This is a genomic window from Thauera sp. ZXT1-4 (assembly GCF_052598215.2).
The window spans coordinates 1-54975 of sequence record NZ_JBQWSN020000022.1 but is presented as its reverse complement, the minus strand read 5'-3'; the positions used below and the strand labels follow the sequence as shown (position 1 = coordinate 54975).

Below are 54975 nucleotides of genomic sequence, written 5' to 3'. Positions count from 1 at the left end.
GAAAGTAGGTCATCGTCAGACTAACCCAACTACACAACGCCCTGATGAACATAAAATCATCAGGGCGTTCGTGCGTCTAAAAACAACAAAAAGCATAAAACACCCGTGACCGCAAACACGGGTGTCTTGCGTCTACTCACCGATACTCAGTCGCGTTTCGGAACGAGCATTTCGGCTTCCCCTTCAAGAACTACGCTGCCACGCACGGTGCATACCGTCGAGAAGATCGCCCGGCGCTTCTCAGCTTTGAGCTCCTTAACCGTCACGCAGGCAACGACGGTATCGCCAACTTTCACCGGCGCCTTGAACTTGAGTGTCTGGGAGAGATAGATGCAGCCCGGGCCGGGGAGACGGGTGCCGAAAACGGCCGAAATCAGGCCGGCTGAAAGCATGCCGTGTGCGATGCGCCCACCGAACATGGTGCTGGCGGCGAACTCTTCGTCGAGATGAACGGGGTTGGTATCACCCGAAACGCCCGCAAACATCAGGATGTCGGCTTCACTGACCGTACGGGAAACCGAGGCGCTCATGCCGAGGTGGAGTTCCTCGAACGCATGTCCATACACGGCTGTGAAATCTCTGGTGGAATCACTCATGGTTTGCTCCTGGCAACTGACTGGAATGCTCCGACCCTACAGGGTCGTTGCACGAAAATCAATCGTGCATGCTGCGCTGCCGCATCACGGTGTAAGAATGCAGTAGGATTGTGCCTGTGCGCAGGGGTGCAAGCGTCCATTCTGGGCCGGGGTGTGATGCCCTTCACATCCATTGAGGAAGGCATTGTCTAGAGTGAATTCGTTGTGCCTCGAAAGAACGCGGGGCGATCAATTCTCCGGCGGGACGTAGTTCCGGTCCTGCTGTACCGAAGCCAGGGGTAGTCCATGTTGAAGGTATTCAGTCACTACTTGCCGACGCATGCGCTGCAGCAGGTGTTGTTCGATGCCGCGGTCCTTTTTTCCGTGGTCCTTTGTGCTATCGCAGTCCTCGGTTCGCACGAAGGACTTGAATGGGTGGCGTGCGTGCCCTCGGCGCTCACCTTCGCAGCACTGATGGTGGGGATGAACGCTGCGATGGGGCTGTACCGGCCCTTCTATGAGCGGTCCCGCCGTCAGGCCGCAGTGCGCGTGCTGCTTTCGCTCGTGGTAAGCATCCCCGTTGCGTATTTCGTGTTCCGAGTGCTCCCGTGGGCAGAGATGGCTCCGCTTGCACTGCAGTGGAGCATACTGGTGTCGTTGGGTGTGCTGCTACTTGCGCGCGGGGTGTTCAATCAACGACAGGCCGCGGGTATGTTCATTCCGCGGGTATTGATCGTCGGAACCGGGCGTGACGCGCGCCAGGTACATCTGGATCTGACTCGGCCGCTTCAGCGCAGCGTTGAAGTGGTCGGTTTCCTCCCCGTCAGTGGCAATGAGCGAATCGAAGTCGAACCCAGGCTGATGCTTCCTCCCGGCAACTTGATGGACGTCGCCAGAAAACTGCGGGTGGACGAAGTCATCGTTGCGGTTCGGGAACGGCGGGGGGGCGTGCTGTCACTGCGCGAGCTTCTCGACTGCAAGCTTGCCGGGTTGCGGATTCGGGATCTTTCGTCGTTCTTCGAATGCGTCCAGGGGCAGATTCGCCTCGACTCCCTGCGTGCAAGCTGGCTGATCTATGGAGACGGGTTCCGCCAGGGGTGGTTGCGCACTTTCGTGAAGAGGTGCTTCGATCTTGTGGTGGCCATGCTGCTCCTGCTGGTTTTCATGCCGATCATGATCGTTACGGCGGTCCTTATCCTGCTCGAAGACGGTGCGCCGATCTTCTACGCCCAGGAGCGGGTCGGTCTGGGCGGGCGAGTCTTCCGGGTGGTCAAGTTCCGCAGCATGCGCCGAGATGCCGAGAGGGATGGCAAGCCTCGCTGGGCGAGCGCTAACGATGATCGTGTAACGCGGATCGGGAAGGTGATCCGCAAGCTGCGCATTGATGAGTTGCCGCAGCTGTTCAACGTGCTGCGCGGGGACATGAGTCTGGTGGGGCCGCGACCCGAACGGCCGTTCTTTGTCGAGCAGTTGACGGAGCAGATTCCCTTCTATGCGGTTCGTCATTGCGTGAAACCAGGGGTAACGGGGTGGGCGCAGGTACGCTACCAGTACGGGGCTTCGGTCGATGATGCAGCGGAGAAGCTGCAGTACGACCTTTACTACGTAAAGAACCACACCCTGGTTCTCGATACACTGGTGCTGTTCGAAACTGTGCGTGTGGTGCTTACGGGAGAAGGGGCGCACTGAGCGTGCCGTGTCCGGTGAGGCAGTGCCAGGGTTCGGAGGCAGGGGTGTGCGTGTGCAAGCTTAAGGCGGAGCGGATGAATGCTTGAAGTCGCAGCCTGGAGTTACGGAGTCGCTGCGGTCGCCTATCTGGCTTTCGGGCTATACATTTTCTTTGCCTGGCGTGGGGCGCTGCCGGGCGGGGTGCTGTTTGCGGCGGTGACGCTGTCGGCGCTCTGGAGCGGGCTTTCCGCTCTGGGTGTGACCGGTTCAGGAATGAGCGTTTCGCTGGCGGCAAGCGTTGCGGACGTGCTACGGATCGGTGCTTGGTATGCCTTCCTGATCGTGCTCGCCCGTCCCTTGTGGGGGGGGCGACTGCGCTGGCCTGCGCAACTGGCCGTGCTGACGGTACTGATTCAGTTCGCCGCGCTCATTGCCGAGCTCTATCTGGGCGGTGCTGCCCTGGCGATTCGTCCGCTGCTGGCCGCCTGGCTGGGTCATGCCATTGTTGGCCTGATGCTCGTCGAGCAACTCTACAGGAACGTGCCCCCCGCCTCGCGCTGGGGTATCAAGCCGCTATGTCTTGCGCTTGCGGCCGGCTATACCTTCGAGCTCTACCTGTTTGCGGATGCGGCCCTTTTCTCTCGTATCGATGAAGATGTCTGGGCTGTGCGCGGGCTTGCTCATGCGCTGGTGATTCCACTTATCGCGCTCTCGGGTGCGCGTAGCCCCTCGTGGACATTGCGCATGTCCGTCTCCAGAGAGGTGGTGTTTCACTCCACCGCGCTCGCGGGAGCGGGCCTCTATCTGCTTGTGATCGCCGGCGCAGCCTACTACGTGCGTTATTTTGGCGGTGACTGGGGCCGTGCCCTGCAACTCGCGCTGCTGTTTGCCGGATTGGTGCTGCTCGGTGCGCTGCTGTTCTCAGGGGCGCTGCGGGCGAAGCTGCGTGTGCTGATCAACAAGCATCTCTTTCCCTATCGCTACGATTACCGCAACGAGTGGTTGCGCTTCACGCAGGCGCTGGCGTCCGCAGACAAGAGTCTGGACCTCGGGCAGACGGTCATCAAGGCGCTGTCGGATCTTGTCGAGAGCCCGGGGGGGGCGCTGTGGCTTGCCAACGGGCGGGGTGCGTTTGCCCTGCATTCGCGTTTCAATCATCCGGATGTGGATGCCTTCGAACCTGCTGATTCGGCTTTCTGCCGCTTCATGGATGAACGAGGCTGGGTGGTCGATCTGGGCGAGTATGCCGAGCGCCCGGAGCGGTACGAAGGGATGGTGTTGCCGGGCTGGCTGTGCCGTTTGGAAGAGGCCTGGGCGGTGATTCCGCTGCAGACGCCGGATGGATTGATCGGCTTCGTGGTGCTGAGTTCGCCACGCACCCCGTTCGAGATCGACTGGGAGGTGCTGGATCTACTGAAAACCGCGCAGCGCCAGGCAGCAGGTTACCTCGATCGCATGCTCTCGGCAGAAGCACTGCTCGAGGCACGCAAGTTCGACTCGTTCAACCGCATGTCGGCCTTCGTCGTGCACGACCTGAAGAACCTTGTCGCACAACTCTCCCTGATGCTGCGCAACGCCGAGCGCCATCGAGCCAATCCCGAATTCCAGCAGGACATGCTTGAGACCGTCGCGCATGTGGAGTCGCGCATGCGCGGATTGATGACGCAGTTGCAGGAGAAGCGCTCGATCGATCCGCCGCGCGCGGTCGATCTGTGCACCCTGCTGCGCACCGTATGCGAGCGGCGGCGCAGCCAGCGGCCTGCGGTCGAGCTCGCACTGAACGAGGCGCATGGCATTGAGGTCGCGGCGCACCCGGAACGGCTGGAAAGAATCATTGGTCATGTCGTGCAAAATGCACTCGACGCAACGCCCGAGGATGGTAAGGTTTCATTGAGTGTTTATCACGCGACGCCAGGTTGCGCGAGTCTGGTCGTTGAAGATACCGGCTGCGGTATGACGCGTGCGTTCATTCGCGAACGCCTGTCGCGCCCATTCGAGACGACCAAGGCGAGCGGCATGGGCATCGGCGTGTTCGAGACCCGGCAGTACCTTGAGGAAATTGGCGGGAGTCTGCGCTACGACAGCGAGCCTGGGCGCGGTACGCGGGTGACGATCGAGTTGCCGGTGGTCCAGCGCGAACGTCAACGTTCGGAAATTACAGGAATACAGTGAATACGACGCCCGACAAGCAGCGCACGCTCCTGATCGTGGAGGACGATCCGGCGCTGCAAAAGCAGATGCGATGGGCTTTCGACGCCTGCGATACGGTTGTTGCCGACGACCGGGAAAGCGCCATTGTACAGTTGCGCAAGCACGAGCCGGCCGTGGTTACCATGGATCTGGGACTACCCCCAGCCCCGGACGACGTGACTGAGGGCTTCAAACTTCTCCGCGAGATCCTCACTTTGGCGCCCGACACCAAGGTCATCGTGCTGACCGGCCAGCATGATCGCGAGAACGCGGTCAGAGCGGTCGGGCTGGGTGCATACGACTTTTTCGCCAAGCCCTTCGAGCCCGAGTTGCTCAATCTGACGATTGATCGCGCCTTCCGCATGCACGACCTGCAGATGGAGAACGCCCGGCTTGCGGCGCTCGCAGGTAGCCCGATGTCGGGGCTGCTCACGCGCGACCCGGGCATGCTCAAGGTCTGCCGCACGATCGAGCGCCTGGCCTCCGCGTCGGTCACGGTCGCCTTGCTGGGGGAGAGCGGAACCGGCAAGGAGATCCTTGCCCGTGGGTTGCACGCTCTGTCGCCGCGTTCGCAGGAGCGCTTCGTGGCGATCAACTGTGCGGCAATCCCGGACACCTTGCTCGAGAGCGAACTGTTCGGTTACGAAAAGGGAGCCTTCACCGGTGCAGTAAAGCAGACTCCGGGCAAGATCGAGACTGCGCACAAGGGAACGCTCTTCCTCGACGAGATCGGAGATCTACCCCTGGCGCTGCAGGCCAAGTTGCTGCGCTTCCTGCAGGAGCGCGTCATCGAGCGCATCGGCGGCCGTGATGAGATTCCGGTCGATGTCCGTATCGTCTGTGCCACCCACCGCGACCTGAAAACACAGATCCAGGCGGGGGTTTTCCGCGAGGATTTGTATTATCGTCTGGCGGAGATCGTGATCGAGATTCCGCCGCTGCGTGCGCGTGACGGTGACGCTGCCCTGCTCGCGCACGCATTCGTGCAGCGCTATGCGCGCGAGAACGGGCGGCGCCCGCCGGTGCTGGGTGAGGATGCCCTCTCCGCCATCGAGGCATACAGATGGCCGGGCAACGTCCGTGAGCTTGAAAACTGCATGAAGCGTGCGGTGATCATGGCCGACGGCGACTGCATCGGTGCGGTGGATCTCGGTCTTGGTGCCGCCGACGAGGATCTGTCCCACCTGAACCTGCGTCATGTCCGGGATGAGGCGGAGCGGACCGCGGTGCTCAAGGTCATCGCCCGCACCAACGGCAACATTGCGCGGGCTGCCGAGATCCTCGGCGTCAGCCGCCCCTCTTTGTACGATCTGCTCGGCCGCTTCGGCCTGAAGAAGGAGAATGGTTCGTGAGCTCGAGAAAACCCATACTGCGCCCGATCGCCTGGTCCGGGCGTGCCCGCGGCGCTGCTGCGATCGCGTTCTCCGCGCTACTTCTCGCGGGCTGCGGCCAGAGTCCCGACGAGATGTTGGCCTCGGCCAAGACCTACCTGGACAAGAAGGATCTTGCTGCGGCGAGCATTCAGTTGAAGAACGCCCTGCAGGAAAATGGAAGCCTTGCCGAGGCGCGCTTCCTGCTTGGCAGAATCCATTTGGAGCAGGGAGATGTGCTCGGGGCGGTCAAGGAACTGCAGCGAGCGCAGGAGCTCGGTTACGCCAGGGACGAAACCGCGCCGCTGCTTGCCCGGGCACTGGCGGATGCGGGGGAGTTCGACAAGTTGCTCGAGCAGTTCGCTGACCTGCGTGTCGGCAATGCTCAGGCCCAGGCGTCGATCCTCGCGGCGGTCGGTGATGCCCACCTCGCCAAGGGCAACCTCGAGAAGGCGCGCGCGGCGTTCTTGGATGCGCTGGTGGCCAATGACAATGATGCCAGGGCGCGGATCGGGCTGACGCGGGTCCATCTCGTCTCCGGCGACCTGGAAGCCGCGGAGCGTGAAGCTCGCCTGGGTGTTGAACGCCACCCCGAGCTGGCTATCGCGCATGCCTCCCTCGCAGACGCCCGGCTGATGCGGGGTGAGCCTGTCCAGGCGCTGGATGCGATGCGTGAGGCGGTTCGTCTGGCGCCGAAGAACGTCAGTTACCACAATGCCTACGTAATGCAGCTGCTGCGTTCGGGCAAGGCCGACGAGGCTGGCAAGGCGCTTGAGGCGATGCAGGCGGCGGCGCCCAATCACCCGCTCACGCGCTACATCAAGGCCGTGATCGACTTTCGTGATGGCCGGCTTGCCGAAGCACGAGACAACCTGACGCTAGTGCTCAAGGATGCGCCCAACCACCTGCCTGCAGAACTGCTTGCAGGGGCGGTACTCGTGCGGCTGAACGAGCACGCGCTTGGGCGCACCCATCTGGGGCGCGTGCTCGAACGTGCCCCGCGTGACGTCTTCGCGCGGCAGTCTCTGGTTGTTTCGCATCTCGCCACCGGCGAGGCGCAGCGTGCCCTCGAACTGCTCGAGCCGCTGTTGCAGATGGCCGAGCCCGATGCTCGCCAGCTCGGACTGGCGGGGCAGGTGTTCCTCGCCAACGGGGATTTCGAACGTGCGGAGGCCTACTTCGACCGCGCCGCCCAGGCCGCGCCCGAAGATCCGCGTGCGCGCGTACGGCTCGGTATCACCCGCATGGCGACCGGCGATGCCGAAGCCGCCTTTGCCGACCTGGAGAATGCTGCGCAGATGGACGAAAGCGGGATCCAGGCCGATCTCGCGATCGTGATGGGGCATTTGCGCCGCGGCGAAGCAGACAAGGCGCTCGAGGCGCAGGCGCAACTCGAACGCAAGCAGCCCGACAATCCACTGGTGCACAATCTTCGTGGTGGGTTGATGCTCGCCAAGCGTGATGTGCCAGCTGCCCGGGAAGCGTTCGAAAAGGCGCTTGCGATCAAGGGGGACTACCTTGCCGCCGCCGTCAATCTGGCGCGTCTCGACCTCGCCGAACAGCAGAGCGAACAGGCGATCGCGCGCATCAAGACGGTTGCCGACCAGAACCCCCAGAACGTGGAGGCCCTCCTCACGCTGGCGGAGATTCAGCGCGCAACCGGGGCGAAGCCCGCCGAGGTGCTCGCCTCGCTCGAGCGCGCCGAGGCCGCGTCGCCCGGAGCGGTCGCGCCCAACCTCGCCATCGTTCGCCACCACCTCGGCCAGGGTGACTTTCCGCGTGCGCTGCAACTTGCGCAGAAGGTCGCAGCGGCCCATGGCAACGACGCCCGGGTGGTCGAGATTCTTGCCCGCGCCCAACTGGCCTCGGGTGACAGCCAGCAGGCGATCTCGGCACTGAATCGCCTCGGCAGCCTGCTGCCACGTTCACCCCAGCCGCACATCATGCTGGCCGATGTGCAGCGCTCGCTCAAGGACAACAGTGCCGCGGAGCAGGCCTTGCGTCGTGCGCTGTCGATCGCGCCGGATGCGACCGAGGCCCAGCAGCGGCTGATCGCGCTGCTTGTCGAGCGTGGTGACCGCGATGGCGCGCTCAAGCTCGCGCGCGAGGCACAGTTGCGCCAGGCCGAACGCCCCGCAGGCTACCTGCTCGAGGGTGAGATCCATGCCAATGGCGGCAAGTGGAACGAAGCCGCGGAGGCGTATCGCAAGGCGCTGGAGGCCAACGGCGGCGGACCGGCTGCGGTGCGCCTGCATGGCGCCCTGTTGCGCGCGGAACGCCGGACCGAGGCGGATCGCGCAGCCGCTGCGTGGCTGGAGAAGCAACCGGATGATCTGATTGTTCGTGGCTACCTTTCGGAAATCGCGTTGTCAGAGGGGCGTCATGCCGATGCGATGACGCTGCTCTCGCGCATGCACGAGATGGTCCCCCAGAATGCACTGATCCTGAACAATCTGGCGTGGACCGCCAAGGAGATGAAGGACCCGAAGGCGCTCGAGTACGGCGAGCAAGCCTTGCGCCTCGCCCCCGACAACCCCGCCATCCTCGACACCGTGGGCATGATCCAGGTGGAAGGCGGCGATATCGAGAAGGGCCTGGTGAACCTGCAGCGAGCGGTTACGCTCGGCCCCGACCTGCTGCCGCTTCAGCTCAACCTGGCGCGCGCACTCGCGATCGCTGGGCGCAAGGATGAGGCGCGCGCAATGCTCGAAGCACTGCTTCCGCGCCTCAAGGAAGGGACCTCACTGCACCGCGAGGCGCTTGCGGTGCAGGGCACGCTTTGAACGAACCGCATCTCCAAACTCACAAGGAACACGCTACATGACCACCATCGCCGTCGTCGGGCTCGGTTACGTCGGACTCCCGCTCGCCGTGGAGTTCGGCAAGAAGTACCGCACCCTCGGCTTCGACCTGTCTGCCGAGAAGGTTGCAGCCTACCGCGAATTCTGCGACCCGACCGGCGAGGTCGCGTCCGAGGATCTGCGTGCCGCCACGCAACTCAGCTGTCACACCGACCCGGCCGTGCTCGCCGAGGCCGACTTCGTCGTCGTGGCCGTACCGACGCCGGTCGATGCCGCGCATCAGCCGGATTTCACACCCTTGGTGAAGTCTTCGGAGACGGTGGGTAAGCACCTCAAGCACGGCGCAGTCGTGGTGTACGAATCCACCGTCTATCCGGGCGCTACCGAGGAGGTCTGCATCCCCATCCTCGAGCGACAGTCCGGCATGAAGTGGAAGGAGGGTTTCTTCGTCGGCTATTCGCCCGAGCGCATCAACCCGGGCGACAAGGAGCGCACCGTTACCAAGATTCTCAAGGTGGTCTCGGGCGACACCCCCGCAACGCTGGCGAGGGTGCAGGAGGTCTATGGCTCGGTGATCACCGCAGGTGTGTATCCGGCCAGCTCGATCAAGGTCGCCGAGGCTGCCAAGGTGATCGAGAACACTCAGCGCGACCTCAACATTGCGCTGATGAACGAACTCGCGGTGATCTTCCACAAGATCGGCATCGACACGCTCGAGGTGCTCAAGGCGGCGGGTACCAAGTGGAATTTTCTCCCTTTCCGCCCTGGCCTGGTGGGTGGGCACTGCATCGGGGTCGATCCCTACTACCTCACGCACAAGGCCGACATGCTCGGCTATCACCCCGAAGTCATACTCGCCGGTCGGCGCATCAATGACGGCATGGGCAAATACGTGGCCGAGCAGACGGTCAAGCAGATGATCGTTGCCGGCTCCAGCATCAAGGGTGCGAAGGTTGTGGTGCTGGGCCTGACCTTCAAGGAGAACTGCCCCGATCTGCGCAACAGCAAGGTGATCGACGTCATTCACGAATTGCAGAGCTACGGCTGCGAGGTGATCGTGCACGACGCGGTGGCATCGTCCGCTGAGGCCGAGCACGAGTACGGCGTGTCGCTGTGTGACTGGGACGCACTGCCGGCGGCCGATGCGATCGTGGCTGCGGTTGCACATCGGGAGTATGTCGAGATGCCACTCGAGCGCCTGCTCACCAAACTTGCCCCGGGCGGCGTTTTCGCCGACGTGAAGTCCAGCTACGATCCGGCCGCTCTTGCGGCAAAGGGCGCGCGGGTCTGGCGTCTTTGACCTCGGCATGCCATAAAGAAGCATGGAGAAGAGCAAGCGTAAAGCCTCGTTTCGAACCGTGCTTCGCCCGTGGCGTCTTGGCGCAGGCATTCGCCTGGCGCTTGCGGTGGGCTTGTCGTTCGCCCCGGGCCTTGCCGCCCCCGTGTTCGCTGCAGGCAAGGATGCTGTCGCGCGTGTCCTTGCCGAGCAGGCGTCCTATCTCATCGCCGAAGCAATCGGCTACGAGCATGGCGAGGGTGTCCCGCGTGACCAGCCTTATGCAGCGCGGCTGTATTGCGAAGCGGCGCGTTTGGGCAATGTGCAGGCCATGTACGCGCTGGGCTGGATGTATGCCAACGGTCGCGGGGTCGAGCGCGACGATGCGCACGCGGCGTCGTTGTTTTCGATGGCGGCCGAGAGGGGCGACGAGCACGCGGCACGGATGCTGCGCTACACCGGCGGCGCGGAAGGGGCTGCGAGATCGCCGGCCTGTCTCAAGACGCCTTCTTCCATCCTCGCGGAACGCTGGCCGGTCGCGGCGCTTATCGCCCGTCTGCCTGCGGAGCGCCAGCAGGTGGCCCAACTGCTCGCTGAACTTGCGCCTGCTTACGGGGTGTTGCCGCAATTTGCGCTCGCGGTCGGGCTGACCGAGTCAGCGCTCAACCCGCAAGCCCGGTCGCCCAAGAACGCGATGGGGGTGATGCAACTGATTCCCGCCACCGCCGAGCGCTTCAATGTCACGCGTCCCTACGATCCCGAGCAGAACATCCGCGGTGGCTTGGCCTATCTACGCTGGCTGCTGGCGTACTTCGAGGGGGATATTGCGCTTGCCGCGGCTGGGTACAACGCGGGCGAGGGCACGGTGGACCGCTACCGCGGCGTGCCGCCGTACCGTGAAACCCAGGCGTATGTCGAACGCATTCTTCGCCACGTCGGGCACGACCATCACCCCTTTGACGGTAGCGTGGTGGCACCCAGCCCGATGCTGCGCAAACTTCGCCTCGCCAGCCAGGAGGAGCACGAAACGTGAGCCCTGAACGCCGGGCAGAAGCCCCGTCGGCGCCGCGCCGGCGCACCCTCGTCGCTGCGTTTGCGCTGTCCGTGCTGGCGACATTTCCGATCACATCTCGCGCGGGCTTGGTGGACACCGTTCCCCGCATCAAACCCTCCGTGGTTGCGGTGGGGACGTATCAGCGCACGCGCAGTCCTGCTTTCCAGTTCCGGGGCACCGGTTTTGTCGTCGGCAACGGTCTGCTGATTGCGACCAATGCCCATGTGCTCCCGGAAAGCCTCGAAAGCGACAAGATGGAGACACTCGTCATCGTCACCGCGGGTGACGCTGACGAGGGAAGGGTGCGGGCGGCCAGCGTCGTTGCCACCGAGCGCGAGCGCGACCTCGCCGTACTCCGTCTCCTGGGCGGCGCACCGCTGCCTGCGCTGCGTCTGTCTTCAGGCGCGCGTGTTCAAGAGGGGCAGGAGGTTGCATTCACCGGATTTCCGATTGGCAACGTGCTCGGCATGACGCCGGTCACGCATCGCGGTATCGTCGCCGCAATTACCCCGATCGCCATTCCCCAGGCCAACTCCCGCGCACTTAACCCGGCGCTGATCCGGCGCCTTGCGAACGATCCCTTCCGCGTGTACCAGCTTGACGCGACCGCCTACCCAGGCAATAGCGGCAGCCCGCTCTACGATCCCGAGACGGGCGTGGTGATTGGCGTGCTCAACATGGTGTTCGTCAAATCGACCAAGGAGAACGTACTGTCAGATCCCTCGGGTATCAGCTACGCGATTCCGGTCGAGTATCTTCAGCGTCTGCTGTCGGGCGTCCAGTAGTCCCCACCCGCGTCCGCCTTGTGTTCAGCTTGCGTCAAGGATGGCTTTGGCCAACTCGGCCGGCGAGGTCGCGGCGCGCCAGTGCGGGGCCAGTTCGTGGCTGCCCAGGCTTCCGTACCCCCAGGTGGCGGCGATGAAGGGCAGGCCGTTGGCGTCGGCCGATTCGCCATCCTCGCTGCGGTCGCCCACATACACGGCCTGCTCGCGCGTGATGCCGCGGTCTGCCAGCAGGCGGGCAATCATCGTGGCCTTGTCCGGCAGGCGGGGGGGGAACAGATCGAGCGCATACACCGCCGCAAAATGCCGCGCCCAGCCGAGGTGCTCAAGGATCAGCTGCGTGGGGTGCAGGCGCTTGTTGGTCGCGATCGCAAGCGTGCATCCACCGGCCACCAGCGCCTGAAGCAACTCGCCTACGCCCGCGTAGGCCGCGGTTTGAAGGTAGCCGGTGCTGTCGTAGCTCGCCTTGAACGCGCCTGCGAGCGCATCGATCACGCCCGGGTCTTCGGTCCCGGCCAGCATCTGCAGCGTCTCGAGCAGCGGCGGGCCTACGATCGAGGCGTCGATGGAGGTCACCGGTTCGCGCGCCGTAGCGCTGAACGCGTCGCGATAGCTTGCGAGGATGGCCGGCGCAGAATCAACGAGCGTGCCGTCCAGGTCGAAGAGCACGTGGGCGTAATGCGGCATGGGCGGGTCACCGAGGTCGGCCGCGCAAAGTCGCGCAAGCTTGAGCAAGTGGTCCCGCCACCAGGAATCGAACCTGGATCTGGCGCTTAGGAGGCGCCCGTTCTATCCATTGAACTATGGCGAGACTCAGGGGCGGCATTCTAGCCGTTCGGAGGCCTCAGACCAAGCCCGGTGTAGGGAGTTGTAGGGAGCCCGGCTGCCAACAGCCAGGCTCCCCGTGCCTGGTTGATCAGGCCTCCGCTCGAGTTCGGCAGTGCTCAGCGGGTGTCCTGCGATGACGCTGTGGCGGGCTCGTCCGAGCGGGGTGGGAACAGGAAGGCGTGCGGCGTACGCAGGAGGCGGCGCAGCAGCAGGCCGCCCAACGCACGGCTCTGGGCGAAGGTGATGCGGCGCGCGCGCATTGCCACGCTCAGCGTGAGCAGGAAGCTGACCAGCAGGTTGGTGAGACCGATCAGCAGCACGCCAGAGAACGCCAGCAGCACCGTCCCGAGCGGAATGGAGAAGTCCAGCGCGGCGCTTGCATAGCCCAGGTAGGCCGACGAAAAGGCGATGTGGCGAATATCGATCGGCAGGCCGAACAGGACCCCGAGCGCGGTGGCGCCGCCGAGCAGGAAGCCGAAGAAGAAATTCCCCGCGAGCGCGCCGATGTGCTCCTCGACGTACTCGGCCAGTTGCGCCTGGCGTTGTTCGCCGAGCAGCCGTCGCAGGCTGCGCAGCTGGCGCAGGCGTTGCGGGACGCGGTTGTAGGCGGAGAGGTTGTCGTAGTAGGCGGCGATCAGGCCCGACATGAACAGGCACACGCCGGCGATCGCTGCGTAGAAGAGGGCGCCACCGCGCGGGTCGATCTCCTGCAGCAGCACCTCGGCCTTGTCCGGCGATACGAAATGGTCGCCGGTGGCGAGGTGGATGAGGAGCCCGACGCCGATCGCCACCGGGATCGCCACGCCGATGTTGCCCAGGATGGCGCCGGTCTGGCTGCGGATGGTACGCACGATGAGGTCGGCGAGCGCCTCCAGGTCGCGCGTCTTGCCCTTCGCCTCACCGATCGAGGCGGCGATCGCATTGGCGGTCATCGCCGGCTGCTTGGTCGCCACCGTGCCGCCGAGCATGTGGATGAGCATGAAACCCAGGCCGTAGTTCAGGCAGAACGACAGCAGTTCGTTGAGCGGCGCCATGCCCTGACCACCGAGTACGATCTTGTTCGCCGCCATGAAGGCGATGATCAGCCCGCCGAGCGCAGCGGAGGCGAGCAGGCCGAAATACTCGCGCCGGGTTGAGGTGATGTAGTGCTCGCCGGTCCGGCTCGCGCTCTCCGTCATGCGCAGGGACAACAGCTCCACGTTCTGCCCCCAGTAGTCCGAGAGCACGTTCTTGCGGCATTCGGCGCGAACCAGGGTCTTGAACAGGCGAACGATGCGTGGTGCAGCATCCTCGACCACCCGCCGCGTGCGAAGCTCGCCGAGCAGCTCGATCAGGTCGTGGATGCGCTCAAGATGCTGGCGCAGACGTTCCAGCTTGAAAGTGAGGGTGAGGCTGGTGCCGATGCGCATCGCACGTTTGCGCACGCGCTGCAGGATCTCGTCGCACTGGTGCAGCATCACGGTGAGGTGCTTGTCGTCGGCGATCAGCGCCCCGGGGGTGGTCCACCACTTCTTGTAGTGTTCGATGTATGAGAGCAGCTCCGCGTTCTGCGCGAGGAAGGGTGACTCATGCTCCTCAAGATTGGGGTCGATGCGTACCAGCTCGCGGTCCAGTCCGATTGCCGAGACGTGGAAGGACAGCACGCGCAGCGACTCGAGAATCTCCTCCACCGCGTTGGGCAGCGGGCTGGCATCCTCCTCGAACATCGGTGTCTGGTGGCCTACCAGCAGATGCAGCAAGGCCTGCCAGTCCTCGTCCGGGATGGCGTTCACCCAGATCTCGTCGTCGACGCGGTGGAAGGCCGCAGAGATGAAGTCCTTCAAATAGCTTGTGTCAATGATCTCGGGCAGCAGCCGCCCGCCCACGCGGCGGAAGGTCTCGGAGAAGAAGCCCGTCGAAGGCAGCAGGCCCGAGGAGACGTACATCGTGACCTGCTTGTGCTCATCGAACAGGCGCAGCAGTGCGCCGCGCAGGTTGGCGAGCAGGTCGGAGCGGCGCGCGAGCAGGTGGCTCAACGCGCGCAGGTTCTCCGCAGCCTTGTCAGCCTGTGCGGCTTGCGGCGGACGCAGCTTGTTGATCAGCGATGCCCACAGGGCAGCCTGATCCTGGTCGGAGCGACCAAAACGTTCGAGAAGTCGTTCCATGATCCCTTTCGTGTCGATTCTGCCGGCCCGGAGCGCTGGGCGGGCAGGGGGTCCCGGTCGGTACACGCGCTCTGCGCCCGGCCCTTTCGGCGATGCATTATGCGGCATTCCGCACCAGCGCCTTGGCGGGGGCTAGAATTCAGCCTTTCCCATCACCCTGTAGCCGTCGCTGCACACCCACGATGCCCCTGCTTTCGGTCGAGAATGCCTGCCTTGCCTTCGGTCACGTCGATCTGCTCGATCACGTGAGCTTCCAGCTCGATCTCGGCGAGCGCGTTGCGCTCATCGGGCGCAACGGCTCGGGCAAATCCAGCCTGCTGCGTGCGCTTGCCGGGCAGGCGGCGCTGGATGATGGCACAGTCTGGCGGCAGGCTGAAATGGTCACCGCCTATGTCCCGCAGGAGCCGGACTTCCAGTTGGAACGCGACGTGTTCGCGACCATCGCCGACGGCCTGGGTGCAGCGGCGCAGCTACTGGTTGACTACCACGCAGCGATGCTCGCGGTGGCCGAACACGCCACGGCTGAGGCGATGGCCCGGCTCGATGCCCTGCAGCATGCGGTCGAGTCGGCCGAGGCATGGCGCCTGAACCAGCGCGTCGAACAGGTCGTGGCGCGTCTGGGACTCGATCCGACGGCATTGGTTTCCAGCCTCTCGGGCGGCGGCGTCAAGCGTGTAGCCCTGGCGCGCGCCCTGGTCGCCGAGCCGGATCTGCTGCTGCTCGACGAGCCGACCAACCATCTCGACCTCGACGGCATCCTGTGGCTCGAAGAGCTGATCCGTGATTTTCGTGGCGCGGTCATCGTCATCACCCACGACCGCGTCTTTCTCGATCACGTCGCCACCCGCATCATCGAGCTCGACCGCGGCCATCTGGCGAGCTACGCAGGGCGCTTCTCCGAATACCAGCGCCGCAAGGCCGAGGAGCTGGAGGCCGAGGAGAAAGCGGCTGCCCGCTTCGACAAGTTCCTCGCGCAGGAAGAGGTCTGGATTCGCAAGGGGGTCGAGGCTCGCCGCACCCGCAACGAGGGGCGCGTGCGCAGGCTCGAGTCCCTGCGCCGTGCGCGCGCTGCTCGCCGCGACCGCCTCGGCGACGTCAGCCTCACGGTCGACACCGGCGACAAGAGCGGTCAGATGGTGGCCGAGCTCACCCATGTCACCAAGCGCTACGGCGACAAGGTGGTGGTGCGCGACTTTTCAACCCGTATCCTGCGCGGCGATCGCATTGGCTTCATCGGTCCGAACGGCGCCGGCAAGACCACGCTGTTGAAGCTGATCCTGGGCGAAATCGAGCCCGACGAGGGCACGGTCCGCCGCGGTACCCGGCAGACGGTGGCGTATTTTGACCAGCTGCGCGCCCAACTCGACCCCGAGCTGCCGCTCACCGAGGTCATCAGCCCGGGCTCGGACTACGTCGAGATCGGGGGCGAGAAGAAGCACGTCATAGGCTATCTGGGCGACTTCCTGTTTGCGCCGCAGCGCGCGCGTTCGCCCGTCAAGTCGCTGTCCGGTGGCGAGCGCAACCGCTTGCTGCTGGCGCGCCTGTTCGCACGCCCGGCCAACGTGCTGGTACTCGACGAGCCGACCAACGACCTCGACATCGAAACCCTGGATCTGCTCGAAGAGCTGCTCGCCGGATACGACGGTACGCTCTTCCTCGTCAGCCACGACCGAGCCTTCCTCGACAACGTTGTGACGCAGGTGATCGCCGCCGAAGGCGACGGGCGCTGGGGCGAGTACGCGGGCGGCTACGAGGACTGGCAGCGTGTGCAGGCGCGCCGCGCCGAAGATGCAGCCGGCCGTGAGGCGGCAGCGCGCGAATCCGCGAAGCGTAGTGCGCCGGCGGTCGATAGGTCGCGCGTGACCGACACGCGTAGCGCAAGCCGGCCGGCCAAGCTCTCCTTCAACGACAAGCGTGAACTGGAGGCGCTGCCAGACCGCATCGCCGCGCTCGAGGACGAGCAGACCGCGCTCCATGCACGCATGGCCGACCCGGCGCTGTACCAGGGCGCTCCGCAGGAAGTCGCGCAGATCAAGGCCCGGCTCGAGGCGCTCGAGGCTGAGATCGAGGCCGCGATGCTGCGTTGGGAAGCGCTTGAATCGCGCGCCGAGGGCTGACGCAGCCGCACGGGATCGGCACGCTGCGGGAGGCCCCGCTCGCGGGATGGCGTCTGTCCAGAGGCGGACGTGCGCGCGCATGCAGCCGTTCAACCTGCGGCGTTCGCGAGCGCGCGCCCACGGGGTGTCGCGGGTGAACGTTCGCGGCAAGATGATGGACTTCAGATCACGCCAATCTGCACGAACCAGGCCCCGGCACCTGCCGCACCGACGAACACCGCGGCGTGGTATGCGGCCAGCCAGCGGTAGTTGCGGCCGATCTCTTCCGGGTCGCGGTCGGAAATCAGGAACAGGCGGCGCCCGTCCGGGCGATGCACCACGTGCAGATCGGGTGCGGCCAGGGCCTCCGTCTGCATCCGTCGCACCTCGCGCCTGGCCTGCGCGCGGGCCAGCTCCCATTCGCGGATGTCGATCTCGCCATTGCCATCGAGGTCGAAGCGGGCCAGCAACTCGGGGTGGTTCAGCTTCCACTGTGCGAGCAATTCCCTGACCTGCGCGGCGCTATCGGTCGCGACATCGGCGCTGCCCAGGGTGGCGAAGTCGCCCAGCACATAGATGCGGTCGTGGCGGATCAGGGACCACTGGCGGTAGCGCAGGTCGCCGTTGCGGAAAACGTCGCAGCGGCGCACCAGCATCTCGGCGCCGTCCGGGTCCACCACGCACTGGCCGCTACCGTCGTCGAGCAAAAAGGACGCGTCGCTGGTTTCCGTGCCGGTCACACGCCATTTGCCGTCCGACTGTCGGCGCTCGGTGACCAGCCGGTACCACAGCAGCGGCAGGCCGTTCACCGGGGAGAGCAGCGGCATGCCGTCCAGCGGCTGACCACGGCCCTGCAGTTCGGTGTAGCCCTGGGCGGCAGACGCAATGCGTGCGGTCGGTGTGTCGGCGATCAGGCGCGCATGGCGCAGGGCGCGCACCCAGCCGAGCAGGCCGGTGCCCAGCAGCAGTGCGATCGCAACCGCCGTGCCTGCCCCTTCGCTGAAGCGCAAGGCGAGGGCGACGGCCGCGAGCTGGATTGCGGGCAGCGCGAGGTCGGTGCGCACATGGCGCAGATGCACGAGCATGGCTCAGGCCGACGTGTGGCGATAGGCAGAGGGTGCCGCCAGGTCAGGCGCGGAACAGGGCCTTCAGGTCGACGTCGGCCTTTTCCTCGGTGCTGAACTGCAGCAGCGGCTGCTCGCTGTAGGCGAACAGGCGGGCGATGATCAGATCCGGGAATTGCTCGATGCGGACATTGTGCAGATTCACCGACTCGTTGTACCACTCACGCCGGTCAGCGATCCCGTTCTCCAGTGCGGTGATGCGTGTCTGCAACTGCATGAAATGCTCGTTGGCCTTGAGCTCGGGGTAGGCCTCGGCCACCGCGAAGATCTGCCCGAGTCCGGCACGCAGCAGGTTCTCGGCGGCACCCAGCGCGGGTACGTCGTGCGCCTCGCGCGCCTTCGCCACACGTGCGCGTGCTTCGGTTACCCGTGCCAGTGTTTCCTGCTCGAACTGCTTGTACTGGCGGCAAACCTCGACCAGTTTTGGCAGCTCGTCGTGGCGCTGCTTGAGCAGCACGTCGATGTTGGCCCAGGCCTTGGAGAGGTTGTGCTTGAGCTGCACCAGGCCGTTGTAGACCACGATGCCGTACACCAGGGCAAGGACGATGAGGCCGAGAAAGACTGCAGTGCCGATGCTCATATGGGACTCCTGTTCGTTCGGGCTGCATCATATACTCCCGTCCTTGCCACAAGCGTTACGCATGCCACAGTCGCACTCAATAAAGGGTGCCAGATAACGGAAAACTGCAGCCTTGACCCCCGATTCCTCCTCATTTCTGCGCAGGCCCGCCGTGGTGCTCGTCTGTGGCGCGCTGATCCTTACGCTGGCCATGGGGGTGCGCCACACGGGCGGACTGTTCCTGCAGCCGATGACGCTCGACCAAGGCTGGTCGCGCGAGCTGTTCTCCTTCTCGATTGCGCTGCAGAACCTGCTGTGGGGCCTGTTCCAACCCTTCGCCGGGGCCTTCGCCGACCGCCACGGTGCGGGCCGCACATTGGTCGGCGGTGCGCTGCTCTATATCCTCGGGCTGGTGGTGATGGCCCATGCCGACACCGCGCTCGGACTCAACGTGGGCGCGGGCTTGCTGGTTGGCATGGGCCTGTCGGGCACCACCTTCAGCGTGGTGCTGGGCGTGGTCGGTCGCATGGCGGCGCCGGAGAAACGCAGCATGGCCCTCGGCCTTGCTTCCGCCGGAGGCAGCTTCGGCCAGTTCGCGGTGCTGCCGGTGGGGCAGGGGCTGATCAGCATGGTCGGCTGGCAGGATGCCCTGCTGTGGCTCGCACTCGGCATTGCGCTGATCATTCCGCTTGCCGCGGCCGTGACCGGCACCAGCGAGCGTGGCGGCGGTGTGGAGCAGTCGCTGCGCCAGGCGCTCGGCGAGGCGATGCGCACGCCCAGCTTTCATTACCTGTTCTGGAGCTTCTTCGTGTGCGGCTTCCAGACCGCCTTCATCATGCTGCACCTGCCCGCATTCGTGGTCGATAGCGGCATGTCGGCCAACATCGGCATGACTGCGGTGGCGCTGATCGGTCTGTTCAACATCTTCGGCTCCTTCCTGTCGGGCTGGCTGGGCGGCTGTTACAGCAAGAAGGGGCTGCTCGCGGGCATCTATGCGCTGCGTATCGTGGCGATCCTTGCGCTGCTGCTGTTTCCGCTCTCGCAGCTCACGCTCTATCTGTTCGCGGCGGTGATGGGGTTGCTGTGGCTGGGCACGGTGCCGCTGACCAGCGGCCTGGTCGGGCATATCTTCGGTCTGCGCTACATGGGCATGCTGTACGGCATCGTCTTCCTCGGCCATCAGATCGGCGGCTTTCTCGGCGCCTGGCTGGGCGGGCGGATCTTCGACCTGAGCGGCTCCTATCTGATGGCCTGGTGGCTGTCGATTGCGCTGTCGGTGATGGCGGCCGCGCTGTCGCTGCCGGTGCGTGAAGCGCCGCTGCTGCGAACGGCGGCACGCTGATGCACGCGTGGCTGCGGATCGTGCTGATTGCGCTTGCTGCGCTGGTGCTGGGGGTGATTTTCGCCGCCTATCAGCATCCCGCACTGCTGCTGGATTTCGGCAGCCTGCTCCTGATGTGCGGCTGACCCCGCGCGGGCTCAGCCGCCAGCGGGTGGCGCGAGCAGGCGCTCGAGCGCCTCTTCGGGCGCGCCGAGGCGGGTGAGGAGGGTTTCGGGTCCCAGATGAAGCAGATCCTCGAGTGCGGCGAGGTCATCAGGCAGTGCTGGATCATCCCAGCCATGGGCGAGGTGGCGCGTGAAGTCGGCCGCCAGCCGGATCGTGCGTACGCGCGGGTTCTGCTGCTCGCGGTCGTCCAGCAGGGCCACCAGCAACTGCGGCATGTGCCAGGCGCGAACCAGCGCGAGCTGCAGTTCGGCAGCGGTGACGCCGAACACGGCGCGCTGGGCCTCGGCCGATCGCAACCCGGGCTGTGCCTGCTGGCGGCGCAGGACCTCCAGGCTCATCGTGGGCGCGTGAATCCAGGTGACGATCTCGGTGGTGTCGTGCAGCAGCGCCGCGACGGTGATCTCCTGCACGTCGAGGTCGCGGCGCAGCACGGCAAAGTCGCGCGCGTACTCGGCCGCCCTGCGCGCCCTTCCGATGACCCGAAGCACGCCCACGAGTGCTCTGGGGTGCGCGGCGAGCGCGTCCTCGACCGTGGGCAGTTCGTCGAAGGCCTTGAAGAAGGGCTCCACGCCCATCATCATTACTGCACGTTCGATGGTCGTGATGTCGTGGTTCTGCGACGCTCGGCGATGACGTTCGAGGTACGAGAGCAGTCGCAGCGTCATCAAGGGGTCGGTCAGCACGATGCCCGAGAGTTTGCGGGCATTGATCGATTCGCCGCTGTCTCTCAATGTCTCGAGCGCACGTACTGTATGGCGGAGCACCGGCAGCGAGGTCGCGGAGAACGCGTCCACATACGCGGAGACCGACGAAAGGGGAGAATGCAGCAAAGGCATACGGGCCTCGTGGTGCGGCATGGGGTGTGTACGGGTCAGATTACGGCAGTCTGAACGCTCTTCTTGAGCGCGTCACGTGCTGAATTCACGATGCGGCGGGGCGGCCGCGAGTTGTGGCTATAATTATGCATGACGCGGCGCATGCGCTGACGGATACAGGACGAGGAGACTACCGGATGAGCCCCTTCAAGGCCTTCCAGATCGATGAGGGCACCAGGCGCGCGCTTGCTGGCCAGGGCGGCTGTGTACCGGGTCGCGGAGCCTGAGGCGAACACGGGCATGGAGGGGGAGATGAACGAAGACGGCAAGCTGCCCCGCATCCTCGTCGTGGACGATTCGCGCATGGTTCGTGCGACCATCGTCAAGCACATTCGTGGCCGCTTCGAGGTGCGTGAAGAAGCCGATGGCGAGGCGGGGTGGCAGACGCTGCTCGTAGACCCCGACATCGAACTCGTACTGACCGATATCGGCATGCCCAGGCTGGACGGCTATGGCCTGCTCGAGCGCATCCGCGCTTCCAGGGTGTCGCGTGTGCGCGACCTGCCGGTCGTCATCATCTCGGGCGACGAGGACGAATCCGCCCGCGAGCGTGCGCTGACGCTGGGTGCCAATGGATTCATCGCCAAGGGTACGGGCAGCGTCGAACTCATCGCCACGCTCTCGTCGCTCGTTCGCCTTGCCAAGGCGCAAAGCGAGCTTGAGCGCAACCGCGCGGCGCATGCAGATCAGGGCGCGGCTGCCGTAGTGGATACGGAAACCGGGTTGGCGAGCCCGGCGTATCTCAAGCAGCGTGCGGTGCAGGGGGTGGCCGAAGCCCGGCGTCAGGGGGGCGACATCAGCGCCATGGTGGTGCGAGTCGATCAGTTCGATGCGCTCGAGCAGCGCTATGGTGAGCAAGTGGCGCAACTCGTGCTGCGCAAGCTCGGCAAGATGCTCGCCGGGCGCATCCGTACGGAAGATACGCTTTCCCAGCATTCCGCCTCCGAGTTCGTATTGCTGTCGCCCGGTATCGACCGGATATCGAGCTGCGCCTTTGCCCTGCGTGTGCGAAGCAGCGTGGAACGGCTCGTCATGGTGTACCGCGAGGAACGTATCCGCGTCACCCTGAGCATCGGAGTGGCCAACGCGATGAGCGATGGGCGCGAGGTGGTCAGCGAACTGCTGGCGCTGGCGCTCGAACGTGCAGCCCAGGCCCGCGCTCATGGCGGCAACCGGGTGGTGGGCCGGGACGGAGAGGTCGACCCGGACGAGGTTGAGCGCATGCTCGGGCGTGCGCCCAGCATCGACCACGTTTTACGGCAGTTGCGCGCAGGTGAGCGCGAAGAGGTCGCGGCGCAATTGCCGCAGATCGTCGGTGCCCTGATGCCGCTGCTCGAATTGCTAGAATCAAGGCTTCATGCCGGCATACCGCTCGCCCGACTCGGCGAGTTCCATGACAAGAGCGGATCCGGCAAGGACGAGGGTGGGTTTACGCGCACCGTCGTCTGATAAAGGTGTGTTGGCCTGCATTGCGGCGCTATCCCGGCGCTGCACTGCGGGTCTCACGTCAATTGCGTTCCAGAAACATTGAAGGGAGAGGAATCAATGAGCAACTACCCGCAGTTTCACCGCCGTTCCATCGAAGACCGTGACGGATTCTGGGCCGAGCAGGCCCAACTCGTGCATTGGAACAAGCCCGCAGAGCAGATCTGCGACTTTTCCAAGCCGCCGTTCGTCAAGTGGTTCAAGGGCGGCGAAACCAACCTGTGTTACAACGCGGTCGACCGCCACGCCGCCGCGCGCCCGAACGACCGCGCGCTGGTGTACATCTCGACCGAGACCAACGAGGAGAAGGTCTACTCCTTCGCTGAGCTGCAGCGCGAAGTCGAGCGCATGGCGGCGATCTACCAGGAACTCGGCGTCAAGCGCGGCGACCGCGTGCTGATCTACATGCCGATGATCGCCGAGGCAGCCTTCGCGATGCTGGCGTGCGCGCGGATCGGCGCGATCCACTCGGTGGTGTTCGGCGGCTTTGCGGCGGGCTCGCTTGCCACGCGCATCGACGACGCCAAGCCGGTGCTGATGGTCAGTTCGGACGCCGGCATGCGCAACGGCAAGCCGGTCCCCTACAAGCACCTGGTGGACGAGGCCTGCAAGCTGGCCGAGTTTCCGCCCGCCAAGGTGCTGATCGTTGACCGCGGCCTGGACAAGGGCTTTCCGCGTGTTGAGGGCCGCGACGTCGACTATGCCGAGCTGCGCGCCAAGCACATGGACGCCCAGGTGCCGGTGACGTGGGTCGAATCCTCCGAGCCGAGCTACATCCTCTACACCTCCGGCACCACAGGCAAGCCCAAGGGCGTGCAGCGCGACACCGGCGGCTACACCGTGGCCCTGGCCGCGTCCATGAAGCACATCTTCACTGGCGGCGCAGGCGAGACCATGTTCTCGACCTCGGACATCGGCTGGGTGGTCGGCCACAGCTACATCATCTACGGCCCGCTGGTCGCCGGCATGGCCACGATCATGTACGAAGGCACGCCGTTGCGCCCCGACGCCGGCATCTGGTGGCAGATCGTCGAAAAGTACAAGGTCAGCGTGATGTTCTCCGCACCCACCGCGGTGCGCGTACTGAAGAAGCAGGACCCGGCCTTCCTCAAGAAGTACGACCTGTCCTCGCTCAAGCACCTGTTCCTGGCTGGCGAGCCGCTCGACGAGACGAGCCACAAGTGGATCATGGACGAGCTGGGCATCCCGGTCATCGACAACTACTGGCAGACCGAGACCGGCTGGCCGATGCTCGCCATCTGCCGCGGTATCGAGGACAGCCCGATCAAGCTTGGTTCGCCCGCCTTCCCGGTGTACGGCTACGACCTGCGCATCTTCCGTGAGGACGGCAGCGAGTGCGGCGCCAACGAGAAGGGCATCGTCGGCATCCTGCCGCCGCTGCCGCCCGGCTGCCTGTCGACCGTGTGGGGCCAGGACGAGCGCTTCGTCAGCACCTACTTCAGCCTGTTCTCCGACCCGGTGGTGTATTCCTCGTCCGACTGGGGGATCAAGGACGACAAGGGCTACTTCACCATCCTCGGCCGCATGGATGATGTCATCAACGTTGCCGGCCACCGTCTCGGCACGCGCGAGATCGAGGAGGCGGTGCAGACCCACCCGGCGATCGCCGAGGTGGCGGTGGTGGGCGTGGCGGACGAGCTCAAGGGGCAGATGCCCATGGCCTTTGCGGTGGTCAAGGATGCCAGCACGGTCGACACGGCCGAGAAGCGCGCCGCGCTGGAGAAAGAGGTCATGAAGAAGGTGGACGAGAGCCTGGGGGCGATCGCGCGTCCGGCCCGTGTGCACTTCATCGGCGGTCTGCCCAAGACGCGCTCCGGCAAGATGCTGCGCCGCTCCATCCAGGCCCTGGCCGAGGGGCGCGACGCCGGCGATCTGACGACGATCGACGATCCGAGCACGCTCGAGCAGATCCGGGAAGCGCTCAAGGGCTGAGACTCTGGGGCGGCATTACCCACGCACGAAAAGGCCCGCGTCTAGCGGGCCTTCTTCTGAGAACAGCGTCCCGGCCCCGGGGACGCTGGCCTTGTCGGGTGCGGATTTGTTGCTGGGGGGTTGCCGCTATCGCGCATGACGGATCGCGGCAAGGCGCGTGTGCCGCGCGCGTTGAAGGAAGCCTGCTTTGAGGCAGCGCTCAGTCGGGCGCTGCCTCAAAGCTTTTTTCGACCTCAGCGTGCACTTCCCGCCACAGCGGCTTCATCAGCGTGCGCATGTTGGCGATCACGTCCTGCACGTCGATCATCGAGGGTACGCGCGTGCCGCGGTGCTCGATCGGCCCGCCGATGCGGGTGATGCGCACGCCGAGCCGGGCAAAGTGGGCGGCGAGGCGCGGTTCGGTAAGAACGAACAGGGTGTCCACGCCCTGGCGGGCGGCGATGGCGATGCTGCCCATGTACAGGCTGACCGGAATGTACGGGAAGCGCGGTTGCTGTGCGGTGCCGAAGTCCTCGTCGCCGACGTCGTTGATCTCCTGCCGCTCTTCACCCTTGCGTCGCCGGTAGGCTCTGCGCACCGCGAGCCTGGAGACTTCGGCGATGCGTTCGCGCGGAAGTCTGGAAGGATCGATGATGCTGCGATCAAGCACCTCCGCGCACACGTGCTCGAAGGGCAGGAGGCTGTCGCGGTCGTCCGGGTTGGTCATCACCACCCGCGCGCAGCCCACTGGCCGGAACGGCTCGCCCACCGTGCGCAGCAGGCAGTGCAGGCTGTGCACGTCGAATGCGTCGGTCTCGCGCCTGTCGTCCCGGACCGGCTCGAAGCCGAGGTCTTCGCAGTAGACCTCGTGCCGGATGCGGTACACCTCATCGTGCAGGCTTTCGCCGAGCGCGGCGTCAATGCGGAAGTACTTGCGGAAGCCGTGTCCGAGGTTCAGATTTTCGAGAAATGACAACATAGTCTCCGTGACCTGGAAGGGGTGGCGAACCACCCGTCATTCGCGCGTCCTGAGCGCGCCGATGATGCTGAGCCTGGACAGCCGCCATGCCGGGTAGAGCGCTGCGACGACCGTGGCGGAGAGGCCGATCAGCCAGGATTCGGCCACCACCGAGGGTACGATCCGTATGAATGCATCGTAGCCCAGGTCTGCGTTCGGCGGTGGTGGCATCGGGATGCCCACGCCCGAAATCAGCATCGCCAGCCCCACCCCCAGCAGCGTGCCCCCGGTCGCACCGACGAAGCCCAGCGCTGCGGACTCGCCGATGATCAGCGAGGCCACGGTGCGGGTGCTGTTGCCCAGCGCGCGCATGGTGCCGAACTCCCATGAACGCTCCACCAGGCTCATGTTGACCGTGTTGATCACGCTCAGGCACACCATCAGCAGGACCATCCCCTTCAGGAAGCCGAACTGCTGGCGATACAACTCCACCGTCTTGCCATAGAAGTCGTTGAGCGCCATCCAGTCGCGCACGGAAAGCCCCTGCGCGGCCAAGAGCGGGCGCAGGGTGTCGACCACCGTTTGTGTGCTTGCGGTGTCGTGCAGCGCGAGCACGAGCCGGCTGACACCCGTGGTGGCGAGCAGATCCTGTGCGTCCGGCAAGGCGATGCGCACCGCGCGCGCATCGAAGTCCTTCGAGAAGGTCTGGAACACCCCGACCACCTCGATATCCAGCGTGTTCATTGCGCCATCGATGGTGCTCACCAGCAGCGTGGCCTGGTCGCCGGGCGCGAGCCGCAGCGCGCTCGCCACGCCTTCGCCGATCATTGCGCCGAAGCGGTCATCGTCTCGCAGCGTGCGCCCCGCGACCAGGTGAAGATGGGTGCCGAGCGCGTTCTCGCGGCCGGGCTCAACGCCCTCGGCCAGGATCGGGTAGTCGGTCCGGCCATTGTTGAGCAAGCCCGAAAAGGCGATCCGGCCCATGACGTCCTTGACCTGCGGCAGCGCACCGACCTGTTTGCGCAGGGCTGCGTGCTCCTCGATCAGGTATTGCTCCGGGGTGCGGGAGCCGTGGGTGAAGACCGCCTCCTGGCCGATCTGCACGTGTCCGCTCTGGGAGTGGATCAGCGCCTCGCCCAACTGCACGAAGATGTCACGCACGAAACCGCCGGACAGGATCAGCCCGCACACGCCGAACATGATCGCGGCCAGCGTGATCAGGGTGCGCACGCGGTTGCGCAGCAGGTTGCGCAGTGCCAGCCGGGAAAGATTGTGCATGGCGTGCCTCCTCACTGGCGGGCGCGCAGGGCGTCCACGATTTCGAGCCGCGAAGCTCGCCACGACGGGTAGAGGCTCGCTGCCAGTGTCGTCACCAGCGCGATGCCGGCTGCGGTCAGCAGCGAGCGGGCCGAAAGCAGGATGCCCGCATCGTAGCCCCAGCTCATGCCTGGCCCCGGAGGCATGGGTATCCCCACCGCGCTCACGAGTGTTGCCAGCAGCACGCCGACCACCAGGCCGATGGAGATGCCGACCAGCCCCAGAATCAGCCCCTCGAGCAGAAACTGGGTGCGGATGCCGCTGCGCCGGATGCCGAGCGCCATCAGGGTGCCGATTTCGCCCACACGTTCCATGACCATCATGGTCATGGTGTTCGAGATCGACAGCACGATGATCACGGCAATGATCACGTAGATCACGCCGACCTGCTTGGCGAACAGCGCCGCGGTCTTGTTGTAGAAGTCGGCCAGCTCGGTCCAGGGCACGACCTGCACCTCGGTCGCGGGCAGGCTGCGCGAGAGCTGGTCGAGCGCGGCCGGTACGGAGCCGACATCGTCCAGATACACCAGCCGGAGGTGCTCGCCCTCGGTTCGCATCAGCTCCCGCGCCAGCCCGATCGGCACACGCAGCGCCGCATCGTCGTAGGCCTGCGAGATAGACTCGAAGATGCCCACCACCTGTGCCTCCACGGCGCTGATGCCACCGCTCTCGGTGTTGGCGATCAGCACCAGCGAAGCGCCGATCTCCAGTCCCAGGTTCTGCGCCAATCCACGCCCCACGACTGCAGTGTTCGGTTCGCCCGGCGCCAGGTTGCGCCCCTGCGGAAAGCGCAGCCCCGATTGCATGCCTGCTTCCGCCTGCGGATCGACCCCCTCGCCGATGAAGGACAGCGTGACTTCACCCGAACTCGCCAGCCCCGCGAGCAGCAGGCGCGGCGCAGTGAACCGGTAGCCCTTCACCGCCTGCAGTGCAGCATGCTCGGCCTCGCCCTGCGGCGGCAGCAGATAGGCGTAGGGGTCGGCGCGGCCGTTCTCCAGAAAGCCGGGCTTCATCAGCTGCAGATGCCCGAGCTGGGACTCGATCGTGTTGTCGCGTCCGAAGCGCAGGTTCCAGTCGATGAACCCCGCTGCCAGCACCATGGCGACTACGCCGAAGGCAATTGCCGTAAGGGCGGCGCGGCTGCGGTGGATCTGGCGGGTGATGTTGCGCCAGGCGGATTGCAAGGATGAGGTAATCAAGGTTCTCAAGGGAGAATGATTCGCTTCTGGAGTCTAGCGACAATTATCTGCCTGGCCTATCGTCTGTGGACAAAAAAGCCGCACCACGTGGGGTGCGGCTTTCTGCCAAGCTGAAACTGCGACTTATTTCCTGCGGCGCGTCACACCCAAGCCCAGAAGGCCCAGCCCGACGAGTGCGAGGGAGAAAGGCTCCGGAACGTTGAAGCGAACGCTGGAGTCGAGCGTCGTCTGCCGCGCGAAGACGGTACCGTACTGTTCCGTCGTGAATGCAGCCAGCTGTTGCTCTTCAGGAATGGGCGGATTCACGTTGGTGTCCAACGAGAAAGTGATCCGTTGATCAATGTTCGCGAGGAACAGATCACCCCAGGAGGTGCCGCCACCGGACGGTTCGCCGCTCGCCCAGTTCCAGAAATCTTTGACGAATGTATCGCCGAGCTCATCCGAATCGCCGTCCTGGTCGAAATCGAAGCTCACTAGACCGAAAAGGTCCAGGTTTGCTGCATTCAGAGCCGAACCGTCGATATCGACGCGGAGCACTTGCTTGCCATTATTCGCGTCAGCAGAGGTGTAGAAAATATCGAAGTAGCCGGTGCTGAAGCTCGGGCCGACCCCTGTAAGGGTGCCTTCCAGGTAATAATCGAACACCAGCCCCCAGCCGTTTTGCTGTCGGAAGCCCTCGATGTCGTTGCCGGGCGCCGCATTGTCGATGTCAAGGGGGTTCAGCGAGTCGATATTCCGCTGGCCAACGGTGGCTGCGTCGCTGAAGGATACCTGTCCGGTCGGCGTGGCGATGTTGTTGTAGGTGCCGCTCGTGATCCCGTAGCCGTTCAGGACGCTCTGGATGTTCGTGTCGATGATCGTCGAGCCGGCAGTCAGGCCGGTGTAGATCGATGTCGCCAAGGTGCCAGTGATTCCCAGTTCGTAGAACGAGTGAGTCACCCCGTCACCGAAAGCGTTGTTGCCGGTGTTGATCTGAACGCACTGATAGTCTGCGAGTGGATCTCCGGTGGAAGGGCACGACGGCGCGGCGTTTGCAGTGCCAGCAACAAGAGTGCTTGCTGCAAGGGCGATTAGGGTCTTGTTCATGTGTGTCTCCCGGTGAGGAAGTGGTGATCGTTCGGCAGTTTTTGAAAAGCACGAACCGTGCCACTCGCGTTCCATCCTTTTCTTTTTGCGTAAGGTGCTGAAATATAGGTAATTGTTAGGTGGATGCAAATTGGCGCTTACGAGTTCGATAGGTCGGTGTAAAAAAAACCGACACTCTCAGCGCGTAGCGATTTCAGCATCTGCGGGCGCAAATGCGCATAATGCGTCCGAGAAACTCAACATTCGGGTGCTGCAATGAATGCTGGCTTCAGTTCCCTTTCTGCCTTCTCGCGAAACATCGGCTGGGTCTCGTCTGCTGAGCAGCTTGCGCTCGGCGGCGCTCGCATCGCCATCGCTGGCCTGGGCGGGGTTGGGGGCGCGCATCTGCTGACGCTTGCGCGGCTGGGGATCGGCGCCTTTCATGTCTCGGACTTCGATCGTTTCGAGGTGCACAACTTCAACCGCCAGGCGGGCGCGTTCATGTCCACGCTCGATCAGCCCAAGGTCGAGGTGCTGGCGCGCATGGCGGCGGACATCAACCCCGAGGCGGACATCCGGACCTTTCCGGCGGGCGTCACCCAGGACAACGTGGACGCCTTTCTCGATGGGGTGGATGTCTATGTGGACGGGATCGACTTCTTCGCCATGGATGCGCGGCGCATGCTCTTTCACGCCTGTGCGGAGCGGGGCATTCCGGCGCTGACGGCGGCGCCGCTGGGTATTGGCGTGGCGCTGCTGTACTTCAAGCCGGGCGGGATGAGCTTCGAGGAGTATTTCTGCCTCGAGGGGCAGAGCCGGCAGGAACAGTTTGCGCGCCTGATGGCGGGGCTCTCGCCGGCGATGCTGCAGCGGACCTATCTGGTGGCGCCGGAAGCAGTGAACTTTGGCGAGCAGCGCGGGCCGTCCACCGGGATGGCCTGCGAACTGTGCGCGGGGGTGATGGGGACGGCGGTGCTCAAGGTGTTGTTGAAGCGCGGACTGCTGCGGCCGGCGCCCTGGGGCATGCACTTCGATGCCTACCGGCAGAAGCTGCGCTTCACCTGGCGTCCACTCGGCAATCGCAATCCGTTGCAGAAGCTACTGCTGGCCTTCATCCGACCGCGCCTGCACATGAAGTGAGGCGCAACGAAAAAGCCGCTCCGGAGAGCGGCTTTTTTGGGCCCGTTTTGTGGCTCGCGCGCCGGGTCTGAACGACCCGGTTGCGCCTCAGGAGGCCTTGCGACGACGCAGGCTGGCGCCAACGCCCAGCAGACCCATACCAAGCAGTGCAAGCGTGCCAGGCTCGGGCACCGGCAGCGGGCGGGCGCTGATCGCGAAACCGAAGCGCTCGGTGGTGAGACCGCCTTCAGCAGTGCGGAAGCCGAAGCAGCCATTGGACAGGCCGAGTGCCGAGCACTCACCGTTCGTCAGGTTGCCGATGCCGATGCTGTCAACCGATCCATCCGAGTTCAGTGACAGCACGCTGACGAAGTACGTGAAGCCATCGTAGTTGAAGAACTGGTTCACGATGCTCAGGTTCTGATAGCCGAAGAGGTCGGGACAGCCACCCGGGTACGCTGCTGCAGGAGTGCCGTCGGCGCAGAGTCCGCCAATACCGCCTGCGTTCGGTGTTTCGCTGAACTTGAACACGAACTGCAGATCCGGACCTCGCTCGGTCGGGCCGCCGCTCGGCAGAACCGGCGTCAGGCTGAGTGTGTCCAGGATCGTTGCACCGGTGAGGGTGGCGAGGGTTGAACTCAGTGGGTTGTTCCAGTGCGAGATCGAAATGCCCTTCGCGATTTCGCTGCCCGCCAGTGTTCCGTCTTCGTCGGTGGTGACCTCACCGGTGGCCGGGCCGCCGCCGGTGAGGGTTTCCGGGCTCTCGCTGAAGTCGCCGATGGTCAGCGCGCTGCGCGTTCCGTCGGTGAAACTGCCACCCGCCGTGCCCCAGGAGAGCTCCGATGCAAGTTCGGTGGTCGTGCCGCCACCGCTATCCCAGGTCGCAGAGCCCGCCACGAAGACCGCATTGGTCGAGTAGGACCACTGCGTCACCATCGCGGCGCTCGCGCTGCCGGCGAAGGCGCCCAATGCGGCGACCAGAGCGATGGCCATCGGCTTCATCGTGCGTTTGGTGATTGTGTTCGCTTTCATTTTCCTTCTCCTTCGCGGAACGGATGCCTGTGCAATCCTTGCGAAGGACAAAGCATTTCGCGTGCCAGGGTCTTCTTGTGCTCGCTCGATTTCTTTTTTCTTTTCTGGATATAAAGCGTAAGGCTATGAAAGTAATAGGAAAAAAGATGCAATAAGCAAGAGGGGCATTGCTCTGATGACGTCTGTGTTTCTGATTTTCGGCGTCGAAATCGGGTGATTGTCAAAAATTCCGACACTCCGAGCGGGGCAAGAGGGCGCGGCTCACACCATGTTGTCGCGGTGGATCAGCTCGGGCTCGTCGATGTAGCCGAGGAGCTTTTCGATCTCGGCGGTGGGCTTGCGTGCGATACGGCGGCATTCCGAAGCCGAGTAGTTCACCAGTCCGCGTGCCACCTCCTCGCCGGTGAGGGTGCGGCAGGCGACCGCCGCGCCGCGCTTGAAGTCGCCGCGCACCTCGATGACGCCGACCGGGAGCAGGCTCTTGCCGCCCTTGAGCGCGGCGACGGCGCCATCATCGATGACGAGGTCACCTGCCAGCTGCAGGTGGTCCGCGATCCACTGCTTGCGCGCCTGCAGTGGCGTGCTGCTGGCGTAGAGCAGGGTGCCCAGCGCCTCGCCCGCGGCCAGGCGCAGCAGCGGGTCACTCTCGCGACCGCTGGCGATGCAGGTGTGCGCGCCGCTGCGGGCGGCGCGCTGGGCGGCGCGGATCTTGGTGATCATGCCGCCGCGGCTGATGCCGGTGCCGGCGCCACCGGCCATGGCCTCGTACTGGCGGTCTTCGGCGCGGCCTTCGTGGATGAGCGTGGCGGCGGGGTCGCGGCGCGGGTCGGCGGTGTACAGGCCTTGCTGGTCGGTGAGGATGATCAATGCATCCGCTTCGATCAGGTTGGCGACCAGGGCGCCGAGGGTGTCGTTGTCACCGAACTTGATCTCGTCGGTGACCACGGTGTCGTTCTCGTTGATGATCGGCACTACGCCGAGCTGCAGCAGGGTGGTGAGGGTGCTGCGGGCGTTGAGGTAGCGGGTGCGGTCGGCGAGGTCCTCGTGGGTGAGGAGGATCTGCGCGGTCTGCAGGCCATGGCAGGTGAAGGCTTTCTCGTAGGCTTCGACCAGGCCCATCTGGCCGACGGCGGCGGCAGCCTGCAGCTTGTTCATCTCATGCGGACGCTTGGCCCAGCCCAGACGCTGCATGCCGGCGGCGATCGCGCCCGAGGACACCAGCGCCACTTCGCGGCCTTCGGCGCGCAGCGCGGCGATCTGGCGCGCCCAGGCGTCGAGCGCGTCCTTGTCGAGGCCGGCACCATTGTTGGTGACGAGGGCGGAGCCGACCTTGACGACGAGGCGGCGGGCGTTGCGGATCTTGGTTCTCATCTTTGCAATGGGCCTGGGGCAAAGGTGGAGGGGTTGAGTGGGTGGGAGTCAGTCCTTGCGCGGCGGGTGTTCCGGCAGGGTGTCTTCGTCGTCGCGGGGGGCGTCGCTGTCTCCGCTCTCGCCTTCGCCGTCCTCGGCGTATGCCTCTTCCTCGTAAGCTGCATCGGCAGCGAGGCGCGCGGCCTCCAGCGCGGCGAGGCGGGCGGCTTCGGTGGCCTGGCGTTCGGCGCGCTCGGTTTCGATGCGGGCACGTTCGGCGTCGAGGAAGTCCTGGACCGCAAAGATCAGCGTCTGTGTCCCTTCGCCCTTCATGGCGGAGATCTCGAAGTGGCGCTCGACGGGACCATAGGCGTCGAGGAAGGCCTGGATGCGTTCGGCGCGCTCCTCCTCGGGGATCAGGTCGAGCTTGTTCAGCACCAGCCAGCGGGGCTTGGCGTAGAGCTCGTCGTCGTACTTGCGCAACTCTTCGGCGATGGCCTTGGCGTCGGCGACCGGATCGGCCTCCGGGTCGAAGGGGGCGAGGTCGACAAGGTGCAGCAGCACGTGAGTGCGCTGCAGGTGGCGCAGGAACTGGTGTCCCAGGCCGGCACCTTCGGCTGCGCCTTCGATGAGGCCCGGGATGTCGGCGATCACGAAGCTGCGCGCCTCGGTGGTGCGCACCACGCCGAGGTTGGGTGCAAGCGTGGTGAAGGGGTAGTCGGCGACCTTCGGCTTGGCTGCGGACACGCTGCGGATGAAGGTCGACTTTCCTGCGTTGGGCATGCCGAGCAGACCGACGTCGGCCAGTACCTTGAGCTCCAGGTGCAGGTTGCGGTACTCGCCTTCCTGGCCCATGGTCTTCTTCCGCGGGGCGCGGTTGACGCTGGACTTGAAGTGGATGTTGCCCAGGCCGCCACGGCCGCCACGTGCGATCAGCACCGTCTTGCCGTCTTCGTCGAGGTCGGCGATCAGTTCGTCGGTCTCGAGGTCCTTGATCACGGTACCGACCGGGAAGCGCAGCGTGATGTCGTCGCCGCCCTTGCCGTAGCAGTCGCGGCTGCCGCCGTTCTCGCCACGCTCGGCGCGGAAGCTGCGCGTGTAGCGGTAGTCGATCAGGGTGTTGAGGTTGCGGTCAGCCACGGCGTACACGCTGCCGCCACGCCCGCCGTCGCCACCACTGGGGCCGCCCTTGGGGATGAACTTCTCGCGGCGGAAGGTGGCCGCGCCGTTGCCGCCGTCTCCGGCGTAGACTTCGATGCGGGCTTCGTCAAAAAACTTCATGCCTGATCAACCTCTTCGTGGCGCGCACCGCAAAGCGCGCGCCGGAAACAAAAAAGCCCTACCGCAAGGATAGGGCTTTCGTACTGCAGTGCGATCGAACGCGCGCGATCAGGCCGCTTCCGGCACGATGATCACGGTGCGGCGACGCGAGGGGCCCTTGACCGCGAACTGGACGACGCCGTCCTTGAGTGCGAACAGGGTGTGGTCCTTGCCGATGCCGACGTTGTCGCCCGGGTGGTATTCGGTACCGCGCTGGCGAACGATGATGTTGCCTGCGAGCACGAACTGGCCACCGTAGCGCTTGACGCCGAGGCGTTTCGATTCCGAGTCGCGGCCGTTACGCGAACTGCCGCCAGCTTTTTTGTGTGCCATGTCGGATTACCTCCTGCGCCTTAGGCCGAGATCGCTTCGATGCGAAGCTCGGTGTAGTTCTGACGATGCCCCTGATGCTTCTGGTAGTGCTTGCGACGGCGCATCTTGAAAATCTTGATCTTGTCGTGACGGCCGTGGGATACCACGGTCGCCTTGACGGTAGCCCCGGCAACCACCGGCGTGCCGATCTTGACGGCGTCGCCTTCACCGACCATGAAGACCTGGTCGATGGTGATTTCGGAACCCACGTCGGCCGGTATCTGTTCTACCTTGATCTTTTCGCCAGCGGCAACGCGATACTGCTTGCCACCGGTTTTTATCACCGCGTACATGGTGTTGCTCCAGTTGATGGGTCTGCGAAGAATCGCGCACTCTAGCGGGGGCGGCGGAGAAAGTCAATGCCGATCAGCGGCTTGTGCGTTATTCCGCTTCTGCCTGACGCGGTGTGAGTTCGGGCAGCAGCGCGTCCAGCGCATGGTGTTCGGTGCGGTAACTCGCCTGCGCCTGGATGCGCGCCCACACGCCGTCGCGCTCCATGGCGTCGATCACCTGCTTCTTCAGCCCGCAGAAGGCGATCTTCTGGCCCTGGGCGTTGAAGCGCTCGATCAGGCCGGCCAGGGTGTGAAGGCCGGTGGCGTCGATGTCGTTGATGCCGGCGGCCGACACCAGCACGATGCGGACGCTGTCCTGCGCGCGCGCGGCGCCGAGCATCGCATCCTCGAAGGTGGCAGCGGTGACGAAGCTGAGCGGGCTGTCGAAGCGCAGGATCACCAGTTCGGGATGAGGGTGGGCGAGCCCGAAGCGCTCGCGGTCGCGGTAGGTGCCGTCCGCGTGCAGACCGAGCAGGGCGGCGCGTGGGCGCATGCCGCGATAGACCAACAGCCCGAGCGACAGCATGAGGCCGGTGAAGATGCCGTTCTGGATGTTGGGCGCGAAGGCCAGCGTGGCGACGAAGGTGACGGCGGCGGCCGCGCCGTCATCCTTGCTTGCACGCCAGGCCCGCCGCAGCACCCCGGCGTCGAGCAGGCCAGCCACCGCCTGCAGGATGACTGCGGCGAGCACCGGCTTGGGCAGGTGCCACAGCAACGGGGTGAGGTACAGCAGCGCGAGCAGCACCAGGCCAGCCGTGATCAGCGAGGAAAGCCCCGTGCGGGCCTCATTCACATAATTGAGCGCGGAGCGTGAGAAGGATGCGCTGACGGGCATGCCGCCCGTGAAGGCGGCGGACATCTTCGCCAGCCCCTGGCCGATCAGCTCCTGGTCCTGTTGCCAGGCCTGCCGGGTGCGCCCTGAAATCAGTTTGGCGCTGGAGGCCGCCTCCATGAAGCTGACCATCGCGATGACGAAGGCGGCTGGCAGGATCGCGATCACGAGGTCGAGGCGCATCGGCGGCAGACTGAGTTCGGGCAGCCCGCGCGGGATCTCGCCGACCACGGCCCCGCCGCTGGCTGAGAAACCGGTCCATGCCGACAGCACGGTGGCCGCGGCGACCACCAGTGGCACGCCAGGCAGGCGCGGCCACAGCCGCTTGAGCGCGACCAGCGCCGCCAGGCTGCCCAGGCCGAAGCCCAGGGACGGCAGGTGCGGCGCCGCGAGCCCGCCCAGGGCGTGTGCGAAATCCAGCACCAGGTGCTGCGAGTAGGGCATGGCCAGGCCGAGCAGAGGCGGAACCTGGGTGAGGCAGATGATCAGCGCCGCGGCGTTTACGAAGCCCATCAGCACCGGCACCGAGAGCAGGTTCAGCAGCCAGCCGAGGCGCATCAGCCCGAGCGCGAGCTGGATAAGCCCCGAGAGCAGGGCGAGCAGCAGCGCGAGCCCGAGCAGATCGCCCCCGGCAAGCCCGGACAGCGGCAGGATGCTGGCGGCGACCATGAGGCTGGTAAGGGCTACCGGGCCGGTGGAGAGCTGGCCGCAGGAGCCGAACAGCGCCGCGATCACCGCGGGGACGAGCGCCGCATACAGACCGATGTGCGGCGGCAGGCCGGCGAGCTTGGCGTAGGCCAGCGCCTGCGGAATCATCACCAGCGCCACCGTCACCCCCGCGACCAGGTCGCCACGCACGCCGGCGGCACGCCATTGCGCGGGCCAGGACAGGAAGGGGAGCAGGCGCTGGAGTGTGGGCATCTGGGCGGATGTGGGCGATCACCCGGTTGCGGGCGAATTGTTCGCTGCGGCGTTGGCCGTGGGCGGGGGTGCCATGGTAACGAGAACGCGGGCACGATCAAACTGCGGATGCAGTGCCTGAGGTGCATTCACACGAAGGGCGCGCGCATAATGCGGCGGCGCTTCAGATGGTCCGGAGTCCCGTCCCGATGGCAACACGCCGCATCCCCCCGATACAGTGCCTGCTCACCTTCGAGGCGGTGGCGCGCTTGCGCAGCGCCAGCCGTGCAGCGGAGGAGCTGTGCGTGACGGTGAGTGCAGTCAGTCATCGGCTCCGCCAGCTTGAGACCCACCTCGGCGTGCGCCTGTTCAGCCGCGGCGATTTCACCCTCACCCACGAGGGCGAAACCTATCTGCAGCATGTGGACACCGCGCTCGCGGCGCTGCAGCAGATGCCGGGCGAGCGTGCGGCGGTCGGGCCGCGCCGCCTGCGGGTGGCGGTCACGCCTTCCTTCTGCCGCCAGTTCCTGATGCCCAAACTCGAACTGTTCCGTCGCAGTTATCCCGACATCGAGCTCACGCTGCACGTCTCGATTCCCTTGCGCGACGTCACCGCTGAAGCAGCCGACCTCGAGATCCGTTACGGTTTGGGGGGTTACACGGACGTGGAGCACCGGCTGATCCTGCGCGATGTGGTGACCCCGGCGTGCAGCCCCGCCTTCCTCGACGAGTTCGGCCCTTTCGACGGCTTCGAGCACGAAGCAGAGTGCGCCCGCGTACGGCTGATCCGCAGCCCGCTCGAACCGTGGGGGAACTGGTATGCGCATTGCAGGCTCGCGCTCACCGAGCCGCTGAATGGGGCGCAGTTCAACGACCTGGGGCTGGCCTACGACGCAGCGGCGAGCGGCTTCGGCGTGGTCCTGGTGCGGCACAAGCTGGGCGCAGCCTGGTTCGACAGTGGCCGGCTGCTCAATCTTTCGGAGCGCCCGATGCGTTCGCCCTTCGGTCACTACATCTGCTGGGCGCCGGGAGCACTCGAGCGCTGGGAGTGCGCCGCCTTCGTCGACTGGCTGCAGGGCGTGCTGCCCTGATACAAGGTCGGGCGTGGCGAAGTTTCTTCAACGCCCCGGCAAAAATGCATCAAGCCGTGGCGTTTGCCCGGCGCCTATACTTGCGCGACGTGGCGGGCGAAGGGATCCGCCGCAGGCCCAAGGCGAGGACCGGAGACGATGAATACCGAAGCTGAAGTGCTGGCGTTCGGCGAGACCGAGCGCGACTTTTCCAGCGTGGACAAGGCGCGCGTGATCGAGGCGCTCAGCCGCGTGCTGCCGCCCGGCACGCTGATATACGACGCCGAGGACCTGCGCCCCTACGAGTGCGACGGTCTGGCAGCGTATCGGGCGTTGCCGCTGGTGGTGGCCTTGCCCACCACCGAAGAGCAGGTGGTCGCGGTGCTGCGCATCTGCTTCGAGCTGGGCGTGCCGGTGGTGGCGCGCGGCGCAGGCACCGGGCTGTCGGGCGGTGCGCTGCCCCATACCCGGGGTGTCCTGCTGTCGCTGGCACGCTTCAACCGCATCCTGAAGCTCGATCCGCTCGCTCGCACCGCCATCGTGCAGCCGGGCGTGCGCAACCTCGCCATCTCCGAGGCCGCCGCCCCGCACGGCCTGTACTACGCGCCCGACCCTTCCTCTCAGATCGCCTGCTCGATCGGTGGCAACGTGGCCGAGAACGCTGGCGGCGTACATTGCCTCAAGTACGGACTGACGGTGCACAACCTCCTGCGCGTGCGCGGTGTGACCATCGAGGGCGAGATCGTCGAGATCGGCTCGGGGGCGCTCGATTCGCCCGGTTACGACCTACTCGCGCTGGTGACCGGCTCGGAGGGCATGCTGCTGGTGCTTACCGAGGTCACGGTCAGGCTGGTGCCCAAGCCGCAGCTTGCGCAGTGCGTGCTCGCGGCCTTCGACGATGTCGTGCGTGCGGGCGATGCAGTGGCGAAGATCATCGCCGCCGGCATCATCCCCGCCGGGCTGGAGATGATGGACCAGCCTGCCACCGCGGCGGTGGAGGAGTTCGTGCGTGCCGGCTACCCGCTGGATGCCAAGGCGATCCTGCTGTGCGAGGCCGACGGCACGCCGGAGGAGGTCGCCGAGGAGATCGGCCGCGTGCGCGCGGTGCTGGAAGGTAGCGGCGCCACCGAGATCCGCGTCTCGCGTGACGAGGCCGAGCGGCTGCGCTTCTGGGCCGGCCGCAAGGCGGCGTTCCCTGCGGCGGGGCGCATTTCCCCCGACTACTACTGCATGGATGGCACCATCCCGCGCAAGCGCCTCGGTGAGATGCTGACCGCGATCCAGGAGATGGAGGGGCGCTACGGCCTGCGCTGCATGAACGTCTTCCACGCCGGGGATGGCAACCTGCACCCGCTGATCCTGTTCGACGCCAACCAGCCGGACGAACTGGAGCGCGCCGAAGCCTTCGGCGCCGAGATCCTCGAACTGTCGGTGGCGCTGGGCGGCACCATCACCGGCGAGCACGGCGTGGGGCTGGAGAAGATCAACCAGATGTGCGCGCAGTTCACCACTGCCGAGGTGCGCCAGTTCTTCCGCGTCAAGGCCGCGTTCGATCCGCCCGGGCTGCTCAACCCCGGCAAGGCGATCCCCACGCTCAACCGTTGCGCGGAGTACGGCCGCATGAAGGTGAGCAAGGGCCACGTGCCCTATCCGGACATCCCGCGCTTCTGAGCAGGAAGGACACGATGACGACGATCGAGAAGGAATGGGCCGAACGCGTGCGTGCGGCGGCTGCGGCAAGAACCCCGCTCTGCCTGCGTGGCGGTGGGAGCAAGGATTTCTACGGCCGCACGCCGGTGGGCGAGCCGTTCGACCTGCGCGCCAATGCGGGCGTAGTGGCGCATGAGCCGACCGAACTGGTGGTGATCGTGCGGGGTGGGACACCCCTGGCCGAGCTCGAAGCGGCGTTGGCCGCGCGCGGGCAGTATCTGCCCTTCGAGCCGCCGCACTTCGGTGCCGGCGCGACGGTGGCGGGGTGCGTAGCGGCAGGTCTGTCCGGCCCGCGGCGCGCGAACATGGGTGCGGTGCGCGACTTCATGCTGGGCGTGAAGCTCATGGATGGCCGCGGCGAGGTCATGAAGTTCGGTGGCCAGGTCATGAAGAACGTGGCCGGCTACGACATTTCGCGTCTGGTTGCGGGCAGCCTGGGCACGCTCGGCATCCTGCTCGAGGTGTCGCTGAAGGTGCTGCCCCGTCCGGTGGCCGAGGCGACGCTGCGCTTCGAACTCGATGAGCCGACGGCGTTGCGCCGGGTGAACGAGTGGGGCGGCCAGCCATTGCCGGTGTCGGCCAGCCTGTGGCACGGGGGCGCGCTTCACCTGCGCCTGTCGGGGGCCGAGGCGGCCGTACGCGCGGCGATCGAGCGCTTGGGCGGCGAGCAACTCGCACCAACCGATGCCGCGGCGCTGTGGGATGGGGTGTGCGAGCACGCGGCGGCGCCCTTCGTGCTCGGCCCCGGCGAGGTGTTGTGGCGGGTGTCGCTGCCGAGTACGGCGCCGGCGCTGGCGCTGCCGGGCCGGCAGGTGGTGGAGTGGGGCGGCGCGCTGCGCTGGGTGGTGGCTGAAGGCGATGGGGCTTCGGCGCATGGTGCACGCATCCGGACACGTGCCGCGGAGCTGGGCGGTCATGCGGCCGCCTTCCGCGGAGGCGATCGCGGCGGCGAGGTCTTTCAGCCGCTGTCCGCGCCGCTTGCAAGCATTCACCGCAGGCTCAAGCAGGCCTTCGACCCCGCGGGTATTTTCAACCCGGGCCGCCTTTATCCGGAGTTCTGATCCATGCAGACCCAACTCGCCGATTTCATCCGCGATACCCCGGAGGGGCGCGAAGCCGAAGAGATCCTGCGCAAGTGCGTGCATTGTGGCTTTTGCACCGCCACCTGTCCGACCTACCAGTTGCTGGGCGACGAACTCGACGGCCCACGCGGGCGCATTTACCTGATCAAGCAGGTGCTTGAAGGTGCTGAGCCGACCGAGAAGACCCGCCTGCACCTCGACCGCTGCCTGACCTGCCGCGCCTGTGAAACGACCTGCCCGTCGGGGGTGCACTACAGCCGCCTGCTCGACATCGGCCGCCACGTCGTGGAGGCGCGCGTGCCGCGCAAGGGCGCGGACGCGCTCATACGCCGTGCGCTGCGCACGCTGGTGCCGCGGCCCGGGCTGTTCGGGGCGGCGATGAAGGCCGGTCAGTCGGTGCGCGGCCTGCTGCCGAAGACGCTGCAGGCCAAGGTGCCCGAGGCGCGTGCGGCGGGAATGTGGCCGGCGCCGCGGCATGCGCGCCGGGTGATTGCGCTCGCGGGCTGCGTGCAGCCGTCGATGGCGCCTTCGATCAATGCGGCGGCGGCGCGCGTGCTCGATGCGGTGGGCATCTCCATGGTCGAGGCGGACGGTGCGGGCTGCTGCGGTGCGGTGCGTTTTCACCTCAACGACCAGGCGGGCGGCTGTGAGGACGCGCGCCGCAACATCGACGCCTGGTGGCCCGCGATCGAGGCCGGCAGCGTCGAGGCCATCGTGATGACGGCGTCGGGCTGCGGCGTGCAGGTCAAGGACTACGGCCACATGCTGCAGCACGATCCGGCCTACGCAGAGAAGGCGAAGCGGGTGGCTGCGCTTACGCTCGACATCGGCGAGGTGGTGGCGGCCGAGGCGGTCAGCCTGGAGGCTGCGCTGGCAGCGCACGCCCAGCCGCGCGAGAAGCTGGCCTGGCATGCCCCCTGCACGCTGCAGCACGGACTGCGCATCCGCGGCACGGTGGAGGCCCTGCTCACGGTTGCAGGCTTCGACCTGACGCCGGTGCGCGACGCACACCTGTGCTGCGGTTCGGCGGGCACCTACTCGATGCTGCAGCCGGAGCTTTCGGGTCGCTTGCGTGCGAACAAGCTCGACTGCCTGCTCGAGGGCGGGGCGGGCAGCATCGCTTCGGCCAACATCGGTTGCATCACCCACTTGCAGGCGGGCACGCAGACGCCGGTGCGGCACTGGGTCGAGCTGCTCGATGCTCGCCTGCGCGGCATGTACGCGTAAGCCTTGCGAGGCGCCGAGCGGGGCAGGGTGTGACATTTGTCACGGCTTGCGCCGCTCGGCGTGTTTCCATTCCGGGGATTGCGCTCCGGAGTGGGCAGGCGGTTGCTATCATCGGCCGATCCTGACCCTGCGGTGCGCAACTCGCCACCGAGTCCATCTCCAATGTCCTTTACCGCCGAAACCTGTGTCGCCATGCATATCGGCGACCGCAAGGAACAGCAGGACCGCGTTGCGCTGTTCGGCCATCCCAAGCGCTCCGGGTTGGTGATGGCCGTGCTCGCGGACGGCATGGGCGGGCACAGCGGCGGGGCGATGGCGGCCGAGCAGGTGCTGATCCGCGCCCGGCAGAATTTCGAAACCTACGCGCCCCTGCACGAGACGCCGCGAGAGCTGCTCGGCAGCGTGATCGACGAGGCCCATGTCGTCATCAAGCTGACGCGCTTCACCAGCGAGCAGGACCCGCACAGCACGGCGGTGGTGTTCCTGCTGCAGCAGGGCAAGGCCTACTGGGCGCATTGTGGCGACTCGCGCATGTATCACTTCCGCGGAGCGCATACGGTGTCACGCACGCGAGATCACTCGCTGGTCGGCGAGCTCGTGCGCAAGGGCCGCATCGGTGAGGAGGAGGCGCAGAACCATCCGCAGCGCAACGTGCTGCTGTCCTGCCTGGGCAGTGAACGCGAGCCGCGCATCGAGTATGGTTGCGAGGAGTCGCCCGTAGCGGGGGACTGCTTCCTGCTGTGCTCGGATGGGCTGTGGGGGCATTTCTCCGATTCCGAGCTGGCGACCACGCTGCAGGCGCTGCCGCCGCGCAGCGCCGCGGAGCGCCTGATCGCGACTGCCCGTGAGCGCTCGGGCGGGATCGGCGACAACATCTCGCTCGCGGTCATCAAGCTCGTACCCCCCGCCTGACGCCAGGCCGATGGCCCGCCCGCGGCGGCGTGTGGCTGGTGCGCGGCTTGCGCCCTCCCCGAATGACGGTAATATCGGTCCTGTGTCGGCCCCGATGCGCTTTGCGCGGGGCAGGGGGATCAGAACAAATCAAGATGCGGCCGACGCATTCGACTCAGTTCCGTCTTTAAAGCCCTATTGGAAGGAGTACGCCCATGCCTCTGGTCATCGGAGTGCCAACGGAGACACGCTCCGGCGAACGACGCCTGTCGGTCGTTCCGGATGTAGTCAAGAAGTACCTGGGACTTGGTGCCCGGGTTGTCATGCAGAAGGAGGCGGGCAAGGCGGCCCACTTCCGGGATGCGGATTTTGCCGACGTGACGTTCGTCGACAGCGCGGCGGAGGTGGCCGCTGCGGCCGACGTGCTGTTCTGTGTGCAGGCGCCCGACGCGCAGGTGCTCGCAGCGCTGAAGCCGGGCAGCGTGCTGTGCGGAATGCTGCAGCCGTGGGCGAGCGCCGAGCGCGTGCAGCAGCTGGTCGACGGCCAGATCACCGCGTTCGCGCTGGAGTTGCTGCCGCGCATCTCGCGTGCGCAGAGCATGGACATCCTGTCCAGCCAGGGCGCGGTTGCCGGCTACGAGTGCGCGCTGATCGCGGCCGACCACTCGCCCAAGTTCTTCCCCATGCTGACCTACGCGGCCGGCTCCATCCGTCCGGCCAAGGTGCTGGTGATCGGCGCCGGGGTGGCTGGCCTGCAGGCCATTGCCACCGCGCGCCGCATCGGCGCCATGGTCGAGGCCTACGACGTGCGCCCCGAGACGCGCGAGCAGATCGAATCGCTCGGGGCCAAGTTCGTCGACACCGGGGTGTCGGCGGCGGGCAGTGGTGGCTACGCACGCGAGCTCACCGAGGAAGAGAAGGCCAAGCAGGCCGAGCGCCTGGCCAAGGCGGTGGCGCAGTGCGATGCGCTGATCACCACCGCGGCCATCCCGGGCAGGCAGGCGCCGAAGATCATCACCGCCGACATGATCGCGCGCATGAAGCCGGGCGCGGTGGTCGTGGACATGGCCGCCGAGACCGGGGGCAACGTCGAGGGCACGGTCGCGGGCGAGAAGGTGTGGATCAACGACGTGCTCGTGATCGGCCCGACCAACATCGCCAGCCGCATGCCGGTGCATGCCTCGGAGATGATCGCCAAGAATCTGTTCAACTTCATCTCGCCCTTCATCCAGGACGGTGCGCTCGCGCTCGACTGGGAGGACGAGGTCATGGCCGGAAGCTGCCTGACGCACGCGGGCGAGCTTCGCCACGCCGGCGTCAAGCAGGCGCTCGGACTGTAAGGAGGATCGCGTCATGGATGGTTTTACCGCGCTGTACATTTTTGCGCTGGCCGCGTTCACCGGTTACGAGGTGATCTCGCGCGTGCCGGTGATCCTGCACACCCCGCTGATGTCGGGTTCGAACTTCGTGCATGGTGTGGTGCTGATCGGCGCCATGGTGGCGCTCGGCCATGCCGACCCGGAGAGTCCGCTGCAGTTGCTGATCGGCTTTTTCGCGGTGTTCCTCGGTGCGGCCAACGCGGCCGGTGGCTACATCGTCACCGAGCGCATGCTGGGCATGTTCAAGGCCGGTGGCCGCAAGCAGGGGGGTGAGCAATGAGCGGGAACTGGTTCGTGAGCATGGCGTACTTCATCGCCGCCGTCGTGTTCATCTTCGGCCTGAAGGCCATGGCCTCGCCGGTGACGGCCCGCAAGGGGGTGGTCTGGGCGGGGTACGCGATGATCGGCGCCACGGTGGCGACCTTCTTCATGCCCGACCTGCACAACGTCGGCCTGATGGTGCTGGCGATCGTGCTCGGGGGCGGTGCTGCCTGGTACAGCGGCAAGGTGGTCAAGATGACCGACATGCCGCAGATGGTCGCGATCTACAACGGCATGGGCGGTGGTGCCGCGGCGGGCATTGCGGCGATCGAGCTGGTGCGCGGAGTGCCGCACGACAGCGTCACCTCCACGCTGCTCGCGTTGGGTGCGGTGATCGGTGCGGTGGCGTTCTCGGGCTCGTGCGTGGCGTTTGCCAAGCTGCAGGGGCTGATGAACAAGGCGATCCGTCTGCCGGGGCAGAACAACATCAACTTCCTGCTCTCGGTCATCACCATCGGCATCGGCCTCACGGTGGCGTACTCGGCACATCCGGGCGGCTTCGAGATCTTCCTGTTCTTTGCGCTCGCGCTCGCGCTCGGCGTGGTGCTGGTGATGCCGATCGGCGGCGCCGACATGCCGGTGGTGATCTCGCTGCTGAACGCCTTCACGGGCCTGGCGGTGGGCTTCAAGGGCTTCGTGATCGGGAATCCGGCGCTGATCGTGGCGGGCATCGTGGTGGGCGCCTCGGGCATGCTGCTCACCCAGCTCATGGCCAAGGCGATGAACCGCCCGATCAGGAACATCATCTTCGCCCCCATCACGGGTGCCGCGGCCGAAGGTGGCGAGACGGTCGAGGGCACGATGCGCGAGCTCTCGGCGATGGATGCGGCGGCGCTGATGCGCTACGGGCAGAAGGTCATCATCGTGCCGGGCTACGGCATGGCGGTGGCCGGTGCCCAGCACAAGGTGTGGGAGATGGCGCAGCTGCTCGAAGAGGGCGGTGTCGAGGTGAGCTTCGCGATCCACCCGGTCGCGGGCCGCATGCCGGGCCACATGAACGTGCTGCTGGCCGAAGCGGGCGTGCCCTACGACAAGATCTTCGACCTCGACGAGATCAACAACGACTTCGCGCAGGCCGACGTGGCCCTGGTGATCGGCGCCAACGACGTGGTGAACCCGGTCGCGCGCACCGACAAGTCGAGCCCGATCTACGGCATGCCGATCCTCAATGCGGACATGGCGCAGAACGTCATCGTGGTCAAGCGCGGCAAGGGGGCGGGCTACTCGGGCATCGAGAATGCGCTGTTCTACAAGGACAACTGCCGCATGCTCTACGGCAGCGCGCAGGAAGCGATCGGCGAGGTCATCCAGCACGTGAAGTCGATGGAAGCATGATTTCCCCCCCGCTGCCGGCCGCTGGGCCGGCAGATTCGACTCAAGTCGGAAGCGCATCGGGCCGTGAACGGAAGCAGTCTGTTTCCGGGAGCGGCCCGATGCTTTTCGTGCGCGCACTGTCTGGCGTGGTGCTGGCATTCACGCTCGCCATGGCGGAGGCCCAGATGCCGCAGGTCGTGCCGGGCGCTGCGCCTGCACAGGCGGCGGGCGTGGCCGCAGCACCGGCTCCGGGTGCCAGGACGGTGCCGGAGTGGCGCAGGACCGATGGCTATCCCTTCCCGGCGCGTGCAGACGTCACGCGACGCCTGCAGTTCGTGGCGCAGGCGATGCAGCTGCGCGAGTATTGCGCGGACGCTACGGTGGCCAATGATTTCGTGCGTGCGCAGTTGCAGCGCTTCAGCAGCATGACCGGGCGTGAAGAGAATTGCCGGACCCTGCTCGACTACTGAGCGTGCCGTCCGCCGGGGAGCGCGAAGTACCGGGCATCGACCGGCGGCCCGAACAGCGGGCCCTGCTGCAGATGACAGCCAAGCGCCACGAGGAAGGCCTGCTGCCCCGGATCCTCCACGCCGCGTGCATGAACCTCGAGGCCGAGGGCGCCCGCCATTGCGCCGATCGCCTCGACCGTCGCCTCGCTGTCCTCATCCTTGCCGACGCCACGAATGATCCCGGGGTCCAGCTTCAGCGCGTGCACCGCCGAGCGGCGCAGCCGGGGAACGGAGGATAGCCCAGCGCCGAAGCCGTCGATCGCCAGGCGAACGCCGATGGATCGCAGTTCGCGCAGGGTTTCCGAGATGCGCGGGTTGTCCAGCTCGAGCACCTGTTCGGGGAGGTCGAGCTCCAGCAGGCGGGGTGCGAGGCCGGATGCCTGCAGGGTCGTGCGCACCTCTTCGGTGAGGCCGGGCGCCAGCAGGCGCTCGATGGAGAGATTCACCGTCACCCGGATACCCGTACTGCTGGCAGGCCAGCGATGTGCGGCCCGGCATGCGCTCGACAGCGCCCAGGTGTCCAACGCGATGCGCAGGTCGGGGTTGCCGATGGTGTCGTCGAAACGCTGGAAGGGCAGCAGCCCGCGTTCGGGATGCTGCCAGCGCAGCAGGGCTTCGCCGCCGAAGAGCTTCCCCGTGCGCGCATCGACCAGGGGCTGGAACTGCAGCACCAGCTCATCGTGCGCGAGTGCCTCCGTGAGGCCCTTTTCCAGCCATTCGAGGTCGAACCCGGCGTCCAGCGGATTCAGATAGGCGCCGCTGCGTGCACCGCCGACACGGCGCGCATGCACCAGCGTGCCGCGCGCCTGGCGCATGCGCTGATCGAGTTCCTGCGGGCTGTGCGAGGCCTCAGGCGCCGCGTGCGCGTGCGGCGCGGCGAGGACGATCGCATGCAGCCCGGGGCGCAGTCTGGGTGCGGCAATGAAGTTCAGCGTGTGCGCTTGCCCATCCGGGCGGGCGAAGGCGATCGTGCCGCGCCGCTCGCCCTCGATCAGGAGTCGCCGCCGTGCCTCGAGAAACGCCGCTTCGGAGGGGAACAGCGCAGCGAGCGGGCGGGCGACGACCTCGCGGTAGTCACGCCCGAGCAGGCGGCAGGCGGCGCTGTTGGCGTCGAGCACGAGATCGTCGCCGGTGATCAGGAGGCCTTCGTCGATCAGCTCGAGCAACGCGAGATATACGCCGGCCTCTGCGCCCTCGGAGAGGTCCGGTAGAAAGGGTTCGATGCTCGCGCCGGGCACACCCTGCGCGGGCAGGGCAGCGGGTGCAAGCGGGTTGGGGCGGCGTCCGGGGAGGGTCACGGCTGGGCTGGGCAATGAAGTCGAGAGGCCGGCCGTGGTTCGGCCGGTGCGCGGTGAGGGAAGCTTAATCCTTTGCGCTCCGTGCCCGTGGGCGGAATAGGCGGCGTGCTGCCGCCTATTTCCGGCCCAGACCGCCGAGCAGGACCGCGATCGGGCGCTGCCCGCGGCGCGCGGGTTCGGGCTGTGCGCCCGCGGCCAGGCCCGCCATGCCGGCCTCGGCGGAAACAACGACCGGTGGCTGGGCCGGTTCGTAGGGTTTGCTGAAGTCGAACCCGTCTGCGGCCACGTGGCCACGGCCGCCGCGGCGCTGTCGTGCGCGCGCCTCGCCGGGGGCGCCGTCCTGCCGGCCTTTGCCCTCGCTGACCGGCGCCGCTCTCGTCGCACGCGTGGACCTCTCGGGGGCTGCAGTGTCCTGGTCGACGCTGGAACGGCGGTGGCGGCCGGCGCGGCCGCCGGCCTCGAAGAACTCGGGCTCCGGATCGAAGCCGGGGACGAGTTCCTGCGGGATCTCGAGCTTGATCAGCTTCTGGATGTCCGCGAGGCGGTGCTTTTCCTCCGCGCACACAAGCGAGATCGCGTTGCCCTGGTGGCCGGCGCGGCCGGTGCGGCCGATGCGGTGTACGTAGTCTTCTGCCGTATGCGGGAGTTCGAAGTTGATGACGTAGGGCAGCTCATCGATATCGATGCCGCGTGCCGCCACGTCGGTCGCGACCAGCACGCGCAGCTTGCCGCTCTTGAAGGCTTCGAGTGTCTCGGTGCGCTGCTGCTGGCCCTTGTCGCCATGGATGGCATCGGCGGAGACGCCGTGGCGCTCGAGAAAGTGCGCAAGGCGGCCGCAGGCGAGCTTGGTATCGACGAACACCAGCGCCTGAGTGTCGGGCTTGTGGCGCAGCAGGTGGGCGAGCAGGTTGCGCTTCATGCCCGAGGACACCGGATGCACGACGTGGGTGATCGTTTCCGACACCATGTTGCGGCGCGCGACCTCGATCAGCTGCGGGTTCTTCAGCATCTGGTCGGCGAGCTTCTTGATCTCGTCGGAGAAGGTGGCCGAGAACAGCAGGCTCTGGCGGTTGGCGGGCAGCAGGGCGAGGATGCGCTTGATGTCGGGGATGAAGCCCATGTCCAGCATGCGGTCGGCTTCGTCCAGGACCAGCACTTCGACCTGGGACAGGTTGATGGATTTCTGCTCGACGTGGTCGAGCAGCCGTCCCGGGGTGGCGATGACGACCTCGATGCCGCGGCGCAGCTCGGCTTGCTGGGGGCGGATGTCAACGCCGCCATAGACGCACACCGAGCGCAGTGGCAGGTGCTTGCTGTAGGTCTTGACCGACTCGTATACCTGCATCGCGAGTTCGCGTGTGGGGGCGAGGATCAGCGCGCGGGTCTGGTGCCGGGCAGGAGAGGTGCTGGTGCTGGCGTGGCGCGCGATGCGATGCAGCAGCGGCAGCGTGAAGCCGGCCGTCTTGCCGGTGCCGGTCTGAGCGCCGCCCATGACGTCGTGGCCGGCGATGACGGTGGGGATGGCCTGGCGCTGGATCGGCGTGGGCTCGGTGTAGCCAGCGTCCGTGACGGCCTGAAGCAGTTCGGGAATGAGGCCGAGATCGGCAAAGCTCATGGGTACCTTCGGGGCGTGGGCGATCGCAAATGCTTCGCCGTTGTGATAAAGCGCGGATTATACACGCGGCAAAAAACCTTTACCCGCCAAGGGGTTTGCCAGTTTCCCGGAAGAGGCGGGCCGGGGCGGGTGAGCTCGCGCTCAGCGCTTGAGGGTGAGGAAGGCGGTGACTTCCTCGCGGTCGTGGTACAGGTGCTTGATGCGCAGGTCGAAGGGGCCGACGCTGGCGAGGCGCTTGCGGATCAACTCGCGGCACTGTTCGACCGCCTCTAGGCGGCGCTTCATCGGTAGCTTGAGGTTGAAAATCGTGTAGCGGCAGCGGCCGGTGGCGACCCATTCGGCCATCAGCGAGGCGATGCGCGAGGGTTGCTCGACCATGTCGCATACCATCCAGTCCACCGGGCGCGGCGGGCGCCAGGTGAAGCCGTCGGCGCGCAGGTGCTCGACCATCTCGGTGGCCATGACGGTGTCGCGCAGCGGGCCGTTGTCGATCGCGGTCACGCGCAGCCCGCGATGCACCAGCTGCCAGGTCCAGCCGCCGGGCGCTGCGCCCAGGTCTACCGCGCGCTGGCCGGCGCGCAGGATGCTGTCGCGTTCGCTGTCGTCGAGCAGGGTCATGAAGGCCTCGGCGAGCTTCATCGTCGATCGGCTCGGTGCGTTCGACGGCATGCGCAGGCGCGGCACGCCCATCGCCCACGTCGAGCACTGCCCCGGCTGGCCGGCGGCCAGCCATGCGGTGGTGGCGCTGGTGAACATCACATGCAGCACGGGCAGGCCAGTGCGGCTGGTGCGCAGGCAGCCCGATTTCTCCAGCGCCTGCGTGAGCGGTTCGGTGAAGCGCTTGCAGAAGCCGGAGCGCTGCTTGGCTTCGTCGGTGTCGGGGGTGTCCAGCACGACGCCGGAGAAGCGCTGGCCACTTGCCTTGACCGCCGCGATGATCGGCGTGGCGCGGTCGCGTTCGGGCAGGTCGTCGATGCGTGCGAACCAGGGCAGGAGTTGGCGCGCGAATACCGAGCGACGCCAGTCCGTGGCGGTGCCGAAATCTCCCAGCGGGGTGGGCTCAAAGGTTTCGAACACTGCGTAGGCGGCATCGGGATCGGCGCGGACGTATCCGATCAGGCCCGCTTCGGCAGCGAGATCGTCGAGCTCGCCGGCGAGCTCCTTCTCGAAGCCGGCGCGGCAATAGCCGATGAGGCCGGCGCAGTGCAGGCCGGAGGCGGGGGTGTGCTGGTTCATGATGGGGGCGCCTGAACGCGGCGGACTGATTGGATGTGGCCGGCCTTGCCGGAGTGCCAGGCTGGCAGTTCCGGATGATAAGCCGCCGCGGGCGCGATGGCGAGGATAGGGGCGTGCGGGATACGGGCGTGCAGGATGCAGGCGGACATCCTGCAGGGGTGCGTCGGCTGGCTCAGCCGGCGTCTGCGGGCGGGGGCGTCTTCACGGGCGTGCCGTCCGGGAGCAGGCGTGAGGGCACGACCTCGAGCTTGTGTTCCATCATGTAGTCGTTCATGTCGCGCCATCCGGCGAAGATCGCGGCCTTGTCGGCGCTGCCGTTGAGCGCATAGCAGTCTTCCAGGGACCGTCCTGCGTGCCTGCATGCGCTGCCGATGGCGCGGCCCTCGGCTTCGGCACGGGCTGCGTCCCGTGATGGATTGGGCAGTTCGAGCAATTCGGCGACCTGATCGCAACCCGACAGCAGAGGCAGCAGGGCGAACAGGAGGACGCGCAGGAAGGCGGGAGCGGGGGGGCGCGAAGTGGAGCGGCGCATGGCGGGCAGGCTCGGAGACGGAGTCTTGGTCTTATCGACGCGTGAGGCTGGATTCTGAAGCACTTTTACAATTCGTGGTGTAGCGGAGAACTATAATTCGGCGCGTTACCGGGCCGTCGGCCCGGCGCTTGTGCAGGCTAGTCAAACTCATGCTCAACCTCCGTATCAGGGCTGTATTCGCGGGGCTCGCGGCGGGGCTCGCGGTCATCGCACCCCAGGCTTTCGCTACCGCAGCGCCGCAGCAGATCGAACTCTTTCACCGTTTGCCCGCTTCCAAGGCGGCAGCGCTCGAGGCGCTTGTCGAGCGCTTCAATGCGCAGGCCAAGGGATATCGGGTCGTGGTCCGTTCCGGGGAATGGAAATCCAGTGCGGCGCATATGCTGATCCTCGAGGGGGATGACGAGGAGTCGTTCGTTGCGGGCAAGCCCCGCTTCAAACCGCTGCACGAACTGATGAAGCAGAATGGCCGGGCGCTGCAGACCCTGCGCCCGCCGGCGATGATGACGCGCACACCGGTCGACGCGAAGGGGCGGTTGCTCGCCCTGCCAATCGGTCTGTCTACGCCCGTGCTGTACCTGAACCGTGATGCGCTGCGTCGCGCCGGCATGAACCCGGAGACCACCCGCATCGACACCTGGCAGGCGTTGCAGGACACGCTCGGTCGCCTGGCCGACACCGGCCATGCCTGCCCTTACACGGTGGCCGAGCCCGGGCGGGTGATGGTCGAGAATCTCAGCGCCTGGCACAACGAGCCGGTGGCGATGCAGCAGGGCAAGCAGGTCGTGCCACGCTTCAACGGGATGTTCCAGGTCAAGCACGTGGCGATGATGGCGAGTTGGACGCGTGCGCGCTACCTCCATGTGTTCGACCAGCAGGCGGAAGCCGAGCGCCGCTTTGGCGAGGGCGAATGCGCGGTAATCGCGGCGCCGTCCGCGAGCTGGGTTGATTTTCGCCGTACCGGCAAGGTCGACGTCGGGGTGGCCCGACTGCCTTACCATGACGACTTCCCTGGCGCGCCGCAGAATACCGTGGCAGACGGCCCGGCATTGTGGGTGTCGGCCGGGAAGAAGGCTGCCGAGTACAAGGGGGTAGCGAACTTCGTCAGCTTCTGGCTCGAGCCTGCCAATCAGGTCGCCTGGCAGCGCGGCACCGGGTATCTGCCGCTGAATCGTGCCGGGCTGCTCGCATCGCGCAGCGAACTGCTTGGAGACGACCTCGAGAATGTGCAGGTCGCGGTCGACCAGCTCGGTAACAAGCCCCCGACACCACAGTCTTCGGCGCAACCGGTGGTAGAGCGGCAGAAGGTCCGCCGCATCCTGGACGAGGAACTGGCCGGCGTGTGGGCCGATGAGAAGGCAGCCAAGGAGGCGCTGGACAATGCCGTCACGCGCGCGTTGAAGGAGTAGTCGCACGGCTGCGCATCCTCCACGAGTGCGGGTACTGGCAAGGCTGCGGCCGGCTTGACGCCGGGCGCGGCCGCCCCATACCATCGCCGCTTTTCCAGCGAGCGTCACCGCCTTGTCAGTCAAGCAGCTTTTCGCGCCGATCGCCGCCGACATGCAGGCGGTGGATGCGGTCATCCGCCTTCGGCTGCATTCGGACGTGGCGCTGATCCGCACGGTCGCCGAGTACATCGTGCAAAGCGGCGGCAAGCGACTCCGCCCCGCGCTCGTGCTCTACACCGCCGGCGCGCTGGGCTACCAGGGTACGCATCATCACGAGCTTGCTGCGGTGGTGGAGTTCATCCATACCGCGACGCTGCTGCACGATGATGTGGTGGACGAATCCGATCTGCGCCGCGGCAATCCGACGGCCAATGCCCGCTTCAGCAACGCCGCCGCGGTATTCGTGGGCGATTTCCTGTACTCGCGTGCATTCCAGATGATGGTTCGTGTGGACAGCATGCGCGTCATGCGCGTGCTCGCCGAGGCCACCAACGTGATCGCCGAAGGCGAAGTGCTGCAGATGCTCAACTGCCACAATGCCGACGTGCGGATCGACGACTACCTGCGCGTCATTCGCTACAAGACGGCGAAGCTCTTCGAGGCCTCGGCTCGTCTGGGCGGCATCGTGGGCGGTGCGGATGAGGCTCTCGAAGCGCGCCTGGCGGCTTTCGGCATGCACCTTGGCACGGCCTTCCAACTCATCGACGACGTGCTCGACTACTCGGCCGACGAGGCCGATACCGGAAAGCACCTGGGTGACGACCTCGCCGAGGGCAAGCCCACCCTGCCGTTGATCCACGTCATTCAGCACGGATCCTCCGCGCAGTCGGCGATGGTGCGCAGCGCCATCGAGAATGGTGGGCGCGAGGACTTCGCTGCGGTCCTAGCCGCCATCCAGGACACCGGAGCCCTGGACGAGACGCGCCGCTACGCCGAGGCCGAGGCTGCGCTCGCAATCGAAGCGATATCGGGGCTCCCCCCTTCCAATTTCAAGGATGCATTGCTACAATTATCGGACTTTGCAGTTCGGCGAAATCACTGATATAGTTCAGGGCTTCGCAGGGCAGCAAGGCCTGCAACAAAAAGTGTCGGGGAATAGCTCAGCCTGGTAGAGCACTGCGTTCGGGACGCAGGGGCCGGAGGTTCGAATCCTCTTTCCCCGACCACCAATTCCCGTTTCAGATCAGAGGGTTAGGGTCTGAATTGCGGACCAATGGAGCAAAATCCGAGAGGGTTTGCTCCATATTCGCTCCACGGGTTGGAGCATCCGGTCCGGGTCGATGCGAAATTTTTTTCGCATTCGCGCCTGTTAGACCCCCTGCGCACGCCTATACGGTACTCCCAGTAACGGAGTATCCCATGGCGGTCCTGCGCAGCAACATTCTCAATCGTTCCCCGTTCGTCGTTACCGTACGTTCAGACGCTCGCCTCGAGCGGCGGTTTTCTTACGCGCAGCGCAAGAATGCTGAAGCCTACGTCGAAGAACTCGCCGCGCGCGGCGTGAAGGCGCGGCTCAAGCAACTCGAAACCGCGTTCCAGCTTCGGATTCGCCGCAAAGGCGTGCCGGAGCAGTTCATCACGTTCGACACGTTTGCTGAGGCCGAGCAAGCGCGCCTGCGCATCGAGTCCGATCTCTCTGTCAGTATTGTGCGCGACTACGCGCAAGCCGCGCAGACGACCCTGCGTGCGCTCCTGACGCGCTACCGCGAAGAAGTCGTACCCGGGCACAAGGGCGCATCGATTGAGCGCACGCGCATCAATCGACTGCTGCGTGATGAGGCGTTTGTCGACAAACCGCTGGCGGCGCTCTCGACAGAAGACCTCCAGGACTTCATCACGGATCGGCTGACCGAAGTCGCCCCGGCGACGGTTGATCGTGAGCTTGACGTTATCTCGCAGACCCTTCGTTACGCGGACGACGTCTGGAAGATCGCGCCCGTCGAGAGTCCGTTCAAGGGCTTGCGGCGACCGAAGTACTTCAACGAACGAGACCGCCGCATCAGCCCGAGTGAAGAGCTGGCGATTCTTGCGGCCGCACAGGCCGACGAGAACCCCTTCATCGAGCCCGCCATTATTCTCGCGCTCGAAACCGCGATGCGGCGAGGCGAACTGCTCACGATCAGCGCCTCGGACGTGAATTTGGAGCTCCGCTACGTCGTGGCGCGAGACACGAAGAACGGGCGTACGCGCAACGTGCCGATCAGTACGCGCGCAACGCAAGTGCTCGTGGCGCTGATGGACGCTCAAAGCCCTGAAGAGCGTCTTCGCGACGAGCCCCTCCTCGCGCTGACGCCGAACGCCCACAAGAAGGCCTTCTTCAACCGGGTCATCCCAAAAAGTGGCGTTGTCGACCTGCACTTTCATGATCTGCGCCACGAAGCGATCAGCCGGTTTGCAGAATCGGGCAAGTTTCAGCTCATCGAACTCCAAGCGATCTCGGGGCATCGCGACATGCGCATGCTTCAGCGCTATGCGCATCTTTGCTCGGGACAGCTCGCAGCGAAGCTCGATGACATGAAGCTGGGTACGACGACGCGTTATGTGCATCGCGGGCGTACGAGAACGTCGTTCAAGCCTGAGCCGCTGAGCGACGGCACGCCCTCCCGCGCGCAAGCGCCTGCCAGCGACGCCCGCTGCGCTGTGGCTCATGGCACTGACATTCGTTCGAGCATCCCCGAGCCGCAAAATGCCGTCGCGGCAGCGGGCGGCCCGATGTTGCCCGCAAGCACGCCCGTCGGGTGCCAGGTCATCAACTTTGCGGATTTCGCGCGCGCAGTGCGCAGCGCCTGACGCGCGATGAGCCTGAGCAGATTCGGGTCATCGAACATCAGCGTTTGGCTCTTAATCTCCTAAGGCTTGAGGGGCATTTTTGGCAGTGAGGACAGCTATGCAAAAGATCGATTCAGACCCTTCGTCGCGCGCTATACCTAGTAACTGCACTAAATCGGCAGCGCTGCCTGCGCCAGTGCGGGATCTTGCTGAACTGCTCGCTGAGATTGCAGCGAGACAGCTACGCACAACGCAAACGAAGAAAAATGGAGTGTCTGACCAATGACACAACGCTGTGCAATATATGTGCGCTATTCGGACGATCACCAGCGCCCTACGTCGATAGACGATCAAACTCGTCGCTGCAAAGAGCTCGCGCTCCAGAACGGTTTTTCGCTGGAGAACATGCAGATTTACAGCGACGCAGCGATCAATGGAAAATATGAAAGCGAATCAAAACCCTGAATCCGTGTTGTCTTCAGCGCGTACCCGCTCCGCGAGCCCCAGCGCATGAT

At 65.7% G+C, this 54975-nt stretch carries 46 protein-coding genes and 2 tRNA genes; 27 read left to right on the top strand and 21 right to left on the bottom strand.

Features of this window, described 5'->3' with window-relative positions; translation table 11 throughout:
* Positions 1-146 precede the first annotated feature (146 nt).
* Positions 147-596 (bottom strand): MaoC family dehydratase, encoded by a 450-nt coding sequence (locus tag ACUH78_RS14715; RefSeq protein ID WP_418365514.1) that lies wholly within the window; start codon positions 594-596, stop codon positions 147-149.
* A gap of 285 nt (positions 597-881) precedes the next feature.
* Here ACUH78_RS14715 and ACUH78_RS14710 point away from each other — a divergent pair, with 285 nt between their 5' ends.
* From ACUH78_RS14710 to ACUH78_RS14680, 7 genes are all read left to right on the top strand, one after another.
* Positions 882-2264: a TIGR03013 family XrtA/PEP-CTERM system glycosyltransferase gene (locus ACUH78_RS14710; protein ID WP_445333809.1), complete on the top strand. Its 1383-nt coding sequence runs from the start codon at positions 882-884 to the stop codon at positions 2262-2264.
* Positions 2265-2342: 78 nt separating this feature from the next.
* Positions 2343-4415 (top strand): XrtA/PEP-CTERM system histidine kinase PrsK, encoded by a 2073-nt coding sequence (gene prsK / locus ACUH78_RS14705; RefSeq protein ID WP_418363334.1) that lies wholly within the window; start codon positions 2343-2345, stop codon positions 4413-4415.
* Complete coding sequence (prsR, locus tag ACUH78_RS14700; protein WP_418363333.1) at positions 4412-5785, top strand: PEP-CTERM-box response regulator transcription factor; 1374 nt, start codon at positions 4412-4414, stop codon at positions 5783-5785. The genes prsK and prsR overlap by 4 nt, the downstream gene beginning before the upstream one ends.
* Entirely contained in the window at positions 5782-8586 is a 2805-nt protein-coding gene (gene prsT, locus ACUH78_RS14695; RefSeq protein ID WP_445333810.1) for an XrtA/PEP-CTERM system TPR-repeat protein PrsT, read from the top strand. The genes prsR and prsT overlap by 4 nt, the downstream gene beginning before the upstream one ends.
* 37 nt (positions 8587-8623) lie before the next feature.
* Entirely contained in the window at positions 8624-9904 is a 1281-nt protein-coding gene (locus ACUH78_RS14690; RefSeq protein ID WP_418363331.1) for a nucleotide sugar dehydrogenase, read from the top strand.
* 22 nt (positions 9905-9926) lie between these two features.
* Positions 9927-10913, top strand: coding sequence for a transglycosylase SLT domain-containing protein (locus ACUH78_RS14685; protein ID WP_445333811.1), 987 nt, complete (start codon positions 9927-9929; stop codon positions 10911-10913).
* Positions 10910-11719, top strand: a complete 810-nt coding sequence (locus ACUH78_RS14680) for a S1 family peptidase (RefSeq protein WP_445333812.1) — start codon at positions 10910-10912, stop codon at positions 11717-11719. Before ACUH78_RS14685 ends, ACUH78_RS14680 begins: the two co-directional genes overlap by 4 nt.
* A 24-nt stretch (positions 11720-11743) precedes the next feature.
* Here ACUH78_RS14680 and ACUH78_RS14675 read toward each other — a convergent pair whose 3' ends face one another.
* The 3 genes from ACUH78_RS14675 to ACUH78_RS14665 all read right to left on the bottom strand — a co-directional run bounded on the left by ACUH78_RS14675 (position 11744) and on the right by ACUH78_RS14665 (position 14688).
* Positions 11744-12403: an HAD family hydrolase gene (locus ACUH78_RS14675; protein ID WP_445333813.1), complete on the bottom strand. Its 660-nt coding sequence runs from the start codon at positions 12401-12403 to the stop codon at positions 11744-11746.
* A 49-nt stretch (positions 12404-12452) separates the two neighbouring features.
* Positions 12453-12527: transfer RNA gene (locus tag ACUH78_RS14670), tRNA-Arg, on the bottom strand.
* 133 nt (positions 12528-12660) lie between these two features.
* Positions 12661-14688, bottom strand: coding sequence for a site-specific recombinase (locus ACUH78_RS14665; RefSeq protein ID WP_445333814.1), 2028 nt, complete (start codon positions 14686-14688; stop codon positions 12661-12663).
* 182 nt (positions 14689-14870) lie between these two features.
* Between ACUH78_RS14665 and ACUH78_RS14660 the strand changes: the two genes are divergently transcribed.
* A complete protein-coding gene (locus tag ACUH78_RS14660; RefSeq protein WP_445333815.1) occupies positions 14871-16805 on the top strand; it encodes an ATP-binding cassette domain-containing protein in 1935 nt (644 codons plus the stop codon).
* A 161-nt stretch (positions 16806-16966) separates the two neighbouring features.
* Here ACUH78_RS14660 and ACUH78_RS14655 read toward each other — a convergent pair whose 3' ends face one another.
* Positions 16967-17869 carry a hypothetical protein gene (locus tag ACUH78_RS14655; RefSeq protein WP_445333816.1) on the bottom strand — a complete coding sequence of 301 codons (903 nt, stop codon included), beginning with the start codon at positions 17867-17869 and terminating at the stop codon, positions 16967-16969.
* Positions 17870-17912: 43 nt separating this feature from the next.
* Positions 17913-18488 carry a LemA family protein gene (locus ACUH78_RS14650; RefSeq protein WP_418363324.1) on the bottom strand — a complete coding sequence of 192 codons (576 nt, stop codon included), beginning with the start codon at positions 18486-18488 and terminating at the stop codon, positions 17913-17915.
* Between the two features lie 112 nt (positions 18489-18600).
* Here ACUH78_RS14650 and ACUH78_RS14645 point away from each other — a divergent pair, with 112 nt between their 5' ends.
* Positions 18601-19809 (top strand): MFS transporter, encoded by a 1209-nt coding sequence (locus ACUH78_RS14645; protein ID WP_418363323.1) that lies wholly within the window; start codon positions 18601-18603, stop codon positions 19807-19809.
* Positions 19809-19934, top strand: coding sequence for a hypothetical protein (locus tag ACUH78_RS14640; RefSeq protein ID WP_418363322.1), 126 nt, complete (start codon positions 19809-19811; stop codon positions 19932-19934). Before ACUH78_RS14645 ends, ACUH78_RS14640 begins: the two co-directional genes overlap by 1 nt.
* Positions 19935-19946: 12 nt before the next feature.
* Here ACUH78_RS14640 and ACUH78_RS14635 read toward each other — a convergent pair whose 3' ends face one another.
* Complete coding sequence (locus ACUH78_RS14635; RefSeq protein WP_445333817.1) at positions 19947-20810, bottom strand: HDOD domain-containing protein; 864 nt, start codon at positions 20808-20810, stop codon at positions 19947-19949.
* A gap of 291 nt (positions 20811-21101) precedes the next feature.
* Here ACUH78_RS14635 and ACUH78_RS14630 point away from each other — a divergent pair, with 291 nt between their 5' ends.
* A complete protein-coding gene (locus tag ACUH78_RS14630) occupies positions 21102-22298 on the top strand; it encodes a GGDEF domain-containing response regulator (protein ID WP_418363320.1) in 1197 nt (398 codons plus the stop codon).
* A 96-nt stretch (positions 22299-22394) separates the two neighbouring features.
* The gene (locus ACUH78_RS14625; protein ID WP_445333818.1) at positions 22395-24287 is read left to right on the top strand and encodes a propionate--CoA ligase; all 1893 of its coding nucleotides are present in this window, start codon (positions 22395-22397) and stop codon (positions 24285-24287) included.
* Positions 24288-24486: 199 nt separating this feature from the next.
* On the opposite strand, the gene ACUH78_RS14620 is transcribed toward ACUH78_RS14625, so the two are convergent.
* The 4 genes from ACUH78_RS14620 to ACUH78_RS14605 form a co-directional block, all read right to left on the bottom strand.
* A complete protein-coding gene (locus tag ACUH78_RS14620) occupies positions 24487-25242 on the bottom strand; it encodes a PEP-CTERM/exosortase system-associated acyltransferase (protein ID WP_445333819.1) in 756 nt (251 codons plus the stop codon).
* A 39-nt stretch (positions 25243-25281) separates the two neighbouring features.
* Positions 25282-26502 (bottom strand): ABC transporter permease, encoded by a 1221-nt coding sequence (locus ACUH78_RS14615; protein WP_445333820.1) that lies wholly within the window; start codon positions 26500-26502, stop codon positions 25282-25284.
* Positions 26503-26513: 11 nt separating this feature from the next.
* A complete protein-coding gene (locus ACUH78_RS14610) occupies positions 26514-27740 on the bottom strand; it encodes an ABC transporter permease (RefSeq protein WP_445333821.1) in 1227 nt (408 codons plus the stop codon).
* Positions 27741-27863: 123 nt separating this feature from the next.
* Positions 27864-28826, bottom strand: coding sequence for a PEP-CTERM sorting domain-containing protein (locus ACUH78_RS14605; protein WP_445333822.1), 963 nt, complete (start codon positions 28824-28826; stop codon positions 27864-27866).
* Between the two features lie 255 nt (positions 28827-29081).
* Here ACUH78_RS14605 and ACUH78_RS14600 point away from each other — a divergent pair, with 255 nt between their 5' ends.
* Positions 29082-29945 carry a ThiF family adenylyltransferase gene (locus ACUH78_RS14600; RefSeq protein WP_445333823.1) on the top strand — a complete coding sequence of 288 codons (864 nt, stop codon included), beginning with the start codon at positions 29082-29084 and terminating at the stop codon, positions 29943-29945.
* Between the two features lie 87 nt (positions 29946-30032).
* Here the strand turns inward: ACUH78_RS14600 and ACUH78_RS14595 are convergent, their stop codons facing one another.
* The 6 genes from ACUH78_RS14595 to ACUH78_RS14570 all read right to left on the bottom strand — a co-directional run bounded on the left by ACUH78_RS14595 (position 30033) and on the right by ACUH78_RS14570 (position 36083).
* Entirely contained in the window at positions 30033-30956 is a 924-nt protein-coding gene (locus ACUH78_RS14595) for a THxN family PEP-CTERM protein (RefSeq protein ID WP_445333824.1), read from the bottom strand.
* A 261-nt stretch (positions 30957-31217) separates the two neighbouring features.
* Positions 31218-32327 carry a glutamate 5-kinase gene (proB, locus tag ACUH78_RS14590; RefSeq protein WP_445333825.1) on the bottom strand — a complete coding sequence of 370 codons (1110 nt, stop codon included), beginning with the start codon at positions 32325-32327 and terminating at the stop codon, positions 31218-31220.
* A 48-nt stretch (positions 32328-32375) separates the two neighbouring features.
* A complete protein-coding gene (gene cgtA / locus ACUH78_RS14585; protein WP_445333826.1) occupies positions 32376-33587 on the bottom strand; it encodes an Obg family GTPase CgtA in 1212 nt (403 codons plus the stop codon).
* 108 nt (positions 33588-33695) lie between these two features.
* A complete protein-coding gene (gene rpmA, locus ACUH78_RS14580) occupies positions 33696-33959 on the bottom strand; it encodes a 50S ribosomal protein L27 (RefSeq protein WP_324526200.1) in 264 nt (87 codons plus the stop codon).
* Between the two features lie 20 nt (positions 33960-33979).
* Positions 33980-34291, bottom strand: a complete 312-nt coding sequence (rplU, locus tag ACUH78_RS14575; RefSeq protein ID WP_297358894.1) for a 50S ribosomal protein L21 — start codon at positions 34289-34291, stop codon at positions 33980-33982.
* An 88-nt stretch (positions 34292-34379) separates the two neighbouring features.
* The gene (locus ACUH78_RS14570) at positions 34380-36083 is read right to left on the bottom strand and encodes a SulP family inorganic anion transporter (protein ID WP_445333827.1); all 1704 of its coding nucleotides are present in this window, start codon (positions 36081-36083) and stop codon (positions 34380-34382) included.
* A gap of 188 nt (positions 36084-36271) precedes the next feature.
* Between ACUH78_RS14570 and ACUH78_RS14565 the strand changes: the two genes are divergently transcribed.
* The 9 genes from ACUH78_RS14565 (at position 36272) to ACUH78_RS14525 (ending at position 45526) form a co-directional block, all read left to right on the top strand.
* On the top strand, positions 36272-37153 hold the full coding sequence (locus ACUH78_RS14565) for a LysR substrate-binding domain-containing protein (protein WP_445333828.1): 882 nt from the start codon (positions 36272-36274) through the stop codon (positions 37151-37153).
* Between the two features lie 138 nt (positions 37154-37291).
* Complete coding sequence (locus ACUH78_RS14560) at positions 37292-38803, top strand: FAD-linked oxidase C-terminal domain-containing protein (protein ID WP_445333829.1); 1512 nt, start codon at positions 37292-37294, stop codon at positions 38801-38803.
* Positions 38804-38817: 14 nt separating this feature from the next.
* Positions 38818-39903, top strand: a complete 1086-nt coding sequence (gene glcE / locus ACUH78_RS14555; RefSeq protein WP_445333830.1) for a glycolate oxidase subunit GlcE — start codon at positions 38818-38820, stop codon at positions 39901-39903.
* 3 nt (positions 39904-39906) lie between these two features.
* A complete protein-coding gene (gene glcF, locus ACUH78_RS14550) occupies positions 39907-41151 on the top strand; it encodes a glycolate oxidase subunit GlcF (RefSeq protein ID WP_445333831.1) in 1245 nt (414 codons plus the stop codon).
* 162 nt (positions 41152-41313) lie between these two features.
* Entirely contained in the window at positions 41314-42063 is a 750-nt protein-coding gene (locus tag ACUH78_RS14545) for a PP2C family protein-serine/threonine phosphatase (RefSeq protein WP_445333832.1), read from the top strand.
* Between the two features lie 194 nt (positions 42064-42257).
* Complete coding sequence (locus tag ACUH78_RS14540) at positions 42258-43382, top strand: NAD(P) transhydrogenase subunit alpha (protein WP_418363303.1); 1125 nt, start codon at positions 42258-42260, stop codon at positions 43380-43382.
* Between the two features lie 13 nt (positions 43383-43395).
* Positions 43396-43701 (top strand): NAD(P) transhydrogenase subunit alpha part 2, encoded by a 306-nt coding sequence (locus ACUH78_RS14535; protein WP_004324745.1) that lies wholly within the window; start codon positions 43396-43398, stop codon positions 43699-43701.
* Entirely contained in the window at positions 43698-45077 is a 1380-nt protein-coding gene (locus ACUH78_RS14530; protein WP_435750820.1) for an NAD(P)(+) transhydrogenase (Re/Si-specific) subunit beta, read from the top strand. The genes ACUH78_RS14535 and ACUH78_RS14530 overlap by 4 nt, the downstream gene beginning before the upstream one ends.
* Before the next feature lie 98 nt (positions 45078-45175).
* Positions 45176-45526 (top strand): hypothetical protein, encoded by a 351-nt coding sequence (locus ACUH78_RS14525; protein ID WP_445333833.1) that lies wholly within the window; start codon positions 45176-45178, stop codon positions 45524-45526.
* On the opposite strand, the gene ACUH78_RS14520 is transcribed toward ACUH78_RS14525, so the two are convergent.
* The 4 genes from ACUH78_RS14520 to ACUH78_RS14505 form a co-directional block, all read right to left on the bottom strand.
* A complete protein-coding gene (locus tag ACUH78_RS14520; RefSeq protein ID WP_445333834.1) occupies positions 45520-46863 on the bottom strand; it encodes an EAL domain-containing protein in 1344 nt (447 codons plus the stop codon). The two genes, ACUH78_RS14525 and ACUH78_RS14520, sit on opposite strands and share 7 nt — an antisense overlap.
* Before the next feature lie 115 nt (positions 46864-46978).
* Positions 46979-48478 carry a DEAD/DEAH box helicase gene (locus tag ACUH78_RS14515; RefSeq protein ID WP_445333835.1) on the bottom strand — a complete coding sequence of 500 codons (1500 nt, stop codon included), beginning with the start codon at positions 48476-48478 and terminating at the stop codon, positions 46979-46981.
* Between the two features lie 141 nt (positions 48479-48619).
* Positions 48620-49714 (bottom strand): 23S rRNA (cytidine(2498)-2'-O)-methyltransferase RlmM, encoded by a 1095-nt coding sequence (rlmM, locus tag ACUH78_RS14510; RefSeq protein ID WP_445333836.1) that lies wholly within the window; start codon positions 49712-49714, stop codon positions 48620-48622.
* Positions 49715-49886: 172 nt separating this feature from the next.
* A complete protein-coding gene (locus ACUH78_RS14505) occupies positions 49887-50246 on the bottom strand; it encodes a hypothetical protein (protein ID WP_445333837.1) in 360 nt (119 codons plus the stop codon).
* Between the two features lie 149 nt (positions 50247-50395).
* Between ACUH78_RS14505 and ACUH78_RS14500 the strand changes: the two genes are divergently transcribed.
* The 5 genes from ACUH78_RS14500 (at position 50396) to ACUH78_RS14480 (ending at position 54925) form a co-directional block, all read left to right on the top strand.
* Entirely contained in the window at positions 50396-51652 is a 1257-nt protein-coding gene (locus ACUH78_RS14500) for an extracellular solute-binding protein (RefSeq protein ID WP_445333838.1), read from the top strand.
* A 112-nt stretch (positions 51653-51764) separates the two neighbouring features.
* Entirely contained in the window at positions 51765-52733 is a 969-nt protein-coding gene (locus tag ACUH78_RS14495) for a polyprenyl synthetase family protein (RefSeq protein WP_418363295.1), read from the top strand.
* A gap of 47 nt (positions 52734-52780) precedes the next feature.
* Positions 52781-52857, top strand: a tRNA-Pro gene (locus ACUH78_RS14490).
* 193 nt (positions 52858-53050) lie between these two features.
* Positions 53051-54481 (top strand): site-specific integrase, encoded by a 1431-nt coding sequence (locus ACUH78_RS14485; protein WP_445333839.1) that lies wholly within the window; start codon positions 53051-53053, stop codon positions 54479-54481.
* 261 nt (positions 54482-54742) lie between these two features.
* Entirely contained in the window at positions 54743-54925 is a 183-nt protein-coding gene (locus tag ACUH78_RS14480; protein ID WP_445333840.1) for a recombinase family protein, read from the top strand.
* Positions 54926-54975 lie beyond the last annotated feature (50 nt).

Excerpts from the sequence above, each read along its gene's own strand:
- ACUH78_RS14715 (WP_418365514.1), bottom strand. The coding sequence starts at position 596 with ATGAGTGATTCCACCAGAGATTTCACAGCCGTGTATGGACATGCGTTC.
- ACUH78_RS14710 (WP_445333809.1), top strand. The coding sequence starts at position 882 with ATGTTGAAGGTATTCAGTCACTACTTGCCGACGCATGCGCTGCAGCAG.
- prsK (WP_418363334.1), top strand. The coding sequence starts at position 2,343 with ATGCTTGAAGTCGCAGCCTGGAGTTACGGAGTCGCTGCGGTCGCCTAT.
- ACUH78_RS14690 (WP_418363331.1), top strand. The coding sequence starts at position 8,624 with ATGACCACCATCGCCGTCGTCGGGCTCGGTTACGTCGGACTCCCGCTC.
- ACUH78_RS14685 (WP_445333811.1), top strand. The coding sequence starts at position 9,927 with ATGGAGAAGAGCAAGCGTAAAGCCTCGTTTCGAACCGTGCTTCGCCCG.
- ACUH78_RS14675 (WP_445333813.1), bottom strand. The coding sequence starts at position 12,403 with ATGCCGCATTACGCCCACGTGCTCTTCGACCTGGACGGCACGCTCGTT.
- ACUH78_RS14665 (WP_445333814.1), bottom strand. The coding sequence starts at position 14,688 with ATGGAACGACTTCTCGAACGTTTTGGTCGCTCCGACCAGGATCAGGCT.
- ACUH78_RS14660 (WP_445333815.1), top strand. The coding sequence starts at position 14,871 with ATGCCCCTGCTTTCGGTCGAGAATGCCTGCCTTGCCTTCGGTCACGTC.
- ACUH78_RS14655 (WP_445333816.1), bottom strand. The coding sequence starts at position 17,869 with ATGCTCGTGCATCTGCGCCATGTGCGCACCGACCTCGCGCTGCCCGCA.
- ACUH78_RS14650 (WP_418363324.1), bottom strand. The coding sequence starts at position 18,488 with ATGAGCATCGGCACTGCAGTCTTTCTCGGCCTCATCGTCCTTGCCCTG.
- ACUH78_RS14640 (WP_418363322.1), top strand. The coding sequence starts at position 19,809 with ATGCACGCGTGGCTGCGGATCGTGCTGATTGCGCTTGCTGCGCTGGTG.
- ACUH78_RS14635 (WP_445333817.1), bottom strand. The coding sequence starts at position 20,810 with ATGCCTTTGCTGCATTCTCCCCTTTCGTCGGTCTCCGCGTATGTGGAC.
- ACUH78_RS14630 (WP_418363320.1), top strand. The coding sequence starts at position 21,102 with ATGAACGAAGACGGCAAGCTGCCCCGCATCCTCGTCGTGGACGATTCG.
- ACUH78_RS14625 (WP_445333818.1), top strand. The coding sequence starts at position 22,395 with ATGAGCAACTACCCGCAGTTTCACCGCCGTTCCATCGAAGACCGTGAC.
- ACUH78_RS14615 (WP_445333820.1), bottom strand. The coding sequence starts at position 26,502 with ATGCACAATCTTTCCCGGCTGGCACTGCGCAACCTGCTGCGCAACCGC.
- ACUH78_RS14605 (WP_445333822.1), bottom strand. The coding sequence starts at position 28,826 with ATGAACAAGACCCTAATCGCCCTTGCAGCAAGCACTCTTGTTGCTGGC.
- ACUH78_RS14600 (WP_445333823.1), top strand. The coding sequence starts at position 29,082 with ATGAATGCTGGCTTCAGTTCCCTTTCTGCCTTCTCGCGAAACATCGGC.
- ACUH78_RS14595 (WP_445333824.1), bottom strand. The coding sequence starts at position 30,956 with ATGAAAGCGAACACAATCACCAAACGCACGATGAAGCCGATGGCCATC.
- proB (WP_445333825.1), bottom strand. The coding sequence starts at position 32,327 with ATGAGAACCAAGATCCGCAACGCCCGCCGCCTCGTCGTCAAGGTCGGC.
- cgtA (WP_445333826.1), bottom strand. The coding sequence starts at position 33,587 with ATGAAGTTTTTTGACGAAGCCCGCATCGAAGTCTACGCCGGAGACGGC.
- rpmA (WP_324526200.1), bottom strand. The coding sequence starts at position 33,959 with ATGGCACACAAAAAAGCTGGCGGCAGTTCGCGTAACGGCCGCGACTCG.
- rplU (WP_297358894.1), bottom strand. The coding sequence starts at position 34,291 with ATGTACGCGGTGATAAAAACCGGTGGCAAGCAGTATCGCGTTGCCGCT.
- ACUH78_RS14570 (WP_445333827.1), bottom strand. The coding sequence starts at position 36,083 with ATGCCCACACTCCAGCGCCTGCTCCCCTTCCTGTCCTGGCCCGCGCAA.
- ACUH78_RS14565 (WP_445333828.1), top strand. The coding sequence starts at position 36,272 with ATGGCAACACGCCGCATCCCCCCGATACAGTGCCTGCTCACCTTCGAG.
- ACUH78_RS14560 (WP_445333829.1), top strand. The coding sequence starts at position 37,292 with ATGAATACCGAAGCTGAAGTGCTGGCGTTCGGCGAGACCGAGCGCGAC.
- glcE (WP_445333830.1), top strand. The coding sequence starts at position 38,818 with ATGACGACGATCGAGAAGGAATGGGCCGAACGCGTGCGTGCGGCGGCT.
- glcF (WP_445333831.1), top strand. The coding sequence starts at position 39,907 with ATGCAGACCCAACTCGCCGATTTCATCCGCGATACCCCGGAGGGGCGC.
- ACUH78_RS14545 (WP_445333832.1), top strand. The coding sequence starts at position 41,314 with ATGTCCTTTACCGCCGAAACCTGTGTCGCCATGCATATCGGCGACCGC.
- ACUH78_RS14540 (WP_418363303.1), top strand. The coding sequence starts at position 42,258 with ATGCCTCTGGTCATCGGAGTGCCAACGGAGACACGCTCCGGCGAACGA.
- ACUH78_RS14535 (WP_004324745.1), top strand. The coding sequence starts at position 43,396 with ATGGATGGTTTTACCGCGCTGTACATTTTTGCGCTGGCCGCGTTCACC.
- ACUH78_RS14530 (WP_435750820.1), top strand. The coding sequence starts at position 43,698 with ATGAGCGGGAACTGGTTCGTGAGCATGGCGTACTTCATCGCCGCCGTC.
- ACUH78_RS14525 (WP_445333833.1), top strand. The coding sequence starts at position 45,176 with ATGCTTTTCGTGCGCGCACTGTCTGGCGTGGTGCTGGCATTCACGCTC.
- ACUH78_RS14515 (WP_445333835.1), bottom strand. The coding sequence starts at position 48,478 with ATGAGCTTTGCCGATCTCGGCCTCATTCCCGAACTGCTTCAGGCCGTC.
- rlmM (WP_445333836.1), bottom strand. The coding sequence starts at position 49,714 with ATGAACCAGCACACCCCCGCCTCCGGCCTGCACTGCGCCGGCCTCATC.
- ACUH78_RS14505 (WP_445333837.1), bottom strand. The coding sequence starts at position 50,246 with ATGCGCCGCTCCACTTCGCGCCCCCCCGCTCCCGCCTTCCTGCGCGTC.
- ACUH78_RS14500 (WP_445333838.1), top strand. The coding sequence starts at position 50,396 with ATGCTCAACCTCCGTATCAGGGCTGTATTCGCGGGGCTCGCGGCGGGG.
- ACUH78_RS14485 (WP_445333839.1), top strand. The coding sequence starts at position 53,051 with ATGGCGGTCCTGCGCAGCAACATTCTCAATCGTTCCCCGTTCGTCGTT.
- ACUH78_RS14480 (WP_445333840.1), top strand. The coding sequence starts at position 54,743 with ATGACACAACGCTGTGCAATATATGTGCGCTATTCGGACGATCACCAG.